Below are 55,701 nucleotides of genomic sequence, written 5' to 3' on the forward strand. Positions count from 1 at the left end.
GCACATGAAGGTGCCGAGGCAGAACAGCCAGAATATCCGGCTGCCGGTACCGGCGGCGGCGATGCTGGAGGCGATGACGCCGGTCAGCGCCCCGATGAGATAGCCGTTGCGGCGGCCGAGCCGGCGCATCAGCATCGCGGCGGGGATGACGCCGCAAGCGATGCCGAGCTGCATCAGACTGACCGGCACGGTCGCGAAGGTCTTGTCGGTGACCAGTTGCGAGCCGACGATGCCGCCGAGCGAGACCACGATCGCCGGGTTCGCGCCGCCGAACGCCTGGGCGCAGGCGAGGACGAGGGCATTGCGCTTCGCCAGGGCATCGCCCTCGGCCACGGAAACATGCTGGTTCATCGCTGGGGCCGTCGTTCACATACCGGGCGGCCTGAGCGAGCGGCCCTCAGAAATGGGCGAAGGAGCCTTGCGCGAAGCTGCGCGCCCTGCCCCGTTCGAGATAACGCACCACGCCCGGCTCGGACGTGACCCGGCCGATGCAGGCGAGTCCAAGACCCGTCGCCTCGGCCGCAGCAGCCATAGCAGGAAATTCCCTTTCTGAGGCCGTGCAGAGAATTTCGTAGTCGTCTCCGCCGGTCCAGGCCAGTTCCGCCAGAGCGGGGTCAGCCATGATCGCGGCGCGGGCCGGGGCCGAGAGCGGAACGGTATCGAGGTCGATCTCGGCCCCGATACCGGACGCCACAACCAGCTTGGCGAGGTCGCCGACGAGCCCGTCCGAGACATCCATGGCGGCCGAGGCATGGGCTTGCAGGGCAGCCGCAAGCGCCAGGCGCGGGCGCGGATGCAGGTAGCGGCCGGCAAGATAGGCGCGATCGACCTCGCTGAGGCCGGCGACCCAGTCCGGCTTGGCCGGCGCATGGACCTTGAGCCCGAGCGCGCCGTCGCCGATCGTGCCGGAGACGAGGACGAGATCGCCTGGCTTGGCGCCTGAGCGCAGCACCATGCGACCGGCCGGAACGCTGCCGAAGGCGGTGATCGAGAGCGTCAGGGGCCCCGGCGTCGAGACGGTATCGCCGCCGACGAGCGGACAGGCGCTCTCGGCCGCGATCTCCCCCAGCCCCTGGGCGAAGCCGGCGAGCCAGGGCTCGGTCCAGCCCCTGGGCAGGACCAGCGAGAGCACGAAGCCCAAGGGAGATGCCCCCTTGGCCGCCAGGTCCGACAGATTGACCGCGAGCGCCTTGCGGGCGATCGAGGCCGGTGGATCGTCGGGCAGGAAGTGCACGCCTGCGACCAGCGCGTCCGTCGTGACCACAAGCTCGAAGCCGCGCGCCGGGCGCAGCAGCCCGGCATCGTCACGCAGGCCGAGGCCGCCCGCACCGGCGATCGGCGCGAAATAGCGCGCAATCAGTTCGAACTCGCCGGGTCGGTGGGGAGCGCCGGCCATCAGCGCGTCAGGCGGCCGGCGTGTCGAATTCGTCGGCGCGGAAGTCGCGGGCCATCTTGTCGAGCACGGCGTTGATCATGCCGATCTCCTCGCCTTCGTAGAAGGCACGGGCGACCGCGACATATTCGGAGATCACGGCGCGAGCCGGCACATCCTTGCGGAAGGCGAGTTCATAGGCACCGCCGCGCAGGATGGCGCGCACCACGGCCTCGACGCGCTTGAGCGGCCAGCCCGCGGCAAGAACATCGTCGACCGAGCGGTCGATCAGACGCTGTTCGCGGACGACGCCGCCGAGCAGGTCCCGGAAGAAGGCGATCTCGGCCTTGGGAAGCTCGATATCCTCGACCTCCTTGCCGATCCAGAACGCCTCGAACTCGGCCATCGCCTCGATGACGCCGCGTCCGCCGATCTCCATCTCATAGAGCGCCTGCACGACGGAGAGCCGTGCACCGCGACGCAGTTCCGCGCGGCTCATGAGGATTTGTCCGCGAGCGAGCGCTTGTAACGCAGTACGGCGAGCGCCGCTTCGGCTGCGCCGCCGCCCTTGTCCATGTCGGCGCGATTGGCGCGGGCCCAGGCCTGGGTATCGTTCTCGACGGTCAGGATGCCGTTGCCGAGCGGCATGGCATAGGCAACCGAGACATCCATCAGCGCGCGCGAGCTTTCGCCGGCGACGATGTCGTAATGGCCGGTCTCGCCACGGATGACGGTGCCGAGCGCGACAACCGCCTCATAGGGGTCGATTGCCTCGTCGGCGGCCCGCAGGCCGATGACGATCGCGGTCGGGATTTCGAGCGCGCCGGGCACGGTCACGACGTCGACGCGGCACTCGGCCTTGTCGAGCACCGCGAGCGCGCCTTCGAGCAGCTCGTCAGCCAGCTTGTCATAGAAGCGCGCCTCGACGACGAGCACGCGTGCGCCGTCCAGGGGAGCGGCGGGAGTTGCGGCCTTATCGGCCGAGATCTGCCGGGGTCCGGCCATCGTTCTTATCCTTGTTGGATTTCAAGTCGGCTGGTTACCCCCCCGGGCTCGCCTCCGCAAGCCGCGCGGCATACCGCGCCATCAGATCGACCTCGACATGAATGCGGTCCCCCTGCTTGCGCTCGCCCCAGGTGGTGACGCTGAAGGAGTGCGGAATCAGCAGGACGGTGAAGACATCGTCCTCGACGCTGTTGACCGTGAGCGAGGTGCCATCGAGGCAAATCGAGCCCTTGGTCGCGATGAAACGCGGCAAACCCTGCGGCGCGCGGATATGGAAGCGCGCGGTTGCGCCCCAGGGTTCGTCGGGATCGGCCGCGATCGGCTCGATCTTCAGGATCGTACCGACGCCGTCGACATGACCGGTCACCAGATGGCCGCCCAGCTCGTCGCCCATTTTCAGCGAGCGTTCGAGATTGACCTTCGTGCCCGCCTCCCACTCCCCGGCGAGGGTCTTGGACAAGGTCTCGGCAGCGGCCTCGACCTGGAAGATGCAGCCCGCCTCGCCGTCTTCACGGGGCTTCAGAGCCGTCACCGTCAGGCAGATGCCGGCGCAGCAGATCGAGGCGCCGATCTCGATTCCCGCAGCCTCGTACGGGCTCGCAATCGCAAGCCGCTTCAGGCTCGGCCCCTTGTTCTGGGCCTCCACGATCGTGCCAATGGCGGTGACGATGCCGGTGAACATCAGGCAATCCTCTCATAGCGCTCGAAACGGTCGTGGCCGATCAGGCCACTCTCCGCAAGCCGGTACAGATCGGGGTCGGCCAGCAATCCGGCAAGGGCCGGACGGACGGCGACGATTCCGGGCGAACCCAGCGTACGCGGCGAGGTCGAAACGATGACCTCATCGGTCAGGCCCGCCAAGGCCAGCTTCTCGCCGATCGTCGGGCCGCCTTCCGAAAAGACCCGGTTGATGCCGCGCGCGCCGAGCAGCTGCAACGCCTCGCGGAGATCAAGATGACCGTCCGGTCCGGCGGAGACGCGCATGACCTCGACACCGGCCGCGACCAGCTCGGCCTCGTTCGCAACAGGGGCCGTTTCCGCCGCGATCACCCAGACCGGAACCTCGCCTGCCGACTGCACCAGCCGGGAGCCCGGCGGCAGGCGCAGATGCGAATCGAGAATGACCCTGATCGGCGAGCGGTGCGCCATTCCCGGCAGGCGGACCGTCAGCATCGGATTATCGGCGAGCACCGAACCGATGCCGAGCATGATCACGTCGTGATGCGCCCGCTGGAGATGGACCCAGCCATTCGCAGCCTGGCAGGACACCGCGATGGGGCCGCCTGCCGCGCTGCCCGCATAGCCATCGGCGGTGCGTGCCACCTTGAAGGTCACCATCGGCCGCCCCTCGGTGATGCGCAGGACGTAGCCGCGATGGCTGTGCCTGGCCTCGTCTTCGAGAACGCCGGTGGTGACGCTGATGCCGGCGCTGCGCAGCAGCGCGAAGCCGAGCCCGCGAAAGCGCGGATTCGGATCGGCCATCGCCACCACGACCCGCCTCACGCCGGCCCGAATGGTCCGCTCGACGCAAGGCGTCGCGGCGCGGATGGTGCGGTGGGAGCAGGGTTCGAGCGTGACATAGAGCGTGCCGCCCGTCGCGGCAGCGCCTGCCCGGTCGAAGGCATGGGCCTCGCCATGGGGCCGGCCACCGATCTGGGTGTGGCCGCGTGCGATCACGACGGGGCCGTCCGGCGTGTCCTGCGTGATCAGCGCGCCGACGCAAGGGTTCGTGCCGGTGGTGCCCAGCCCGCGCGCGCCATAGGCGAGGGTCTGCTGCATGAAGGCGCGGTCGAGCGCGCTCTGCTCAGTCATCGCCACGAATAGGCGGGACCACGCCGGCAGCCTCGATCTCGTCGCCGCTGAGCTGGCCGAGCAGCTCCTCGAAATCGCGGGCCTCGCGGAAATTCTTGTAGACCGAAGCGAAGCGGACATAGGCGACATCGTCGAGGGATTTCAGCCCCTCCATCACCAGTTCGCCGATGGTCGAGCTCGAAACCTCGCCCTCGCCCGAACTCTCGAGCTGGCGGACGATGCCGTTGACCATGCGCTCGACGCGCTCCGGCGCGACCGGGCGCTTGCGCAAGGCGACCTCGATCGAGGTCTGCAGCTTGTCGCGGTCGAAGAGGGTGCGCCGGCCGGAGCGCTTCACCACGGTGAGCTCGCGCAGCTGCACGCGCTCGAAGGTGGTGAAGCGGCCGCCGCAGTCAGGGCAGACGCGGCGGCGGCGGATCGAGGCGTGATCGTCGGTGGGACGCGAGTCCTTCACCTGGGTCTCGAGGGAGCCGCAATAGGGACAACGCATCGCGGCTCTTCTCCTTCAGGCGACGGGGTCGCCTTGCCTTCAATAGATCGGGAAACGTGCCGTCAGCTCGTGGGCCTTGGCCTTCACCGCCTGCTCGACGGCGGCATTGCCCTCCTCGCCATGCGCGGCGAGCCCGTCCAGCACCTCGGCGATCAGCTCGCCGACACGCTGGAACTCGGCGACACCGAAGCCGCGCGAGGTCGCAGCCGGCGTGCCCAGGCGGATGCCGGAGGTGACCATCGGCTTCTCCGGATCGAAGGGAATGCCGTTCTTGTTGCAGGTGATATGGGCGCGACCAAGCGCTGCTTCCGCAGCCTTTCCGGTAATCTTCTTGGAGCGCAGGTCGACCAGCATCAGGTGGTTGTCGGTGCCGCCGGTGACGAGGTCGAAGCCCTTGGTCTTCAGCGTCTCGGCCAGCGCCTTGGCGTTCTCGACGACGGCGCGGGCGTAGATCTTGAACTCCGGCTGCAGCGCCTCGTGGAACGAGACCGCCTTGGCGGCGATGACATGCATCAGGGGGCCGCCCTGGATGCCGGGGAAGATCGCCGAGTTGATCTTCTTCGCCAGCGCCTCGTCATTGGTCAGGATCATGCCGCCGCGCGGACCGCGCAGGGTCTTGTGCGTGGTGGTGGTGACGACATGGGCGTGCGGGAACGGCGAGGGATGGGCGCCGCCCGCCACCAGGCCGGCGAAATGCGCGATGTCGACCATGAAATAGGCGCCGACCTTGTCGGCGATCTCGCGGAAACGGGCGAAATCCCAGTGACGGGCATAGGCCGAGCCACCGGCGACGATGACCTTGGGCTTGTGCTCGACGGCGAGGCGCTCCATCGCATCATAATCGATGGTCTGGTCGACGACGCAGACGCCGTAGGGCACGACCTTGAACCACTTGCCGGACTGGTTGACTGGGGCGCCATGGGTGAGATGGCCGCCGGCAGCGAGATCGAGGCCCATGAAGGTGTCGCCGGGCTGCATCAGCGCCATGAACACGGCCTGATTGGCCTGGCTGCCGGAATTCGGCTGGACATTGGCGAACTGGCAGTCGAACAGGCGGCAGGCGCGCTCGATCGCCAGCTTCTCGGCGATGTCGACGAACTGGCAGCCGCCGTAATAGCGGCGGCCCGGATAGCCTTCCGCGTATTTGTTGGTCATCACCGAGCCCTGCGCCTCGAGCACGGCGCGCGACACGATGTTCTCCGAGGCGATCAGTTCGATCTCGTCGCGCTGGCGACCGAGCTCGAGGCCGATGGCACGCGAGATCTCCGGATCGGAATCGGCGAGCGAAGCGCCGAAGAATGAGTTCGAGAGATGCTTCTCGGCAGCGGCGTCACGACTCATGGGGTGCTCCATCGGCGCTTCGGATTGCCGCAGGGGCCGGCAAAGGCCATGCGGCAGCCACGCAGTTCTGGCTGTTGCGGAATCTCGCGGCCGAGCCCGCTATCGCGCGCTCCGTAGCACGGTGGGGGCTGCCATTCCAAGGGCCGATGCGGGGTGACATGAGCGCGCGTCGCCTGCACAAAGGGCGGCAACAGCAGCCAGCAAGGATTTGAACGTGACGCAAGACATCGCCGGGAATGCTCCACCTGCCAGGCGCTCGCCGTTGAAGGCCTTGCTGGCGAGCGAAGCGGCCGGCGGCCTCCTGCTCATGGGCGTGGCTGCGATAGCCCTGCTGATCGCCAATTCGCCGGCAGCGCCCGCCTATTTCAAGCTGCTCGGCAGCTATGTCGGCGGGCTCAGCGTCCTGCACTGGGTCAATGACGGGCTGATGGCGATCTTCTTCCTGCTCGTCGGGCTGGAGATCAAACGCGAATTCATCGAGGGGCAGCTCTCGACCTGGTCGCGCCGCGCCCTGCCCGGCATCGCGGCGCTCGGCGGCATGATCGCGCCCGCCCTGATCTACCTGGCGCTGACGCGCGGAGACCCGGTCGCGATGCGCGGCTGGGCGATCCCGGCAGCAACCGATATCGCCTTCGCGCTCGGCGTGCTCGCCCTGCTCGGGCCGCGCGTGCCGGTCTCGCTCAAGGTCTTCCTGACCGCGCTTGCGATCCTCGACGATCTCGGCGCCGTCCTGATCATCGCCCTGTTCTATACCAGCGAGATCTCGCTGCCGATGCTCGGCATGGCGGGCTTGTGCCTTGCCGTCCTGATCGTTCTCAACCGGATGAACGTGACGCGAATCTGGCTCTATCTCGCCATCGGCGCGCTGCTCTGGTTCTTCCAGCTGAAATCGGGCGTGCACGCGACGCTGGCGGGCGTCATCCTGGCGCTGACGATCCCGATCGGTGACGGCAGCGGCAGCGACGAGCCGGAGCATTCCCCGCTGCACATGCTCGAGCACAAGCTGCACCCCTGGGTGTCCTTCGTGATCGTGCCGATCTTCGGCTTCGCCAATGCAGGCGTGTCCTTTGCAGGCATGTCGCCGTCGAGCCTGCTCGCGCCGATTCCGCTCGGCATCGCGCTTGGCCTGTTCATCGGCAAGCAGATCGGCGTCTTCGGCTTCGCCTGGGTGGCGGTGAAGACCGGGCTCGGCACCATGCCGGCCAAGGCGAACTACCTGCAGCTCTATGGCGTCGCACTGCTCTGCGGCATCGGCTTCACGATGAGCCTGTTCATCGGAGCGCTGGCCTTCCCGGAAAATCCCGAACTCGGCGACGCCACCAAGATCGGCGTGCTGATGGGCTCGCTGCTCTCGGCGCTGGCTGGAGCGCTCGTGCTGAAGCTGGCTTCGGCAGGCCCGACCGGCGGCAAGCGCGGGGCCTGAACAGCGCCATCCCCCTCCTCCGAGGAGAGCGGGCCTAATCGCCGGTCACCAGCCGCCTCAGCCGTTCGCGCTGGGCCGAGCGGATATGGCTGCGGGCGGCTGCATCAGCCGCAACCGGGTCACGGCGCTCGACAGCCACGACCAGGGCCTCGTGTTCGGCATGGGCCTGCGCGGCGCGGACGGGGTCCAGCAGGGTCGAGGGGCCGAGCAGCGCGCGGGCGTCACGCAAGGCGTTCAGGGTCTTGAGCAGATAGCGATTATGCGCTGCGCCGTAGAGCGCGGAATGGAAGCGCTCGTTGTGGCGCGCCAGATCCTGCGGCTGCGCCAGCAACCCGGCCTCCAGCGTATGGAGATCGCGCAGCGCCTCGATTTCGACCTCTGCGGCATGGCGCGCGGCGAAGGCAGCCGCCGTGCCCTCGAGCACCTCGCGCATCGCATAGAGTTCCGACACCGCCTGATGATCGAGCGAGGCGACGACGAGACTGCGCGATTCGCGCGTGAAGAAGCCTTCCGCCTCGAGCCGGCGCACCGCCTCGCGCAGCGGCGTGCGGCTCATCTGCATATGCTTCGCCAGATCCTCCTCGCGCAGCCTGGCTCCGGGACGAAGCTCCCCACTGGCGATCGCGTCGCGCAAGCGCGCATAGGCCTGGCCTGCCAGCGAGGGCGCGGGCTGCATGTCGGCAAAATCACCCAAGACCATCTCCTCGCTTCGTCCGGCGCGCGCTCCGCCGGTCACGCGTGATCGCGTGAGCCAGCGCCGAAATCAACGCTTGCCTCGTATCAATTCATCTCAGTATAATTCGGTATACCGAAATTGAGAAACCGTCGGCGAGAGACCGACGGGCAACGATCGACGGGAGGAATTGACGATGCGGAGAGTTGCGGGACTGCGGCTGGGCGCGATGCTCGGAGCGATGCTGGGCATGTTCGGCGCCGCCCAGGCCCAGGACTGGCCGAGCCGGCCGATCACCATGGTGGTGCCCTATGCCGCGGGCGGCGGCACGGACGTGATCGCACGGGCCGTGGCCGAGAAGCTGCAGTCGCGCCTCGGCGTCGGCGTCGTGGTCGAGAACCGCGCCGGCGCGGGCGGCAATCTCGGCACGACGGCCGCGGCGCAGGCGCCGGCCGATGGCTATACCGTGCTGATCAGCAATATCGGCCCGATGGCCGTGAACCCGACCCTGTTCAAGAATCTCAAATACGATCCGGCCGAGGTGCTCGAGCCCGTCACCCTGATCGCCAAGGCGCCGCTGCTCCTGCTGGTGCATCCGTCGGTCAAGGCCAACTCGGTCGCGGAGCTGATCGCGCGCTCGAAGGCGCAGCCGGAAGGCCTGACCTACGGCACGGCCGGCCACGGCTCGGCCAACCATATCGCGACCGCGCTGTTCGAGCTGATGGCGCAGACAAACCTGAAACATGCCGCCTATCGCGGCGCCGGCCCCGCCCTCAACGACCTGATCGGCGGCCATATCCCGATGATGTTCGCGACCCTGCCTTCGGCGATCGGCCATGTGCATGGCGGCACCTTGCGGGCGCTGGCCGTCACCACCGCGGAGCGCGCCCCTGCTCTGCCCACGGTGCCGACGCTCGCCGAGGCCGGGGTGCCCGGCTACGAGGCCAGCGGCTGGTATGGCGTCTTCGTCCGCAAGGGCACGCCGCAGCCGATCATCGACCGGCTGCGCAGCGAGGTCGCGACCATCATCAACCTGCCCGAAGTGCGCCGGAACCTCGAACTGGAAGGCGCGCAGCCGATCGGCAACACGCCGCAGGAGTTCACGTCCTTCGTCAAGGCGGAGCGTGAGAAATGGGCGAAGGTGGTCGCGCAAGCGAACATCAAGGTCGAATGATCCCTGCTGCCCGGCCCGCGCGGCGGCGCGCCGGCCGGGCAGCTCCATCCCTGTTCCGGACGCAGCCCTGCAATGACCGATACATCACCGAAAAATGCCCCCTTGCGGCTTCTCGTCCTGGACGGAGACGGCATCGGCCCCGAGATCAGCGCCGCCACCCGTCGCGTGCTCGACGAGGCGAGCCAGCTGTTCGGCTTCGCGCTCAGCTATGAGCATGCCGAGATCGGCTTTGCCGCGCTCGGCACGGTCGGCTCGACCTTCCCGGAGAGCGTGTTCGAAGCCGCACGTCAGGCCGACGGCGTCATTTTGGGGCCCGTCTCCCATAATGACTACCCGCCGGCCGAGAAGGGCGGGCTCAACCCCTCCGGCCAGTTGCGCAAGCGGCTCGACCTCTACGCCAATATCCGCCCTGCCCGTTCGCGCGAGGGTTTTGAGCCGCGCGGCGGCAAGCCGCTCGACCTCGTCGTGGTGCGCGAGAACACCGAGGGCTTCTATTCCGACCGCTCAATGCATCTCGGTCCCGGCGAGATGATGCCGACGCCGGACCTGGCTCTCTCCTTCCGAAAGGTGACGCGACAGGCCTCGCTGCGCATCGCCGAGAGCGCCTTTGCCCTTGCCCGCCAGCGCCGGCGCAAGGTCACGGCCGTGCACAAGGCGAATGTGCTGCGGATCTCCGACGGGCTGTTCCTGGAATGCGTGCGTTCGGTCGCCGAACGCTATCCCGACGTCGCCTATGAGGAGAAGATCATCGACGCGATGGCGGCGCTGCTCGTCCGCGATGCCGGGGTGTTCGACGTCATCGTGACGACCAACATGTTCGGCGACATCCTCTCCGACCAGGCCTCGGAGATTTCGGGCAGCCTCGGGCTGGCCGCGTCGCTCAATGCGGGGCAGGACCATGCGGTGGCCCAGGCGCAGCATGGCTCGGCTCCCGACATCGCCGGCCGCGACCTCGCCAATCCCTGTTCGCTGATCGGCTCGGCCGCGATGCTGCTGAACTGGCTGGGGGAGCGCAGGCAGGACCCGGCGCTGCTGCGTGCCGGCCAGGCGATCGAGGCCGCGCTCGACCGCACGATCCGCCTGCCGGAGCAGCGCACGCGCGACCTCGGCGGAACGCTCGGGACCAGGGCCTTCACCGACTGCGTCGTTGCCGTACTGCGGGAGACCGCGAAAGCAGCCTGAGGGCCGCGGCTGCCGCAGCGCGCAAATGAAAACGGCCCGCCAGAACTGGCGGGCCGTTTCAGGATGAGAGAGCGCTTGCTCTCAGATGTTCTGGTCTTCCTGCAGCGCCGCAACCGGCGCCGGGCCCAGGCCATCCTTGTTGTAGATGTCGTCGCGGAACTGGACGCCGCCATCGGGTGTCGCCCAGGCGGTGATATAGACCCAGTAGCACGGCACGGGATTGCTGATCCGGGCGTTGATGCGTTCGCCGGACTGGATCACCTCGTCGATCTTGGCGCGATCCCAGCCGGGCGTCTCCTTGAGCAGCCAGGCGATATAGTCGCGCACGTTCTGGACGCGGATGCAGCCCGAGGAGACGAAACGGAAATCGTCGCCGAAAATGCCCTTGGCCGGCGTGTCATGCATGTAGACGCCGTGAGGGCTCGGGATATTGATGCGCACGAAGCCAAGCGAATTGAACTCGCCGCCGGGATCCTGGCGGAAGGTGTAGCGGGTCGCCTCGTCCGAATTCCAGTTCACGCGGTCGGGCGCGATCTCGCCGGCAGGGCCGATGATGCGGATCTTGTTCTCGGTGAGGTAGTTCGGCTCCTTGCGCATCTTCGGGATCAGATCCTTGCGGATGATCGAAGCCGGCACGGTCCAGGTCGGGTTGAAATTGACCTCGGGGATCTTGGTCTGCAGCAGCGGCGACTGCCGGTCGGCCTTGCCGACACCGGCTGCATGGCGTGTCGCGACATGGCCATTCTCGACCGTCTCGACCGAGGCTGCCGGGATATTGGCGACGACATAGCGGTTGCCGAGATTGCCCGACCAGGAGCGCAGGCGCACCACATTGGTCTCGAGCTGGCGGATGCGCCGCTCGATCGGCACGTTCAGGGCGGTCAGGGTGGCGCGATTGATGGCGCCGGTCGTCGAGAGCCCGACGCGCGACTGGAAGCGGCGCACTCCGGCTTCGACATAGGAGTCATAGATATTGCTGGTGCCGGCAGCAGAATCGAGATCGCCGGTGATGATCAGGCGCTGGCGCAGCGCGACCACGCCGGGGCCGCGCGAGCCGACGCCAAGCTTGTCAGTCAGCTGGATCGGGGTCCAGCCGCCGCGGGCGGCAAGGTCGCGATAGGCGACGATCGCTTGCTCCGTCGCCTGCAGCGTCTCGGAAGACAAGGTCGGGGTCGAGGACCGGGCAACAGCATTGCGAGCGCCTGAATCATAGCTCTGGCGCCACTCCGCCTGCTGAGCCCAGGCTGGCGCGGTCGCGGCCGTTGCTGCACCCGAAAGCAGTGCCAGCACGGTTTCGCGGCGGGTCAGGCTGAAATTCGACATCGTATCCCTCTTCCCTCGTCCTCAAGGAGCAAGACCGCGCCTAAGCGCCGCAAACAACAAGACCGGCTCCGCCATGGACGGCGGCCCGGTTGCGAGCGACGATCCAATACCACAGTTAACGTCTCGTGATGAGCGCGGCGTTTTTAGGGCATTGGCGACGAAGGGGAAGCAGGGAATGCAGCATGGGCGCCCTGCGTCGCGAAACTGCAACAGCAGCAGACCCGAGCAATAGCGGCCCGAAAGACTCCCGCAGCGAGGGCGGGAGTTTGCAAGTTCAGGTCAGGTCAGCGCCGATTGTCTGGCGGTTCAGGCCAGAAATCAGAGCTTGTAGCGGATCTGGTCGGTCCAGAAGCGCTCGAGACGCAGCAGCGCGTTGTTCATGCGCTCGAAGTCATCGGCCGCGATGCCACCGATCTGCTCGACCGTCTGGACATGCTTGTCGTAGACGCCCTTCACGAGATTGTGCACCTCGTGGCCCTTCTCGGTCAGGCTGATGCGGACCGAGCGGCGGTCGATGCGCGACCGGGCATGGTGCAGGTAGCCGAGCTCGACCAGCTTCTTGACGTTGTAGGACACGTTCGAGCCGAGATAGTAACCGCGCGTCCGGAGCTCGCTGGCGCTGAGCTCGGCATCGCCGATATTGTAGAGCAACAGCGCCTGGACGCTGTTGACGTCGTCACGGTTGCGGCGCTCGAATTCATCCTTGATGACATCGAGCAGGCGGCGATGCAGCCGCTCAACCAGGGTGAGGGACTCAAGGTAAAGAGGCTTCACCTTGAGTTGAACTTCTTCCGACTTCACAGGAGCCAAAGTCTTTACGCTCGTTGTCATGGTATATCCCGCCTGTTGCATGCCGGCCAGGATTTATCTCCCGGTCCGCTTCTGAAAACACCATAGGCCGGACCGATGAAAACGAGTTTAAATATCAGGATGAATCGGAGATTTACCCCTTTGGGTGAATCGTAAGTGAAGCCAGAAACGCTTAAGCTAAAGCGTTTATTACCATGACTCCACGCAATCGAGGGGCTTTCGGGCCAAACGGGGCTCTCCGCGCCAAGGCCCGAGTGCCCGCCTCTGCAGCGCCATTGCCGGGGCCCGGGCCGCGTGTCGCGCGCACGGCAGGCCCGCACCGGCCGGTCTCAGGTCTCCTCGTTTTCCGCCGCCCAGGTGGCGAGGAAATAGGCGGCCATCAACCCGACATAGGTCGCGATCAGATAGGGCGTCACCGGCAGCAGCCGCGGGAAGAAGAAGCCGAGCAGCAACTGGCTGACCGCGGCCAGGAGCCAGAGCACCCCGCCCCAGGTGCTGGTCAGCCAGAGCCCGACCGCGGCGACGAGATCGATCACCGCGAAATAGACCGTGATCGCCTGATAGCTCAGCAGCTGCGACTCGAACGGCGTCTGCCCCTCCATGCCGATGCCGAAAATCACGGCCCAGGCCATCAGCCCCTTGGCCATCCAGGCGAGCGACAGCAGGCGGAGCAGCCAGACCAGCACGCGCCGCCAGCGGGTCAGCTTGCTCTTCTTCTCCTCGAGGCCGGCCGAGCCGATGACGCGCTGCCCGCGCAGGGGCTCGGCATCTCCCCTCCCCATTCCCATCGCTCAATGCTCCAGGACGAGTTCGTTCGCGCCAAGCGAAGCGAAGTAGTGCGCGATCGCCTGCGGATCGACCTCATCGAGCGTGGCCGGCTGCCAGCGCGGGGCATGATCCTTGTCGATCACCACCGCCCGCACGCCTTCGTAGAAGTCATGGCCCTCGGCAATGCGCGAGACGATGCGGTACTCGGTGCGCATCGCCTCGGCGAAATCGAGCCCCGCCCCGCGGCGCATCTGCTCGAAGGCGATGGCAATGCTGGTCGGGGATTTGACGGCAAGCGTCTGCAGGGTTTTGCCGGCGAAGGCATCCCCGGATTCGGCCTTCAGCTTCAACCGCGCCCTGATGCCGTCCAGTTCGGAAGCGCCAAAGCACTCGGCGATGGTCGCGCGCTCGGTGGCGAGCTTTTGCGGGCCGGGATCCTGGGTGTATCCGGCCAGGATCTCGTCGACGGCGCCGCGGCCGGTCAGGGCATCGGCGAGTTCCGCCATCCGGCTGCTCGGTACGGCATGGGTCGCAAGACCCAGCGCCAGGGCGTCCGCTGCGCCGACACGGTCGCCCGTCAGGGCGAGATAGATGCCGGCTGCGCCCTCCAGGCGCGGCAGGGCATAGGTCGCGCCGACATCCGGGAAGAAGCCGATACCGACCTCGGGCATGGCGAAGAGGTAGCGGTCGCCGGCGATGCGATGGCTGCCATGCAGCGAAATGCCGACGCCGCCGCCCATGACGATGCCGTCGATCAGCGCGATATAAGGCTTGGGATAGTGCTTGATACGGTGATTGAGGATGTATTCCTCGCCCCAGAAGGCGAGCATCTCGCCCTGACGGCCGGCGCGGCCGAGATCATGCAGCGAACGAATGTCACCACCCGCGCAAAAGGCCTTCTCGCCTGCGCCCATCACCACGATGCGCGTCACCTGCGGGTCATGCTCCCAGGCATCGAGCGCGCGTGCCAGTTCGCGGACCATGACCAGGCTCAGCGCATTCAGCGCCTTGGGACGGTTGAGGATGACGACACCCGCCGCGCCCCGGATTTCGCAAATGATCTCTGGTTCCTGCGACATGCCGTGCTGATCCCTGATAACAGGGTCCGGTTCTGGGCCGGGGCTCGGGCGCTTGTCAACGCGCGGCGCCGCTTGGCCATGAGCGCATGGTTGCGACCATCCACCTCTATTTTGGAACGGTTCCGATGTGCTAAGCATCCGGCAAAGGACAAGCCAACGCGCCCAGGCGGCGGAGGATTTTATGGCATCTCGGGTTGTAAGGCCGTTTCCGGCGCCCGTCGCGCGGCAGGATGATCTGCCGGCCACTGCTCTGCGCAGCAAGGATTCGCTCGACCTGACCCGCCGGATGCGGCGCAACCGCAAGGCCGAATGGTCGCGCCGGCTGGTGCGCGAGGCGGTCCTGACTGCGAACGACCTGATCTGGCCGATCTTCCTGGTGGATTCGAGCGAGGCCCGCTCCGCTGTCGAGTGGATGCCGGGCGTCGACCGGCTGAATATCGAGGAGGCGGTGCGCCAGAGCGCCCATGCCGCCAGCCTCGGCATTCCGGCGATCGCGCCCTTTCCCTATGTCGAGAAGTCGTTGCGCGACGCGACGGCGTCCGAAGCGCTGAACACGCGCAACCTGATGTGCCGCGCCGTGCGCGCCATCAAGGCCGAGGTGCCCCAGATCGGCATCATCTGCGACGCCGCGCTCGATCCCTACACCTCGCATGGGCATGACGGCGTCATGGCGGGCGAGCGCGTCCTGAACGATGCGAGCGTGCGTATCCTGACACAGCAGGCGCTGGCGCTGGCCGATGCCGGCGCTGACGTCATCGCCCCCTCCGACATGATGGACGGCCGCGTCGGCGCCATCCGGGTCGAACTCGACGAGGCCGGCTTCGAGGACGTCCAGATCATGGCCTATGCGGCAAAATACGCATCGGCCTTCTACGGTCCCTTCCGCGATGCGATCGGTACCAATGCGACGCTGATCGGCGACAAGCGCACCTATCAGATGGACCCCGCCAATTCGGACGAGGCCATTGCAGAGGTGGCGCTCGATCTCGAAGAGGGCGCCGACATGGTGATGATCAAGCCCGGCATGCCCTATCTCGACGTGATCGCCCGCGTGAAGGACCATTTCCGGGTGCCGACCTTCGCCTATCAGGTCTCCGGCGAGTACGCGATGATCCAGGCCGCCGCCCTGAATGGCTGGATCGATGGCGACAAGGCCATGATGGAGAGCCTGATCGCCTTCAAGCGCGCCGGCGCCGACGGGGTGCTGAGCTATTTCGCGCCGCGCGTCGCCGAGAAGCTGAAGGTTTGCGGCTGAAAGCGGCTGGCTGAAATGCGTGCGCCTCGGAGCGCACCGCCTCACGTCACGGGCGACCGGCAAAGCGCTGAATTGCGCGACGCATCGAGTATCAACGCGTCGCAACTGGCGCTAGCCTCCGCGCAATGCGCGCGCTCCTCCCGATTCTCATTGCCTTGCTGCTGACCGGCTGCAGCGAACGCTTCGATACGGACCAGACGCGGCTTTGCCGCCAGGCGATCCCGGCGCTCAACGCGCCGGACGCGCGGATCACCATCGACCGCGCGACCAATGGCCCGCGCGCCAATACCTTGCGCATCCTCTACCATGTCGAGACCGGCGGCGGCCCGGCGCGCCAGCGCATGATCGATTGCCTCTTCGCCGGCGAGGGCGCGGGTCTGCAGCGCGGCGCGTTGCTCGGTGTCGCGGTCGACGGACGGCCGATGAACGATGCCAGCTTCTACCTGCTCCGGCGCTTCTACCTCGAGAACCGCGAGGAACCGCCGGTCGATCCGGGCTCGGCCCGCATCGACGGCCTGCCGCAGCTCCCGCCCGGCCTCGCCTATGCCCTGCAGCAGGGCTTGAGCGCCCTGCCCTCGGCCGCGATCTACGCCCTGCTCGCCTCGGCCTATGCGCTGATCTATGGCCTGACCGGGCGCATCATCCTGAGCTTTGGCGAATTCGCCGCGCTCGGCGCGCTCTCAGCCGTGATCGGCGTGGCGCTGCTCGTCTCGACGGCGATCTCGACGCCGGTCTCGGGGCTGCTGGTCGCCTTCGTCGTGGCCATGCTGGTCGCGGCCTTTCACGGCTTCGCCATGGGGCGGTTCGTGCTGCGCCATCTCGAGCGCGCCAGCGGCCAGCAGATGCTGATCGCGACGATCGGGCTCGCGATTGCGCTGTCTGAATATCTGCGGCTGGCGCAGGGGCCCGATCTGCGCTGGCTGCCGCCGGTCTACAACGAGCCCTGGCCGCTGGCCCGCTCCGGCAGCTTCATCGTCACCGCAACCCCGGTCGGACTGGCGCTTGCGGCCGGCGGCCTCGGTGCCGCGCTCGGGCTCGTGCTGCTGATCCGCTATTCCGCCTTCGGCCGGGCCTGGCGCGCGGTCTCGGACGATTCCGGCACCGCGGCGCTTTTCGGCGTCAACGCGCGTGCCGTGCATGACCGGGCGCTGATCCTCGCCTGCGCGGCCTGCGGCGCGGCCGGCGTCATCGTCACCGCGATCTATGGCGGCATGGGCTTTGCCGGCGGCTTCACGCTCGGGCTGAAGGCGCTCGTCGCCGCGATCCTGGGCGGCATCGGCTCGGTCGCCGGCGCCTGCCTTGGCGGCCTCAGCATTGCGCTCTTCGAGGTCATATGGTCATCAACCATGCCTATCGAACAGCGCGACATCGCCGTCTATAGCTTGCTCGCCGTGGTGCTGATCCTGCGCCCCGGCGGTTTCTTCGGCGAGGGCGCGATTGCGCCTCGTCAGGTCTGAACGGAACTCCACGCATGAGCGAGCCTTTTTCGATCACTCCCGCCGATATCGAAGCGGCCGCACAGCGTATCGAGGGGCATGTGCTGCGCACGCCGCTGGTGCCGGCGCCGCGCCTGTCCGAGCTCACCGGCGCGACCGTGCTGGTCAAGCACGAGAACATGCAGGCGACGGCCTCCTTCAAGGAGCGCGGCGCGGTCAACAAGCTGCTTGGCCTTACGGAAGCCGAGAGGGCCCGCGGCGTCATCGCCATGTCCGCCGGCAACCATGCACAGGCCGTCGCCTATCACGCACGCCGCTTCGGCATCCCGGCGACCATCGTGATGCCGGAGACGACCCCGCTGGTGAAGGTCGAGAACACAAGGGCCCATGGCGCCCGCGTCGTGCTCTACGGCGAAACGCTCTACGAATCGGCCGTGCGCGCCCGCGAGCTGGCGCAGGCCGAGACCCTGGTCTTCGTGCATCCCTATGACGATGCCGCCGTGATGGCGGGCCAGGGCACGATCGCGCGCGAAATGCTGGCCGACGCGCCCGATCTCGACGTGCTGATCATTCCGCTCGGAGGCGGCGGGCTGATGGCCGGCAACGCGATTGCGGCCAAGGCTCTGAAGCCGGAGATCGAGCTGATCGGCGTCGAGGCCGAGCTCTATCCCTCCTTCTACAACGCCGTGAATGCCGAGGACCGGCCGATCGGTGGCGCGACCCTGGCCGAAGGCATCGCGGTGAAGACGGTCGGCGAGCTGACCTTGCCGATCGTCTCCAGCCTGGTCTCCGACATCGTCCTGGTCGGCGAGGACCTGATCGAGCGCGCGGTCAATGCCTATGCCAGCCTGCAGCATTCGCTGGCCGAGGGCGCCGGCGCCGCGGGGCTCGCCGCAATGCTGAAGGAGCCGGAGCGCTATCGCGGCAAAAAGGTCGGCCTCGTGCTCTGCGGCGGCAATATCGACACCAGGCTGCTCGCCGCGATCATGGTGCGCGAGCTGGAGCGCGAGGACCGCATCGCCGCCTTCCGCCTCACCGCCAGCGACCGGCCGGGCCTGCTCGGCAAGGTCGCGAGCCTGCTCGGCGACCACGGCGCCAACATCCTCGAGGTCAGCCATGGCAGGCTCTTCCTCGACGTGCCGGCCAAGGGCGTGACGCTCGACGTCACCGTCGAGACGCGCGGCGAGAGCCATACGCGCGCCATCGAGGATGCGCTGCGGTCCAACGGCTTCCAGCCGCGCCGTATCTTTCCGCGTGGCCTTGCGGAACAAGACCGCTGATCAAACATTATGGCGGCGGAGCGCACCACCACCGGATGCGCCCCCCGGAACAAAGGATCTCGACCTTCGATGAGCGAACGCAGCTATCAGCAACCCGCAATCACGCCGATCGAGCAGCGCCCGCTGCAGAATGTCAGCGGCGTGCTGGGGTCGCGCCTGTTCGCCTGGATCGGCGACATCATCGCCCTGTTCATTCTGGGCTGGCTCGTGGTCGCGCTCCTGATCTTCCTCGGCCTCGTCACCTTCGGCGCGACCTGGCTGCTCCTGCCGATCGCGACGGTGGCGACTGCGCTCGGCTATGCGGCGCTGACCATCGGCGGCCGGAAACAGGCAACCTGGGGCATGCGCATGGCGGGCCTCAGGGTCGAGACCGTCAATGGCGGCCGTCCCGACGGGCTCGCAGCCGCCGTCCACGCCCTGCTGTTCTATGTCGCCGCAGGCACGGTCGCGCTCTGGGTGCTCGATATTCTCTGCGGTTTGGTGCGCGATGACCGCAGGCTCGGCCACGACATCCTGACGGGACTGGTCGTCGTTCGCGCCTGATCGTCATCGCAACTCTTGTTGCCGGCTGCGCTGCTGCTACACTCGTGGTTCAGGTCGTTTCCGGAGCGATACGAACGTGACGCGCCCGTTGCGGGATGCCCCGCAATTCTATCTGACGTCACCGACCTCCTGCCCGTATCTGCCCGGGCGGGAGGAACGCAAGGTGTTTACCCACCTTGTCGGCGGACGAGCGCGCGACCTCAACGACGTGCTCTCGCAAGGCGGCTTCCGGCGCTCGCAGAGCATCGCCTATCGGCCCGCCTGCGAGACCTGCCGCTCCTGCGTCTCCGTCCGCGTCTGCGTCGACGACTTCCGGCCGTCACGCGGTTTCCGCCGCGTGCTCGCCCGCAATTGCGACCTGATCGGCGAGGACCTGCCACCGGAGCCGCGCTCCGAGCACTACTCTCTGTTCCGCAGCTATCTCGACGAACGCCATCCCGATGGCGGCATGGCCTCGATGTCGGCCCTCGATTTCGCGATGATGATCGAGGACACGCATGTCGAGACCAACCTGATCGAGTACCGCCGGCGCGGCCCCGATAGCGGCTTCACCGGGCGCGGCGTCGGCGATCTCTTCGCCATGGCCCTGACCGACCGCCTGAATGACGGGCTTTCCATGGTCTATTCCGTGTTCGACCCGATGCTGGAGCAGCGCTCGCTCGGCACCTTCATGGTGCTCGACCATATCGAGCGGGCCCGCAAGCTCGGCCTGCCCTATGTCTATCTCGGCTATTGGGTCGATGGCTCGCCCAAGATGGCCTACAAGGCCCGCTTCCTGCCGCAGGAGCGCCTCTCGCCCCAGGGCTGGGAACGGGTCGACTCGAACACCTAAACCGTTTGAAACGCATCGTCGAGGCGCGAAAAACGCGCTTGCGGCCCCTGCTCCCGGCCGGCACCTTGGCCGCAATGGCAGCGCGTCCCGGCGCGACGAAGCCCTGATACGGAGGAAGCCTTGAGCGATCAACTGACCGAGCGGCTGGAACGCTGCTATACCGGCATCATCCACGATGTCATGCGCGCGATGGGGCTGAAGGAGTTCACGCTCCCGTCCGATCTGAGGCCCCTCCTGCCCGGCCAGAAGCTCGCCGGCCCGGCCTTCACCGTCGAGGGCAAGACCGATCCCGATTTCGACGCGCATGAGACCCTGCTCGGCTGGACCGGCCTGCTCTCGCGCGCCAAGCCCGGCCATGTCTGGGTCTGCCAGCCCAATACCGACGAGGTCGCGCTGATGGGCGAGCTTTCGGCCGAGACGCTCAAGAACAAGGGCGTGCGCGGCTGCGTCATCGACGGCCTGTCGCGCGATACCGAGTTCATGGTCGACATGGGCTTCCAGGCCTATTTCCGCGCCTATACGCCACGCGACATCGTCGGATTCTGGATGCCGAAGACGATCGACGAGCCGATCAAGATCGGCTCGGTCTGGATCCGGCCCGGCGACTACATCCTCGGCGACCGCGACGGCATCGTGCGCATTCCCGTCGAAGTGATCGAGGAGGTGCTCGAGAAGGCGGAGACGGCGATCTCGGCCGAGAACAAGGTCCGCACCGCGATCCTCGCCGGCACGGACCCGCAGGAAGCCTATCTCCAGTTCGGCAAGTTCTGATCGCTTGCGGGCTGCCTGCCCGGTCGCGCGGACTGACGCGGCCGGCTCCTCCAAGGAGTTAAGCCCATGGCTCAGCACGATCCCCGGCTCATCCTGCTCGATCCGCGCGACAACGTCTTTGTCGCGCGGATGCGGCTCGCCGCCGGCGAGACCGTCGAAACCGGCGCAGGGCCGGCCGTGCTCGACCGTGATATCGCGCTCGCCCACAAGGTCGCGCGAAAGCCGATCGTCACCGGCGAAAAAATCCTGAAATACGGGGCCCCCATCGGCGTCGCGACCGAAGCGATCGCGCCCGGCCAGCATGTCCATGTTCAGAACATGAAGAGCGACTACACCCCGACCTATCATCTCGAAGACGAGCGCAAGGCGGGAGCCGTCCCATGAACGACATGCGCGGCTATCTCCGGTCCGACGGACGCAAGGGCATCCGCAACACGATCGCCGTCGCCTATCTCGTCGAATGCGCGCATCACGTCGCGCGCGAGATCGCCCTGCCCTGGCGCGAGAACGGCGTCCATGTCATCGGCTTTCCCGGCTGCTATCCCAATGGCTATGCCGAAAAGATGATGGAGCGGCTCTGCACCCACCCCAATGTCGGGGCCGTGCTGCTGATCTCGCTCGGCTGCGAGAGCTTCAACAAATATGCGCTCGAGCGCGTCGTGCGCGCCTCGGGCCGGCCGGTGAAGACCATCATCATCCAGGGCACCGGCGGCACGCGCAGCTCGATCAAGGAGGGCCGCGCCTGGGTCGAGGCCGAGCGTGCGCGTCTCGACGAGCAGGAGACCGTGCCGATGGCGCTCAGTGAGCTCGTCGTCGGCACCGTCTGCGGCGGCTCGGACGGCACCTCGGGCATCACCGGTAACCCTGCGGCGGGGCGCGCCTTCGACCTGCTGATTTCCGAGGGCGCCGCCTGCATCTTCGAGGAAACCGGCGAACTGATCGGCTGCGAACATATCATGGCGGCGCGCGCCGTGACGCCGGAACTCGGCGAGGAACTGGAAAAATCGGTCGCCAAGGCAGCCCGCTATTACGCGACGCTCGGCTATGGCTCCTTCGCCGCCGGCAATGCCGAGGGCGGATTGTCGACCATCGAGGAGAAGTCGATGGGCGCCTATGCCAAATCCGGGGCCTCGCCGATCTCGGGCCTGATCAAGCCCGGCGACATCCCGCCCCATGGCGGGCTCTATTTGCTCGATGTCGTGCCCGATGGCGAGGTGCGGTTCGGCTTCCCGAACATCAACGACAATGCCGAGATCGCGGAGCTGATCGCCTGCGGCGCCCATTGCGTGCTCTTCGTCACGGGCCGCGGCTCGGTCGTCGGCTCGGCGATCTCGCCGGTGGTCAAGATCTGCGCGAATCCGGAAACCTATCGCCGGATGGCGGACGACATGGATGTCGATGCCGGGCGGATCCTCGAGGGCCGCGCCGGGCTCGACGAGGTCGGCCGCGAGATCCGCGATCTCGTCATTTCCTTGGCCAAGGGCGGGAGCACCAAATCGGAGGAGCTCGGCCACCAGGAGTTCATCCTGACCTATAAGAGCTTCGAACCGCTCGGCCCCGCCTGCCTGCCCGCGGCGTGACGAGGGAGCGTGGGCGGTTCGTGCCCGATGGGGCGCCATGGCACTGCCTAAGCTGCCGGCAGGGTTTAAACCGCTGATATAGTGTATGATTCTCAGCGTATACTGTTACACATCGACCCCGAAAGAGCTCCAAAACCGCCGGAAACGGGGCAACATCAGGGAGAATCGACTACCGGATCACCAGAACAGGGATAGTCGTACTTGCCAGCACCTCCAACGTCTGGCTCCCGAGCACGACCCTCTGCACGCCACGCCGGGCATGAGTAGACATCACGACGAGATCACAGCCGTTGAGCTTGGCCAATCGCACGATTGCCGCAGCTGGAGAAACATCGGTCTCGTGTTCCAGAGTTACCGTGACGCCCTGTTCGGAAGCGCTTTGCTCAATGGAGGCTATGCGTTCCTTCATGAACGCATCAATCTGCTGGCGGGCTGCGTGCGAGATCTCCGGCCGCAGAGGTTCTGAAACGGTCAGAACCGTGACTTTAGCTCCGAGCGGTTTGGCGAGCGCCAAGCCATGTTCAAGACCCTTGCGAGCAAGTTCGGAGTCGTCTGTGGCGATCAGAATGTGTTTGTACATTTGCCCTCTCCGGCAGGGATTGCGCCGGCATACTGGATGACATTGATCGGTAGGCAAGCGCTTCCCGACTGAACCATTGAGCGAGCCAGCGCGCATACTGATCGTCAACAGCTGCCTCTGACCAAAGGCCGCTGGATAGCAGGGTCCCGGGCCGGCATGCATCCGCAGCATGCCGCACCGTCGGTCGCACCGGAGAAAATTCTTCGCTATCCGGAAAAATCCGCGACGGACTTGAGACTTGAGCCCTTGAAGGCGCATTAGGCGAGATCGCGCTGCGTTCGCTGCCGCATCTCGAGGACGAGGCGCGCAAGGCCTATGCCGGCCATGCCGCTGCGGTGCCCCGCCTCGGGCTGAAGCTCCCTCGGGGCTGACCGACACCGACCTCGCCACGATCCCAGTGAGCCCGTCGCAGCACCATCTCGCGGCGATCGCCGAGCGCACCCGTCTCTCGGAAAGCGTCACCGACATTCTCGTCCAGCGCGGCGACCGCACGGTGCTGCACATGGTTAGCGCCCATGAAGGCGCGCATTGCTCCGGCAAGAGCTTCGAACCGCTCGGCCCCGCCTGCCTGCCGGCGGCGTGACCACGGGGCGCAGGCGCTTCATTCCCTTGGGTTATTGACCGCCGGCCTGCCGCGCCGTAGCGCTGCAGGCATGGGCGCGACGGCGACAGGGGCGAGATGGGGGCGCGGCATCGTTGCCGTGCTCTGCGCCTATGCGCTGATTCTCAACGCGGTCCTGATGTCGATCGGCGCGGGGCTCTCGGCCGCTCCCTCGCCCTTTCCGCGGCATGTCCTTTGTGCCCCCGGCGGATCGTCCGAACCGACGGCGCCCGCGAGCCCGGAGCAATCCAAGACCTGCTGCGCGCTCGGTTGCCTTGCGGGTAGCAGTGGCGCCCCTCCTGTCGCTGCCGCGGCGCTGCCGCTCCGCCGCAGCATCAGTGTCGCAAGAGACGTCACCTACCCGCCCGCACCGCGCATCGATTCCGGCCGCAGCGTCTACCCGCTTGGAGCGCGCGCGCCGCCTGCCCTGGCCTGAAACCAGACTTCCCCTTCAGGACAGGACACTCTCATGACCATCGTTTCATCGACGCAGGCAGCGCCTGCGCGCGCGGATACACGCGCCGCCTCCCTCTACCGCGCCGTCTGGCGCTGGCATTTCTATGCCGGGCTGTTGACGCTGCCCTTCCTCATCCTGCTCGCGGTCACCGGCGGGCTCTATCTCTTCCGAACCGAGATCGACGGCCTGGTTCATCGCGATCTCAAGCGGGTGGAGATGCGATCGACCGCCCCCGCCCCTGCGACAACACTGGTCGCCAACGCGCTTGCGGCCTTTCCCGGCAAGGCCGTGAAATTTGTACCCGCGGCAACAGCATCGTCAGCCGCGGAAGTCACCGTCCGGGACGCCACTGGCGCGCGCAAGGTCGTGCATGTCGCCCCCTATGACGGGCGTGTGCTTGGCGAGATTCCCGACAAGGGCACGGTGATGTGGGTCGTGCGACAGATCCACAGCCTCGCCTATTTCGGGCCGGTCGCGAATGGCGTGATCGAGATCGCCGGCGGCTGGTCGATCCTGCTGGTCGGGACCGGGCTCTATCTGTGGTGGCCGCGCGGCCGCAAGGGCGGCGTGGTCTCGCTGCGTGGCGATGCCGGCAAGCGCGTCTTCTGGCGCGACCTGCATGCCGTCACCGGCGCCTTCGCCGGCGTCTTCATCGTCTTCCTGGCGATCACCGGCATGCCCTGGTCCGTGCTCTGGGGCGACCAGGTCAATCGCTGGGCCAACGGGCATAATTTCGGCTATCCGGCCGGCATCCGCGTCAACCTGCCGATGTCGGATGAGCATCTGCACCATGCCGGGCCGACCTCATGGTCGCTGGAACAGGCGCGCGTGCCGAAATCGATCGCGACGGCGGCAGCGCCGATCAGCCTCGACACGGCCGTGGCGAGGTTCGACGCGCTTGGCCTGGCGCGCGGCTACGCCATCAACCTGCCGGCCGGTCCCAACGGCGTCTTCACCGGTTCTGTCTACCCAAACGACCTGTCGCAGCAGCGCGTCATCCATCTCGACCAGTATAGCGGCGCGCCCCTGCTCGACATGTCCTTCGCGGATTACGGCCCGCTCGGGAAATGGCTGGAATGGGGCATCAACGTCCATATGGGTCAGGAATTCGGCCTGGCGAACCAGCTCTTCATGCTGGCCGTCTGCCTCGCGATCATCCTGCTTTCGGTCTCGGCCGGGGTGATGTGGTGGAAGCGGCGTCCGGCCGGGTCGCTCGGCGTGCCGCCCCTGCCGCCCGAGCGCCGGACGCTCTACGGCGTCTTCGCCATCCTGGCGGTCGGCGGGCTGGTCTTTCCGCTCGTCGGCGCGTCGCTGATCGTCATGCTGGTGGTCGACCGCTGCCTCTGGCCGAGGACCGCGCGATAGCGGCATCGCGGGCCGGCATGCATTCGCGGCGTGCCGGCCCGTTGAACACGCAGAAGAAAATCCTCGCTTCCCGCGAAAATCCGCGACGGATTTAAGACTAAATCAAACCGGACCGGCGCAGGTTGCGGATACTTGCCTGACGCGTATCTGGGGGGCCAATGCTGAGTTCTTTGACACGGATGCCCTCCGAGATGTCCTCGGAGGCACGCCGGCAGCTGCTCAATGCCGTCACGGACCTTTTTCTGCTCGACCAGGATCCGACCGAGCCCTCCAAGGCGCATTACGGCGAGATCGCACTGCGCTCGCTGCCGCATCTCGAGGACGAGGCGCGCAAGGCCTATGCCGGCCATGTCGCGGCGGTGCCGAGCCTGCCGCATGAGGTGGCGGTCACGCTTGCCGGCGACGCCGATTCCGAGGTCGCACGCCTCGTGCTGAAGCTCTCCCCGGTGCTGACCGACACCGACCTCGCTGCAATCGCGGTGAGCCAGTCGCAGCACCATCTCGCGGCGATTGCCGAACGCGCCCGCCTCTCGGAAAGCGTTACCGACATTCTCGTCCAGCGCGGCGACCGCACTGTGCTGCACACGGTCAGCGCCAATGAAGGCGCGCATTTCTCCGACAAGGGTTTTGACACGCTGCTGGAACGCGGCGGCAAGGATGCTGAGATCGGTGGCGCGCTGGCCAGGCGTTCCGACCTGACACCGAACCGGGCCAGCCGCGTCCTGGAGATCGTCGAGGGGCTCAGCGGCGGCTCCGGGCTGTGGTCCAAGCCCGCCGACGAGGCCGCGACGCTTGCCCGCCGTGCACGCCAGCAGCGGCTGGAGGTGAAGCTCCTGCTCGCCGATCTCGGCGCAGGCAAGCGCGAGCTCGACGAGATCGTGAGCATGCTGGCCGAGGAGGACCGGGCCTATCACCTTGCCGAGGTGATCGCGCAGGCCTCGGGCATCACCAACGAGCAGGCGCTTCGCGTCCTGCTGCAGCGCGATGTCAGCGGCATCGCCGTGACCTGCCGCTCGCTGAATCTCGGCATTGCGGCCTTCAAATCCGTGCTGGAACTGCGCTCGCGGCGGCTGCTCTTCGGCGCGCGCGATGCCGAGGGCGACCTGAAGAACTATGCCGGCCTCGACATCGCCACCGCCGAGCGGACGCTGCGTTTCCTCAAGCTGAAGACGAAGATCGGCTGAAGCATCGGCCCGAAAGTGGATTGCGGTTTTCGGGGCAAAGCCGATGCAAAGATAGAAGGCTGCATCATCGGACCGGATACGATATCCGGTCCGACGATCCAGGGACGAGCGGCCTGGGGGCCGCTTCCGCCACAAATCCGCGACATTCACGCGACCTTCTGCTAGGCTTACGCATAGGGGTTTGCCGAGAGGATGCCTTCGACGTGAGACTACCGATCCTTTCCGGCGCGCTCTGCGCGCTTGCGCTCAGCTCTGGTGCCTCACAGGCGCAAGCCTATCTGCCCTTCACGGGCTTTGCCGCCGTGCCGTCCTTCGCCTGGTCGGAGCCGACGCTGGCGCCCGGCGGTGTCAAGTGGGAAGGCTCCTATGCCCGCATCTCCACGGGCTTCCAGGTGACCAGCGCCAAGGGACTGGGCACATCGGCCGGCCCGACGATCGGGCTCGAAGGCGGCAAGATGTGGCGCGATGGCGACTTCCTCTACGGCGTCATCGGCGCGCTCGAATACGCCCCTGCGATCGGCGGCTACGGCACGCCGAGCTTCAACACGGCGGCCTGGACGCGCGATGTCGTCGGCGCCTTCCAGCTCAAGGCCGGCGTGTTCGCAACCGAGAACGTGCTGCTCTACACCAAGGTCGGGCTCGCTGCCGGCAACGAGACCTGGCGCTATGGCGCGACGCCCTTCAGTTCGCCGTTCAACCGCAGCGAGATCGCGGTCAGGCCGGAGGCCCGTGCCGGAGTCGAATGGGCGGTGACCAACAACCTGACGCTCGGCCTCGAGGTCGGCGTGGTCGGCCAGGCGATCAGATAGGTCCCTCCTCCCGGCGCCCTGGCCGGGACTGCCCGCCTGGCTGAGAGATTGATTCACAGACCTGAGAAACTGATTCAACGCCCTGCCGCGTTGATTCAAGGCGCCTGGTCAACAGGTTGATAAAACGTTACTTTTTACAGCCGTGAAACACGGACAAGAGCGCAGGCGAACGCGCGCCTTTGCATGGCCTCGTCTGCATTTGCCGCCGCAGCCAAACGGGCAGATGCCCGGGCATCAAGCCCGGGCAAGGCACAGCTTCAGCCGCCGAACTTGTTGTTCTTCGGAAAGCCCTTGGGCGGCAGGCGGCCCGATTCCGCACGGTGGCCGAGCCACTCGAGCAACTCGGCCGCCCCGACCGTCCAGGTCCGGTTCGAGGTGTCGAGCCAGGTCAGGCCCTCGGCCAGCTTGAAGGTCTTGGCGTCGGAGACGCCGCCATCCTTGTAGCGCTGCAGGCGCACGCCCTTGCCGCGCCCCATCTCCGCGACCTCGGAGAGCGGGAAGCAGAGCAGCTTGCGGTTCTCGCCGATGATCGCGACATGGTCGCCCTCCGCCGGAACGGCGAGCAGCGCCTTGACCGGCTCGGTGACGTTGAGCACCTGGCGACCCTTGCGGGTATTGGCCACGACATCGTCGCTGGGGGCGACGAAGCCGCGCCCATCCGTCGTCACCATCAGGAGCTTGAGGCCCGGCCGGTAGGGGAAGGCGGAGACGATGTCGGCCGTCTCCTCCAGCTCGATCATCAGGCGGATGGGATCGCCGAAGCCGCGGCCGCCCGGCAGCTTGGAAGCCTCCAGCGTGAAGACCTTGCCGTTCGAAGCCAGCACCAGGAGCTTCGCCGTGGTCTCGGTGTGGAAGCCGAGCTGCAGCGCGTCATCACCCTTGAAGGACAGCGTCGAGAGGTCCTGGACATGGCCTTTCAGCGCCCTGATCCAGCCCTTCTTGGAGACGACGACCGTGATCGGCTCGCGCTCGACCATGGCCTGCGTCAGGTCGATATCGGTCGTCTCCGGCATATCCGCGAAATCGGTGCGGCGCTTGCCGATCGCGGTTTCCGGGCCGAAGAGCTTCTTCACCTCGCGGATGTCCCAGGAGATGGTCTTCCACTGCGTCGCCTCGGAGGCGAGCAGCCCCTCGATCTGGCCCTTCTCGGTGGTCAGTTCGTCGAGCTCGGTCTTGAGCTGCATCTCCTCGAGCTTGCGCAGGGCGCGCAGGCGCGTGTCGAGGATCGCATTGGCCTGGACCTCGCTGAGCTCGAAATAGCGCATCAGCTCGACCTTGGGCTCGTCCTCCTCGCGGATGATCTTGATGACGCGGTCGAGGTCGAGATAGACGATCAGCAGGCCGCGCAGGATCTCGAGCCGCTTCTCGATCTGGCCGAGGCGGAAGCGCGAACGGCGCAGCAGCACTTCGCGGCGATGGTCGAGCCAGGCGCGCAGGGCCTCGTTGAGGCCGAGCACCCGCGGCACCAGCCCGCCGGTCAGCACGTTCATGTTCATCGAAATGCGCGATTCGAGCTCGGTGAGCTTGAACAGCGATTCCATCATCAGATTGGCGTCGACGGCCCGGCTGCGCGGCTCGATGACGACGCGGATGTCCTCCGCCGACTCGTCGCGCAGATCCCCGACCAGCGGCAGCTTCCGGTCGTTCAGCAGCTCGGCGATCTTCTCGATCAGCCGGCCCTTCGAGACCATGTAGGGGATCTCGGTGACCACTGCGAGCCAGGTGCCGCGGCCCTGGTCCTCGACATGCCAGCGCGCCCGGGTGCGGAAGGCGCCGCGCCCGGTGCGATAGGTCTCGGCCATCGAGGCCCGGGTCTCGACGATGATGCCGCCGGTCGGGAAATCCGGCCCGGGCACGAAGGTCATGAGCTGCTCGGAGGAGGTCTCCGGATGCTGGATCAGATAGAGCGCGGCGTCGCAGAGTTCGGCCGCGTTGTGCGGCGGGATCGAGGTCGCCATGCCGACCGCGATGCCCTGCGAGCCATTGGCCAGCAGGTTGGGGAACGCCGCCGGCAGGACGATCGGCTCCTCGTCCTCGCCATTATAGGTCTCGCGGAAATCGACCGCGTCCTCCTCGATCCCGTCGAGCAGGAGGCGCGCGACCTCGGTCATGCGCGCTTCGGTATAGCGGTAGGCGGCGGCGTTATCGCCGTCGATATTGCCAAAGTTGCCCTGGCCGTCGACGAGCGGGTAACGCTGGGCGAAATCCTGGGCGAGGCGCACCAGCGCGTCATAGACCGACTGGTCGCCATGCGGGTGGAACTTACCGATGACGTCGCCGACGATGCGGGCGCATTTCTTGTGCACCTGGCCGGGGTCGAGGCGCAGCAGCCGCATCGCATGCAGGATACGGCGGTGGACGGGCTTCAGGCCGTCACGCGCATCCGGCAGGGCACGGTGCATGATGGTGGACAGCGCATAGGCGAGATAGCGCTCTTCGAGCGCCGATTTCAGATCGATGCGCTCGGTCTCGTCCTCCGGTGGCGGCTCGACCGGCTTTCCCATGTGTCACTCAACCTCGATCTACGTTGCAGCCGCCGGGAAACGCCGGCCGCGAATCACTTCCTATGACGATGCCGGCCCGATGCAAGCCGCGCAAAGCGTCATACCCGCAAACGCGCCAGAAATCAGTGAATTCGTGCGACCAGCTCCAGCAGCCGCGCCCGCTCCGGCGACTCGAGCAATCCGCGCGGCTCAAGCAGGTGGCGGCGCAGGAAGAAGCCGGTCAGGGCGAAGCCCGCCGCGATGTCGGCGGCCGAGGGTTGCCGCCCGCCCTGCCCTTCGCTGAGGAAGCGCGGCAGCGCCAGCAGACGATCCTGATAGGGCTCGGCCACCTTGCGGCTGACCGCCTTGCCCGATTTCGGCGAGACATGGGTGAGGTCATCGGGCGAGCCGGTGACGGCGCAGCGCGTCAGATCCAGCCCGAAGCCGAGTTCGGCCAGCATCGCGACCTCGAACCGCACGACAAGGGCCGGCGCCAGGGTCAGCTCGTCGAGATGTTCGATCAGCACCGCCAGCCCCTCATGCAGGGCCGGATGAGGATCACGCTCCGGCAGCAGCCGCAGCAGGGCCGAGATCACCCCCAGCCCATAGAGGGCGACGGGCGCCGCCATCAGCCGCGCCGCATGCGAGGTGATGAGCTCGACCTTGTATTCGCCGAGATGCTCGTCGAGCCGGGCCCGCCAGGTCAGCGAGACCGCATTGCCGGGCTGCAGCACCGGCTGCGCCCGGGCCGAGCGCCCTCCGCGCACGAGCCCGAGATGGCGGCCATGCAGACGCGTCAGCACCTCCAGGATCACGGCATTCTCGCCGTGCTGCCGGACGCCGATGATGGTGCCGTCGTCGCTCCACTCCATGACAAGGAGTTAGGCGGCGCACCCGGCCGGGTCAATTTCCGCAGGCCTCCCCTCCCGACAGCGCGCGTCAGCGGCGCCGGTCCGGACTGGCAGGCAGCCAACCTCAGACATACTGGGCGATGCCGCCGCCGAAGGACCAGTTCTCGCGCGCGGTCTCGATCAGGTTGATGAAGACGTCGTCGGGCCTCAGTCCCGGCTCCCGGCGCAGGTTCTCGGCGATCTTGGCAAACAGCGCCTTCTTCTGGGTGACGCCGCGGCTGTTGTTGCAGGTGATCTGGATGATGACGAGCCCCGCGCTGCGCTCGAACCCGAAATAGCGGGCGTTGAAGATGAACTCGTCGGGATCGTGCTGGTGGATCACCGCGAACAGATCATCCTCCGGCACCTCGAAGGTCTCGCGCATCGCCCGATAGACGCCGTCGACGATGGCGGCGGGCTCGGAGGCGGGACGGCCGCGCCTCATGGAAATGCGGATCAGGGGCATGGTGGATCTCCGGTTCGCGCGAGGGCGTTCGCCTCGCTGTCCAGGGCAAGCTAGCGCTCTCCGAGCCATCGTTGTAGTGTATTATTGTAGATATCAATCATATGGATTCTTGATTTATGATCGTCGCCACCCTCGATATCGATGCGGTCGCCGCCTTTCTCGGTGCGGCCGATCTGCGCAGCTTCACGCGGGCCGCCGAGGCGCTGGGCACGACCCAGTCGCTGGTCAGCACCCGGGTCAAGCGTCTCGAGGAGGTTCTCGGCCGGGCCCTGCTCCAGCGCCACCCACGTCTCGTCAGGCTCACCGCCGAGGGCGAGCGTTTCGTACCGGCGGCGCGCGAGCTGCTCGCCGCGCATGAACGGGCGCGTGCGGCCTTCACCGAGGCCCCGGAGCGCATCTCAGTTGGGATCAGCGAGCAGGCGGTTGGCGCCGATGCGCCGGCCCTGCTGGCGCGTCTGTTCGGCCATGACCCGACGCTGGTGATCAGCCTGCGGATCGAACGCTCGAGCCTGCTCGAGACGGCCTTCGAACGCGGCGAGCTCGATGTCGCCGTGATGCTGCGGATCGGACAGGGGCGAACGGGCGAGGTGCTGCGCCGCGACGCCTTTGGCTGGTTCGCCGCGCCAACGCTGACGCGCGATTCCTCGCGGCCGCTGCCGCTCGTCAGCCTGATGACGGAATGCGCGCTCAGGCGTCACGCCATCGAGGCCGTTAGTGGCGCCGGGCTCAGCTGGCGGGAGGCCTTTGTCGGTGGAGGCATGGCCGCGGTACTGGCGGCCGTGCAGGGCGGGCTCGGCGTCACCCCGCTCGCCGCGCGCATCGCGCCGCTCGGCGCCGTCGATGTCGGCACAGACTGGGGCCTGCCGGTGCTCGGCTCATCCGAGGTCGTGCTGCGCAGCAATGTCGCGACGCCGCGCGCCAACGCCTTCGTCAGGGAGTTGGCGGCTGCATTTCGCGGGCCGGTTCAGCGCTGAACGGTTCAGCCCTTGCCAGTCGAGCCTTGGCCGGTTCAGCCTTTGGGGAATTCCAGCCCCATCTCGCGATAGCGCTCCGGATCGTCGCTCCAGTTCTCGCGAACCTTGACGAAGAGGAAGAGATGGACCTTGGCCTCGGCTGCCTCGGCGATCTCGACGCGGGCCTTCTGGCCAATCGCCTTGATGGTCTGGCCGCCCTCGCCAAGCACGATCTTCCGCTGGCCCTCGCGCTCGACATAGATCGTCTGCTCGATGCGCACCGAGCCATCGGGCCGCTGCTGCCATTGTTCGGTCTCGACCGTCGAGCGATAGGGCAATTCGTCGTGCAGGCGCTCGAAGATCTTCTCGCGCGTGATCTCGGCGGCGAGGAAGCGCAGCGGCGCATCCGAGATCTGGTCCTCCGGATAGAGCCAGGGGCCGAGCGGCAGGCGCGTCTCGAGCCAGTCGAGAATGTCCTTGACGCCATAGCCGGTCAGCGCCGCGACCATGAAGGTGGTCTCGAACTTGCCCCGCTCGTTCAGCTGCGTCGTGATGGCGAGCAGCTTCTCCTTCTCGATCGTGTCGATCTTGTTGAGGACCAGGAACTTGGGCTGCTTCAGCTCGGCGAGCTTTTCGAGCAGCCTCGTGTTCTCCTCATTGTCGAAGCGCTCGACATCGATCAGCACGCCGATCAGGTCGGCATCGGTCGCGCCGCCCCAGGCGCTCGTCACCATGGCGCGGTCGAGCCGGCGCTTGGGTGCGAAGATGCCGGGCGTGTCGACGAAGATGACCTGCGCCGCGCCGGCGAGCGCGATGCCGCGCACCTGGGTCCGCGTCGTCTGCACCTTGCGCGAGACGATCGAGATCTTGGCGCCGACGAGCTTGTTCAGCAGCGTCGACTTGCCGGCATTGGGCGCGCCGATCAGCGCAACGAAGCCGCAGCGTGTGGGCTTGTCGGCCTCAGCCATTGTCATCTCCCATGGTTTCGTTCCAGAGCCCCTCGCGGCGCAGGAACGCCTCGGCAGCAGCTTGTTCGGCGAGGCGCTTGGAGCGCCCTTCGGCTTCGGCGTCGATCAATCCCGCGATCCGGGCCGCAACCCGGAAGAGCGGGGCATGGTCCGGGCCCGAGCGGCCGCGCTCGGTATAGGTCGGCGTCTGGTAGCCCTTGCCCTGCGCCCATTCCTGCAAGGCGGTCTTCGCATCACGCAACGGGCGCACCGGCTTCAGCAGGCGCTCGCCAAAAGCGCGCTCGACCAGTCCTCTGGCTGCAGCATAGCCGCCATCGATGAAGACCGCACCGATGATCGACTCGCAGGCATCGGCCAGGATCGCCTTGTTCTTGCGGGCGCCGCCCAGGATCTCGCCGTCGCCGAGCTTCAGGTAGCTGCCGAGATCCCAGCCCAGCGCGACTTCGGCGCAGGTCTCCTTGCGCACGAGATCGGCCAGGCGGCGCGACATGTCGCCCTCCTCGGCCTGCGGATAGCGCTCGAAGAGCATGTCGGCGACGCTCAATCCCAGGACGCGATCGCCCAGGAACTCGAGCCGCTGATAGCTGCCGAGCCGCGAGCTCTCGGCGCTCATATGGGTCAGGGCGGTTTCAAGCAGGGCGCGATTGGCGAAGACATGGCCAAGCTTCGCCTCGAGCCGAGCGAGGTCGGGCGTCTTACGCCCGCTGTCCCCCGGCTTCGTCACTTGCGGCTTCGTCACTTGATCGTGCTGAACAGGCGGTTCCAGCGCACGGTCCAGGGCCATTCCCAGACACGCCAGGCGGAGGCGCCGTCGTCGATGGAGAAGAAGATGATCTCGGCGCGGCCGACGAAGTTCTCGAAAGGCACGTAGCCGACGCTGCGGTCGCGCGAATCCAGCGAGTTGTCGCGGTTGTCGCCCATCATGAAGAAATGGCCTTCGGGCACGCGGAAGACCGGCGTGTTGTCGAAGGTGCCGGTGTCGCCCTCGCGCTCGATGATGTTGTGGCTGACGCCCTCGGGCAGCGTCTCGCGATACTGGATGACCTTGGTGCTGCGGCCCCAGTTGTCGGTGGTTTCGAAGTCGGCGATGCGCTCGCGCTTCACCGGCTGGTTGTTGATGTGGAGGATGCCGTCGATCATCTGGACGCGGTCGCCCGGCAGGCCGATGACGCGCTTGATGTAATCGGTGGAATTGTCGCTCGGCAGCTTGAAGACGGCGATGTCGCCGCGCTTCGGCTCGGCAGCCCAGACCCGCCCCTTGAACAGCGGCGGGCTGAACGGGATCGAGTGCTTGGAATAGCCGTAGGTGTATTTGGAGACGAAGAGATAGTCGCCGATCAGCAATGTCGGGATCAGCGAGCCCGACGGAATGTTGAAGGGCTGGAACAACAGCGTCCGGATGACAAGCGCGATGAGAAGCGCCTGGACGACGACCTTGATCGTCTCAAGGATGCCGCCCTCGTCCTTGGCCGTCTTGCTCTTGATTTCGGCGTCGTTGGCCACCCGGGGCGCTCCTTCATCAGTTCCGAGGCGCGGCATAGCGGAATGTACGGCCGGGGACAACGCGATATCCTCGCACAAGATGGCGCGAACAGGGCCGCCCGGCATCGCAACGCAACATTGGTTCTGTCATCGCGAATTTCCCCGGCTGCCCGCAGGTCCGGACCTGCCGCAATTGAGGCGACGCAATCGCGCCGCCCCGACATTGCCCCAGGCCAAGCAGCAGCCGGCGAAGATCGCCCCCTGCCGCAGGTGAAGGGCGGCCCCGCAGTAGCGTAATTGACGCATTCCGAGCCCAGGTTCACTGATAGCTGGTCACAACCTCTGGGGGAATCAGTATGAGCTCGAAGAAATATGCGGCTGAAGCCATCGGCACATTCTGGCTAACCTTCGCCGGCTGCGGCAGCGCGGTCATCGCTGCAGGTTTCCCGCAGGTCGGTATCGGGCTGCTCGGCGTCTCACTTGCGTTCGGCCTGACGGTCGTCACCATGGCCTATGCCATCGGCCATATTTCGGGTTGCCATCTCAATCCGGCGGTCACCGTCGGGCTCGCGGCCGGCGGGCGTTTCCCCACCGGACAGGTCCTCCCCTATATCGTCGCGCAGGTGATCGGTGCGATCGCCGGCGCCTTCATTCTCTACATGATCGCCAAGGGCGCGCCTGGCTTCGATCTCGCCAAGGGCTTTGCCTCGAACGGCTATGGCGAACATTCGCCGGGCCAGTACAGCCTGTTCTCAGGCTTCCTGATGGAAGTCGTCATGACGATGATGTTCATCTTCATCATCATGGGCGCGACCCATGGCAAGGCGCCGGCAGGCTTCGCACCGCTCGCCATCGGGCTCGGCCTCGCTCTCATCCACCTGGTCAGCATTCCCGTGACGAATACTTCGGTCAATCCGGCGCGCAGCACCGGCCCTGCCCTGTTCGTCGGCGGCTGGGCGCTGCAGCAGCTCTGGCTGTTCTGGGTCGCTCCGCTGATCGGCGGCGCTCTTGGCGGCGTGCTCTATCGCTGGCTGAAGTCCGACACGGCCGAATAGCCGTCAAGATGGCGCCGGCTCGGTCCGGCGCCTCGCTTCCTATGGCTCGAACGGGTCGGGTGCGCGCAGCTCCGGCCCGTTTTGCGTTGTCGATCTAGATCATCGGACAGGAAACCGCGTCCGGTCCGATGATCTAACCCTTTGTGTTTGCATCGGCTTTGTCCCGAAAACCGCAATCCACTTTTCGGGCCGACGCTCTAACCCGCCTCAGTGCCACTCGACCCAGCGGCCGTGATAATCGGCGCGCCCGAGTTCACGCTCCACTGCCCCCGGCCATTGCGTCAGGGCGACCGCGGCATGGCCAGGCTTGCCGTCCGGCTCCATGCGCAGCCAGGCCAGCGGGCGCTCGGCGGTCGCGGCAGCGCCCGCCGCAGCCATGGCCGCAACGATGCGCTGCTTGGTCGGCTCGGGCAGATATTGCCACATGATCGTGTGCATCAGCATGCGGGCGCTGCCCGGCGCGGCCGCCTCGGCCAGCCGCGCCTCGACCCAGGCGGCAGCATCGGCTCGCTCAACGCGCCACGAGGCAGCAGACGCCGCATCGAAGGCTGCTTCGGTCGTGTGCAGGCGGTCGGCCTGATCCGGCCAGATATAGGAGAGGACGCGGGCGCGATCGGCCGGTTGCGATGGGTCGAGCGGATTGAGGTCGCAGGCACGCCGCGCCGCAACGCGAAGCGCGGCATCGAGCGGAGGCAGCCTGCCGCGCCATTCGCTGCGGATGGTGACCGGCGCATCGTCGCGCCCCCAGCTGGCGGCACCAAATGCGTAGCGATAACGCTCGAAACCGAGATTGAGCCCGGCGCTCGCGCCGATCTCGATCAGATCAAGCGGCAAGCCGGTATCGCGGGCAACGATCAAGGCGCCCCCGAGCAGCACGGCGCAGCGCTTCACCTCATTAGTCTGCGGGGCGCTGTCGAGATAGGCGGCAAGATCCGCATCATGGGCGTCGATGGCTGCGGCAAGGCCGCTCCACAATGCGTCCGCGCGGGCAAGAGCCGGCGGGTAGAGCGCCTGCAGTGACGGCATCGTTCCGGAGCGCGCCAAGGCGTTGAAGGCACCGGCTGCCCGCAAGGGCAGCGCGTCGGCAACGGGGTCGCCCGGCCAGCCAAGCGCGCGCCGGCCAAAACCACTGGTTTGATCGAGCCGCTCCGCCATCACCTCGCAGAACAGGGCCGTGAAGGGGGATCCAAGCCTGCGGCAGGCCTCGACCTGCCCTCTGAAGCTCGCGCGGGCACGCTCCTCGCGTTCCGCGTCGCCGACACCACCAGACATGCCCGTACTCCCTGTCAGGGAAGAAGCGGTCGCGCCTCGATCACGACGAAAGCCTGCGCCATTGGCGGATCATCGGTCAGCGAGACATGGACGAAGGCTTCATGCCCTAGCGGCAGCATCGCTGCGAGGCGCTCGGCGGCGCCGCCGGTCAACCGCATCGTCGGCTGGCCGCCGGGCAGGTTCACCACCTCCATATCGCGCCAGAACACGCCGCGACTCAGACCGGTGCCGAGCGCCTTGGAGCAGGCCTCCTTGGCGGCGAAGCGGCGGGCATAGGAGGCCGCCCGGGTGGCGCGGCGGTCCGACTTGGCCCGCTCGCCCTCGGTAAAGATGCGATGGGTGAAGCGCTCGCCGAACCGCTCCAGCGATTGCTCGATGCGGCGGATATCGCAGAGGTCGGAGCCGATGCCGAGGATCATGCAGCCGGTCTACTTGGCCGCGCGCCCTTCGTCCATGGCTGCACGCATCTGCACGATCGCCTGCTCCAAGCCGATGAAGAGCGCCTCGCCGACCAGGAAGTGGCCAATATTGAACTCGACGAAATCGGGAACGACCGCCAATTCGCGCGCGGTGTCGTAATCGAGCCCATGGCCGGCATGAACTTCGAGTCCAAGCGAGGCCGCAAGCGCAGCCCCTTCGGCAAGACGGCGGAACTCGGCATCGGCCTTGTCCCGCTTGCCGTCGATGACGGCATGGCACCAGGTTCCGGTATGCAGCTCGACCACCGGCGCGCCGAGCTTGGCCGCCATCCTGATCGGAGCAGCATCCGGCTCGATGAAGAGCGACACCCTGGAGCCCGCCGCGTTGAGCTGCGCGATCGCTGGCGCCAAAGCACGCTCCTGCCCGACGACATCGAGCCCGCCTTCGGTCGTGCGCTCCTCGCGTTTCTCGGGTACGAGGCAGGCCGCATGCGGCTTCAGGCGCTCAGCCAGCGCGATCATCTCCGCCGTGGCTGCCATCTCGAAATTCAGGGGCACGGTGAGTTCGGCCATCAGCCGCTCGATGTCGGCATCGCGGATGTGGCGCCGGTCTTCGCGCAGATGCGCCGTGATGCCGTCGGCTCCGGCCTCGACCGCAAGATGCGCGGCGCGGATGGGATCGGGCAGGGCTCCGCCACGCGCATTGCGCACCGTAGCAACGTGATCGATGTTCACGCCCAGTCGCAACCGGCCATTTGTCATCACAAGTCCCCTCGCCCGTTGCCAGCGTGCATACCGCCTGGCCCGGTCCGGCTCAAGGCACGGAAATTGATCGGCAAGACCACGTTCGCTGATGGATATCGCGAGAGCTTTCCCAGGCTTCTTCGTGATTTGCTAACCGCGCCGCCAAGCTGCCGCGGCTTGGAAACCAATCTTAAGCGCGCACGCTCCTTTCATGCCTGACCCAGATCAGATCGAGAGACCCAGGGCCGTGCAGATTTCCGTCAATCAGGGCCAGTTCGAAAACGATATCATTCCGGACCGTCGCACCGCCGGCCAGGTGGCCGACCGGTCGATCGGCCGCGTTCTGTCATGCAATGGCGCGCGTGCGACGATCGGCACCATCATCCCACGCGCCGGCACGGCAACGCCCGAGGCCTGGACGATCGGGCGGATGATCTCGATCAATCTCGGCCGCAGCCGGATCGTCGGCATGGTCTATGAGATCAAGGCCGTCAGGGAATTCTGGGACGAACTGGCCGACAATCCCGTCCATATCGAAGTGGAACTGCTCGGCGAGGTGCTGGAAACCGAGGGCGGACGCACCACTTTCCAGACCGGCATCACCACCTATCCGCCAGTCGGCGCGATCGCGCACCGTATCCGGGCCCATGATCTTGCTCTGGTGCATGACCTCGGCGCCAGGGCCGGCGTCGCCATCGGACACCTGACGCAGGATGCCGCCATTCCGGCGACGGTCTGCATCGACGATCTGCTGTCGCGCCATTTCGCGCTGGTCGGCACGACCGGCGTCGGCAAGTCCAGCGCCGTCTCGCTGCTGCTGCGCAAGGCGATTGCCGCCAAGCCGCATCTGCGGGTGCTGATCCTCGATCCGCACAACGAATACGCCCACGCCTTTCCCGACAAGGCCGTGGTCACCGATGCGCAAAGCCTCGACCTGCCCTTCTGGATGTTCCGCCTCGAAGAATTTGCCGATGTCGTCTTTCGCGGCCGTCCCGATCTCGACGAGATCGACATCCTGCGCGAGGTCATCGCCGCGGCCCGCGCCCGCTATCGCAAGCCCGCAGCCCAGGATTTCGCACGCGACCTCGGCGCCTCGCTGCTGAAGCGGCCGCTCGATCCGACGGCGCGGCGGTCGGCGGCCGGGGGCGCAGCCTCCAGCGGCGACGCCCCCCTGCCCTACAGGATGGTCGACGCGCTCGCCGTCCTGGACGAGTTGATGGGGCTCCATGAGATCCGTTATCCGCGGGCCGCGCTGCGATCGCTGAAGGTCCGCCTCGAAGCGCTCTATGGCGACCCGAGCTACCAGTTCATGTTCGCGCGCGCGAACATGGTCGAAGGCATGGGCCAGGTGATCGGCCAGATCTTCCGGATTCCGCAGCATGGCCGGCCGATCTGCGTGTTCCAGCTCGCCGGGCTGCCGGCCGATGTCGTCAACGCCGTCGCATCCGTGCTGGCGCGCATCGCCTTCGACCTCGCCATGTTCAGCCATGGCGGCTACGAGGTGCTGCTGCTCTGCGAGGAGGCCCATCGCTATGTGCCGGCGGATCAGTCGCTCGGCTTCACACCGACCCGGCAAGCCATCGCCCGCATCGCCAAGGAAGGCCGCAAGTACGGCGCCTATCTCGGCGTCGTGACCCAGCGCCCGGGCGAGCTCGATCCCACGATCCTGTCGCAATGCTCGACCATTTTTGCGATGCGGCTCGCCAATGACCGCGACCAGCAGATCATCCGCTCGGCCATTGCCGACGCCTCGGCGAGCACAATCGGCTTCCTCTCGGCCATCGGCAATCGCGAGGCGATCGCCTTCGGCGCGGGCGTGGCGACGCCGATGCGCATGCGCTTTGCCGAGCTTGCGCCGCATGAGCTGCCGGCGATGGCGGGGGGATCGATCCTCGACGGCCTGGCCCATCGTGAGCCCAGGCTCGACGAGCTGGTCAGCCGGATGCAGGGCGAGAGCTGGTAAGCGCGCGCAGCAAAATCTTGCATCCGCCCGGCTTTGCCTGTATGGCCGGCTCACATCAATCTTTCCCTGCATCGCCAAGATCAGAAGGAGCCGTTCAATGGCTCGCGTTACCGTTGAGGACTGCATCGACAAGGTCGAGAACCGCTTCGAGCTGGTTCTGCTGGCCAGCCACCGCGCCCGCATGATCGCTTCGGGCACGCAGATTCTGGTTCCCCGCGACAACGACAAGAACCCCGTCGTGGCGCTGCGCGAAATCGCCGAAGAGAAGCTCACTCCCGAAGATTTGAAGGAAGAGCTGATCCACTCGCTACAGAAGCATGTCGAGGTCGACGAGCCTGAGGCCGAGACCGTGCCGCTCCTGACCAGCGGCCCGTCCAGCGCAGCGACGCCCGATTCGGAAGTCCAGTTCGATCGCATGAGCGAGGAAGATCTACTGCGCGGCCTCGACGGCCTCGTGCCGCCGACCGAGAGCGCCGACGACGAAGACTGATCAAAGCGTTCACCAGTCTACGCTAAAGCCCGGCATTGCCGGGCTTTTTCATGCCTACCCTGCATAGAATCGCCTTGCCCCGCCGGAACGCCGTGCCGATATTGAACCTTTGCAATTCTTGGCAGGCGTTACAGGGGCCCGCATGGGCATGATGCGGCAATACGAGCTCGTTGACCGGGTCAGGAGCTATAATCCGAATACCGACGAAGACCTGCTCAACCGAGCGTATGTCTATGCCATGCGCGCGCATGGCACACAGAAGCGCGCCTCGGGCGACCCCTTCTTCGCGCATCCCCTCGAAGTCGCGGCGATCCTGACCGATCTCAAGCTGGACGATGCGACGATCGTCGCCGCCGTCCTGCACGACACCGTCGAGGATACGGCAGCCACTCTCGAAGAGATCGAGAGTATGTTCGGGCCGGATATCCGCCGGCTCGTCGACGGCCTGACCAAGATCAAGAAACTCGACCTCGTCTCGAAGAAGGCGGCCCAGGGCGAGAATTTCCGCAAGCTGCTGCTGGCCATCGCCGAAGATGTCCGGGTGCTCCTGGTCAAGCTCGCCGACCGGCTGCACAACATGCGCACCCTGCATTTCGTCCCGCCCGAGAAGCGGCTGCGCGTCGCCGAGGAGACGGCCGAGATCTATGCCCCGCTCGCCGGGCGGATGGGCATGCAGGAACTGCGCGAGGAGCTGGAAGAACTGGCCTTCCGCCATATCAAGCCGGAAGCCCACTCCACCATCACCAAGCGCCTGGAAGAGGTGACCGAGCGCGAAGGCTCCGTGATCAGCGCGATCGAGATCGATCTCAAGGAGAAGCTGGCCGCGCGCGGCATCCAGGCGGAGGTCGCCGGACGACGCAAGCGCCCCTACTCGATCTGGCGCAAGATGGAGCGCAAGTCGGTCTCCTTCGAGCAGCTTTCGGATATTTTCGGCTTCCGGGTCATCGTCGACCAGCTGGAGGATTGCTACCGCGTGCTCGGGATCGTCCACACGACCTGGCCGATGGTTCCGGGGCGCTACAAGGACTACATCTCGACGCCAAAGCAGAACGACTATCGCTCGATCCACACCACGGTGGTCGGCCCGGGCCATAGCCGCGTCGAACTGCAGATCCGCACAGACAAGATGGACCGCATCGCCGAGTACGGCATCGCGGCCCATGCCCATTACAAGGACGGACGGACCACCGAGCTCTCCGGTGCGGCCGATGAAAGCCGGGCCTATCAGTGGCTGCGGCGCACCGTCGACCTGCTCGCAGAGGGCGACAATCCGGAAGAGTTCCTGGAGCACACCAAGCTCGAACTCTTCCACGACCAGGTCTTCTGCTTCACGCCCAAGGGCCGGCTGATCGCCCTGCCGCGCGGGGCGACCCCGATCGACTTCGCCTATGCGGTCCATACCGATGTCGGCAACACCGCGGTCGGTGCCAAGATCAATGGCCGCATCGCGCCGCTGCTCACCGAGCTGCAGAATGGCGACGAGGTCGAGATCACCCGCGCCGACGGGCAGGTGCCCCCCGCGGCCTGGGAATCGCTCGTCGTCACCGGCAAGGCGCGCGCCGCGATCCGAAGGGCGACGCGCGCGGCCGTGCGCAAGCAATATGCCGGCCTTGGCCGCCAGATCCTCGAACGCGCCTTCATGCGCGCCGAGCGTGTCTTCACCGACGAAAAGCTCAAAGCGGCGCTCAAGCGGCTGGCCCGCACCGCCGTCGACGACGTGTTCGCCGCTGTCGGGCGCGGCGAGATGTTCTCGGGCGACGTCGTCAAGGCGGTCTATCCCGATCTCGAGCCGGAGAAGCGGTCCACGCCCGAAGCCCGTGGCGAAAGCAACGGCAAGGGCTGGTTCGAGCTGCGCAAGGGCGACAATCTCAAGTTCAAGCTGCCCGGCGAGACGCCGGGCGACAATGCCATCCCGATCCGCGGCCTCGGCGGCGATCTGCCGGTGCGCTTCGCGCCGAATGGCGGTGCCGTGCCGGGCGATCGCATCGTCGGAATCCTGACGCCTGGCGAAGGCGTGACGATCTATCCGATCCAGTCGCCTTCGCTGGCGGCCTTCGACAACGAGCCCGATCGCTGGCTCGACGTGCGCTGGGACCTCGACGACAAGACGCCCCAGCGCTTTCCGGCGCGCATCGCCCTCAACTCGATCAACGAGCCCGGCTCGCTGGCGCAGATCACCACCACCATCGCCGAGCATGACGGCAATATCGATGCGGTGACGATGGTGCGGCCGACGCCGGACTTCACCGATGTCACCATCGATCTCACGGTCTGGGACCTGAAACATCTCAGCGCCATCATCAGCGAGCTGCGGGAGAAACGGGTGATCAGCCGGATCGAGCGCGTGGTCGGCTAAAGCATCGGCCCGAAAAACGGATTGCGGCTTTCGGGCAAGCCCATGCAATCGGAGGCGGTCAGATCATCGGACCGGATACGATATTCCGGCCGATGCGCTGGCGGCCTTCCACAGCTCCGCTCGGGCCCACGCTTGAAACGCAGGCCATTCCGGCGCAAAAGCACTCGCCTGTGCCCGTCGCAGGCAATGGGATCAACTCCATCTGCGAGGCGCACCGATGACCGACGACGAGGTCCTGGCCGAATTCCGCGATGCCGGCGCATTGCTTGAAGGTCATTTCATCCTGTCTTCCGGCCTGCGTAGCCCGGTCTTCCTGCAGAAGATGTTCATCTTCCAGGACCCGGTCCGCACCGAGCGGCTCTGCAAGGCGCTTGCCGCCAAGATCGAAGCCACATTCGGAAAGGTCGACTATGTCGTCTCGCCCGCGGTCGGCGGCATCGTGCCGGGCTACGAGACAGCACGGCACCTCAAGGCCAAGGCGGTGTTCGTCGAACGCGAGGACGGACAGTTCAAGCTGCGCCGCGGCTTCGCCATCCCCGCCGGTGCGCGCGTGGTGATGGTCGAGGACATCGTCACCACCGGCCTCTCCTCGCGCGAATGCCTGGCCTCGATCGCTGGTGAACCTGGCCAGATTCTCGGCGCCGCTTGCCTGGTCGACCGTTCCGCCGGCAAGGCCGATCTCGGCGTCAGACTGGTCAGCCTCGTCGCTCTCGATATCCCGGCTTATGCTCCTGACGCGCTGCCGCCCGAGCTCGCCGCCATCCCGGCGGTCAAGCCCGGCAGCCGGGGGCTCGCCAGCTGAAGGGCCCTGCGGGGCTCAAGGAAACTGACCAGCCTGAGCAAGCGCACTTGCAAGACTCCAGCAAGTGGCCACATAATTAGTGCTTGGCTGATCAGAATTCGCCGATCTTTCGACATTGCCTGACCGCTATCCTTTCGATCTGACGTATTTGATTCGATTTTTACTGGAGTCGTTCCCATGGCGGAGCCGCGCATCGCGCTTTTTATCGATGGGGCAAACCTCTATGCCACATCGAAGCAGCTTGGCTTCGACATGGATTACCGTCGACTGTTGAAGGAATTCCAGGCACGAGGCAACCTCATCCGGGCCTTTTACTTCACTACGTTGGTCGAAAGCGAAGAGTACTCGTCGATCAGACCACTGGTCGACTGGCTCGACTATAACGGCTACCGGGTCATCACCAAGGCGGCCAAAGAATTCACCGATGCGACCGGTCGCCGCCGGGTCAAAGGCAATATGGACATCGAGCTCGCCATTGAAATGCTCGAACTAGCGCCGCATCTTGACCAGATCTACTTGTTCTCGGGCGATGGTGACTTTCGCCCACTGGTTGAAGCCGTGCAACGCAAGGGTGTAAAGGTCTCGGTGGTCTCGACCATCACGACCAATCCCCCCATGGTCTCAGATGAGTTGCGCCGCCAATGCGACGAGTTCCTCGACCTTTCGCATCTCATGGCGAAAATCGGGCGCGACCCCTCGGAGCGCGCGCCGCGCAGTGGCGCTGCGGGCACGCCCGGCCATCCCGGACTGGAACGCCGTTATGGCATCCGCCAGGGCGACGAACCGGTCGAAGGCTGATTTCGGCACGCCACTGACGTGTGGTCAGGGGCTGTGATACGACCGTTGGAGCGAGGCCCCAGGCCGTCATGTGATTCGGCCGGGCCGGCTATGGCAACAACGGGACTGGGAGGCCTCATCATGCATCGCCGTCATTTTCTCGCCGGGCTCGCGGGGAGCTCCGCGGGCGTTTTCGTCATCGCCAAGCCCGCCCTCGTCCTGGCGCAGGCTACGCCTGCTCCCGCCGCACCGGCGGCTGCACCCGCCTTCACGTTGCCGCCGCTCGGCTATGCCTATGAGGCGCTGGAGCCCAATATCGACGCCGCCACCATGCGCATCCATCACACCGCCCATCATCAGGCCTATGTGAACAACGCCAACGCGCTGGCCAATCAATGGGCGGACCTGAGGACGACGCCAATCGAGACCGTGCTGGCCGATCTCAGCGCGGTTCCCGAGAACGTTCGCACCGGCGTCCGCAACAATGTCGGCGGCCACTGGAACCATACGTTCTTCTGGGAACTGATGACGCCGGGCGGCGCGGAGCAGCCCTCACCCGAACTCAAGAGCGCGGTCGAGGCCTCGCTCGGTTCGGTGAGCGATATGGCGACCAAGCTCAACGCCGCCGCCCTGGGCCGCTTCGGCTCCGGCTGGGCCTGGCTGGTCGTCGGCAAGGACAAGAAGCTCGCGATCGTCAGCACCGCCAATCAGGACACCCCGCTCGAACTCGGCGCCAAGGCGGTCGTCGGTGTCGATGTCTGGGAACACGCCTATTATCTCAAGCACCAGAGCCGCCGCGCCGACTATCTGGCGGCGTGGTGGAAGACGGTGAACTGGGACAAGGCCAACGCCAATTTCAAGAAGGCGATGATCTAACCTTCTGTTTTTGGATGGACGCCCTGAGAAGGAAAAAGGGCCGCTCGCGCGGCCCTTTTTCCGTGACGATCGCCCTTTCGGAAAGCCCTGTCGGTTCAGCCGCCGGTTTTCATGATCCGCGCCTTGTCGCGGTTCCAGTCGCGGGTCTTTTCGGTCTCGCGCTTGTCATGCAGCTTCTTGCCGCGGCCAAGCCCGAGTTCGACCTTCGCGCGGCCCTTGTCGTTGAAATAGACCTTGAGCGGGATCACCGTGAAGCCGTCGCGCTGGATCGCGCCCATCAGCTTGTTGATCTGACGACGATGCAGCAGCAGCTTCCGCGGCCGGCGGACATCATGGTTGAAGCGGTTGGCTTCGAGATATTCCGGGATATGGGCGTTGAACAGATAGAGTTCGGTCCCCATCGGCCCGGCATAGCTCTCCCCGATCGTCGCCTTGCCACCGCGCAGGGACTTGATCTCCGTGCCCTGCAACGCGATGCCGGCCTCGAGCGTCTCGATGATCTCGTAATTGTAACGCGCCTTGCGGTTATCGGCCGCGAGGCGATAGCGCTCGGGATCAGGCTTGCTCATGCCGGGTGACCAAATCCATAGGTCTTCACGAGACCCGCCATGGCCTGCGACACCGTTTCGGAGTCAGCACTCAGGCCGTTGAGAACTCCCAGCCTGTCGGCGTCCTGCCGGTTCTGGCTGAGCTTGAACTTGCCGATGATCGAGGCGATCTCGATTTCGATGCCGACAATGCCGCGGGCCTGCGCCGCAATGAACGGCTCGGGGGCGGCGAGAAGGCCGTCGGCGCCGGCCGCCACTATGGCGAGCGGATACGCGCGAATGACGCCGTGCAACGCGTCCCGGTCTTCAACCTTGAAATGGCTCGGTTCGTACATCAGCGGCTCCGGGGCGGTTCGCCGAGCACCCCGGGCGAACGCAACTCTCTATCTAGGCATTCAACAGCCCGGCGTGAACCATGGCCTCGCGGATAACCTTGCCGGTCGGGGGCGTCACCGGCATCAGCGGCAGGCGAACCTCCTCCTCGATCCGGCCGAGCAGCTTGAGCCCATGCTTGGCGCCGGCAAGGCCCGGCTCCTTGAACACCGCGTCGTGCAGCGGCACGAGCCGGTCCTGGACCTTCAGCGCACCAGCGAAATCGCCCTTGAGCGCGGCCACCATCAATTCGGAGCAGAGGCGCGGCGCAACATTGGCGACAACCGAGATGCAGCCATGGCCGCCGGCCGCCATATAGGCCAGCGCCGTCATGTCCTCGCCCGAGAGCTGGATGAACTCCGGCCCCATGGCGTGGCGCTGCTGCGAGACGCGGGCGAGATTGGCGGTCGCGTCCTTGACGCCCGCGATGTTCTTCAGCTCGTAGAGCCGCGCCATGGTCTCGACCGACATGTCGACCACCGAGCGCGGCGGGATGTTGTAGATGATGATCGGGATGCCGACCGCGTCGTTCACCGCCTTGAAGTGCTGGTACATGCCCTCCTGGGTCGGCTTGTTGTAATAGGGCGTGACCACCAGCAGCGCCGGCGCACCGGCCTTCTCGGCATGGATCGCGAGGTCGATCGCCTCGGCCGTGTTGTTCGAGCCGGCTCCGGCGATGACGGGAACGCGACCCTTTACCGCATCGAGGCAGATCTCGATGACCCGCTTGTGCTCGTCATGGCTGAGCGTCGGGCTCTCGCCGGTGGTGCCCACGGGCACGAAGCCATGGCTGCCGCTTTCAATCTGCCAGGCGATCAGCGCGCGCAGGCCATCCTCGTCGATCCTGCCGCCCTTGAACGGGGTCACCAAGGCTGTGAGCGAGCCGGTGATAGGCGCATGCTTGGTCATGATCGAGCCGTCCTAAGAACAAAATCCGTGTGTAGCGGGCGACAGACATACCGCCTCCCACCGCATGCGCAAAGGCGAAAGCCCGTCAAAAATCGCTTGCACGTTAGTTAACGGTCCATCAAGACCCTTCGCCGACCATCGAAGTCCAAGCGCCATCCCGGGGAAATCCACCATGGTACGGCTGCCTGCCTCTCGACGGCTCCTTTCATGGGCCGTGCCTGCACTCCTTGTGACTGCGAGTGCCCAAGCGACCAACGACGCCGACCACGTCCTGCAGAAGGACCGTGTTGCGGCCATTGCCGATCCTGCGACGACGGCGACGCTCCTGCGCTCGCCCGACGAGCAGTTGCGCGCCGACGCGCCAGCCGATCAGGGCGCTCTCAAGACTGCGGTCGAGGCCTATCGCCGTGGTGCGGTGACCGAGGGCGATGCCCTCGCCTCGGCCTTCGACGACCGCGCGACGCGCGCCATGCTCGAATGGGCCGCGATCCGCTTCGGTGGCAGCACGGTGGGCTTTTCCCGCATCAACGCCTTTCTCGAGACCTATCCGAACTATCCGGCAACGACATTGTTCCGCCGCCGCGCCGAGGCCGCGCTGATTGCCGAGAAGAAGAGCGTGGCCGTGATCCGGGCCTTCTTCCATGCGCAGCGCCCGATCAGCCCGGTCGGCCGCGTGGCGCTGGCCATGGCCCTGAAAGCTGACGGCAAGCCCGACGATGCGATGGCGCTGATCCGCGAGACCTGGCGGCGCGACCATCTCGGCGCGCCGCTGGAAGCGATCGTCCTGAACAGCTTCGGCGACCGGCTCACAGTGACCGACCATCGCCTGCGCACGGAACGCTATCTCTTTGAGGAGAACAATGCGGCGGCGCTGCGCAATGCCGCGCGCGTCTCCACCGATTATGTCCTGCTCGCCAAGGCGCGGCTCGCCAGCGCGCAGTCCAAGGGCACGATCGCGCCCGCACTGATAGCGGCCGTGCCGGCGTCGCTCCGCAACGATCTCTCCTTCACCTTTCTGCAGGTGCAGCAGGCCCGACGCGCCAACAAGGCCGGCGAAGCCGCGCAGATTCTCGCCAAGGTGCCGCGCGACCCGGCCCTGCTCGGCGATGGCGACGAATGGTGGACGGAGCGGCGCCTGATCGCGCGCAAGCTTCTCGACGAGGGCGATGCCGCCAAGGCCTATGAGGTCGCAGCCGGTCATGGCGCCGAAGGCGCCGCCGAGCGCATCGACGCGGAATGGCACGCAGGCTGGATCGCGCTGCGGTTTCGGGATCAGCCCGGCCTGGCTCTCGCCCATTTCGACGAGGCAGCCAAATGGGCGGAAACGCCGGTCTCGGTCGCGCGCGTCGCCTATTGGCAAGGCCGCGCGGCCGAAGCGATCGGGCTGAACGAGCGCGCCCAGGAAGCTTATGAGCGCGCGGCGGCTCATTCCGTCGCCTATTACGGTCAGCTTGCCCGGGCCAAGCTCGGCCTGCCGGACCTGCCGATCCGCACGACGGAATCGGCGGCGCTCGAGCATTTGCCCGGTCATCAGGGTGTGCGCCTGCTCTACCAGATCGGCGCGCGCGATCTTGCAGCCACCATGCTGGTCGATCTGTCGCAGCGCCTGCATACGACGACCGCGCTGGAAGCCGTGGCCGCGATCGCCAGCCGTGAGGGCGATGTCAGGACCCTGCTGACGATCGGCAAGACCGCCCTGCAGCGCGGCTTCCCGCTCGACACCGCCGCGTTCCCCACCTCCGGCGTGCCGGACTTCCCGGTGCTGGGCGACCCAATGGAGCGGGCGATCGTCCACGCCATCGCCCGGCAGGAGAGCGCGTTCGATCCCAATGCGGTCTCGCATGCCGGTGCGCGCGGGCTGATGCAGATGATGCCGGCGACGGCCCGGGAAACGGCACGGCGCGCCAATATGCCGTTCGACCTTCCGCGGCTCGGCAGCGATGCGCTTTATTCGGCGCAGATGGGCGCCGCCCATCTCAACGACCTGATCCGGGAATGGCGCGGCTCCTATATCCTGAGCTTCGCGGCCTATAATGCCGGCTCCGGCAATGTGAAGCGCTGGATCGACGCCTATGGCGACCCTCGCAAGAGCGATGTCGATGCCGTCGACTGGGTCGAACGCATCTCGATCTACGAGACCCGCAACTACGTCCAGCGTGTGATGGAGAACCTGCAGGTCTACCGGCAGAGGCTGAACCAGCGTACCGCCTATCTGATCGATTACGACCTGAAGCGGACCTGGACGCGGGATTAGGCGGGGGCTCCGGCCCTTCACGGCCGGAGCCCCCTCGCCTGCTCCGTTCCGGCGGATTTTCTTGACTGGGACCAGTGCCCATTTCGCCTGAAGATGCTTTAGTCCAGCCTCTTGCAGCGCCGCCGGAGGGCGAATGGATTCTGATAGCGGTTTCCGCTCCTTCTTTATCAGTGCCCGCGACGGCCTGAAGCTCCACGCCCGCGATTACGGCCCCCTCGCCTCGCACGCCCTGCCGGTGGTCTGCCTGCCGGGGCTGGCGCGAACGGCCGCCGACTTCCACGAACTGGCGATGGCGCTGGCAGGGGACGAGGCCAAACCCCGGCGCGTCCTGGCGCTCGATTACCGCGGGCGCGGGCGCTCCGCCTATGACAGGAACTGGGCCAATTACGATATTCGCGTCGAGCTCGACGACATGATGCAGCTGCTCACGGCGGCCGGCATCGAGGCCGCCGTGTTCGTCGGAACCTCGCGCGGCGGCCTGCTGACGATGGCGCTGGCGGCGGCGCGCCCGACCATGATCAAGGGCGTCGTCCTGAACGATGTCGGCCCGGTAATCGATGCGCGCGGATTGCTGCGGATCCGCGGCTATGTCGGCAAGCTGCCGAGCCCGCGCAGCTTTGTCGAAGGCGCCGAAATCCTCAAGCGCCTGTCTGACCAGCAATTCCCGGCTTTCGGCGAAAGGGAATGGGAGATAATGGCGCGACGGACCTGGACCGAGCGCGATGGACATCTCGTCACCGATTACGACCCCAATCTGATGAAGATCCTGGAGGAACTCGACCTCGAGGCGCCGCTGCCCGTGCTCTGGACCTATTTCGCCGGACTGAATGCCGTGCCGATTCTGGCGATCCGTGGCGCCAATTCCGATCTTCTCTCGGAGGAGACGCTGCGCGAGATGGGGGAGCGCCATCCCGATTGCGAGATCTTCGTCGCACCGGGACAGGGCCATGCGCCCCTGCTCGGATCGAAAGACATGGTGCGGCGCATCGGCAAGCTGATCGGCAAGGCGGAGAAGCGCGCCGCCTGAGTCTTGGGCCGGCCCAATCCCCGGCGGTCGCAACACGCGGGAGTCGACTGAAATCGAGGATTTACCGCCGCTTGCCGTCGGCTCCGTCTTCGGAGCTGTCGGCGACATTGCCCTGCCCCTGCGTACCATCGTCACGCGAGGCCTCGACCTCACCGGCGCGGGCCCGTGTCGAAAACGCGGTCTCGATGCCGGCTGCGAGCGAATGCGCCTGGGCGACCCAGTCCTCACGCTCGATCCGGCCGGGAAAGGCGAGATAATGGCCGATCCACTCGATGTTCTCGGGGGTCCAGGCGGCGATCTGCTCGAAATGCCAGATCCCGAGGCTGTGCAGCCTGCCTTCGTTCTGCTGGCCGATGCCCTTGATTAGTTTGAGATCGTCGGCCTTCCCGCCGCGCGCCGCGGCAAGGCCGGACGGCCGCCTGCCGGGGATCTGATCCTCGCCCGCTACCTTGTCCAGCAGCGGGGCCGACTGCGCCAATCCCGGCTTGGCCACAGTGGCGGCAGACACCGACGGCGTCTCAGGGATCGAACCGGCATTGGCGCCGGCAATGGCGAGAACTGAATCGCGATGAGCGAAGATCGTACGGACAAAGCAGGCGAGACAGCAGCCTGCCAGATAGGCCGCGACGTAGAGGAGCGCGGTCTCCAGCCAGAGCGCGGCAACACCATTCACCACCTGCAGCCAGGTGAGCGCGGCGACCACGGCCCAGACGCCCACGAGCAGGGTGATCGGACTGGTCCAGAAACGGACCTTCCCGCCTGTGCAGGTGATCCAGCCCATGGCTAGGCCGATGCCGAAGGCCGCGAGCAGGAACCAGGCGAACTGGGTGGCCAGGTAGAGCATGCCAGCGATCCCTACTTCTCGACCGTGAACTGGACGCGACGATTCATGGCCTTCGCCTCCGGCTCGTCATGGGGAACGAGCGGTCGCTGCGCGCCAAAGCCCTTCGGCTCGAGCCGGGCAGCGCTGATGCCGCGTATGACCAACTCATCAAGCACGCGCCGAGCGCGCCGGTTCGAAAGATCGACATTGTCGAACCCGCGCCGCTCGCCATCGAGATTGGCATGCCCCTCGACCGTGACGCGCACATCCGGGCATTGCTTGAGGATCGCGGATGCTTCCGCCATGGCCCGTTCCGTGGTCGCATCGAGCACGACCACAGCTGTGCCCTGGCCGAACAGCACGGACTGGCGCTTGGTCAAGGCATCGAGGTCGTTCTGGCAGGTGTTGGGCGGTTCCGTGACGCAGCCGGTCTGGCGCAAGCCGATCTCCGCCTGGCCTGAAAAGCCGGCAGGCAGCCCGCTCGCGGCGCTGGTCTCGACCTCGCCCTTGATCAGCTCGCGGCAGGTCAACCCCTGCAGCTCGACCTTGCCATCGACCAGGCGCGCGGTGCCGAGATCCAGCCTGAGCAGATCGGTCACGGCGACGCGAGCTGCGCCGCCGAAACCGGCAGGCGCTCCGGGCACGATGCGCGTCTCGTCCACGATCTTGCCCTGCAAGGGTGAGCCGTCCAGCAACGCCAGAAGCGCCGAGCGCGTCTGCTCATCAGGCAAATAGCCGGATAGGCCGACGCCCGAGCGATCCGCCGAAATCGTCAGACCGAAGGGGCGCAGGCCAAGGCCCGCCAGATCCGGCGCGCCCGTGAGGCCTCCCGGCAAAGGTTGCTGCCGGAGCGCGGCCTCGATTTCGCGCCAGGCCCCTTCGTCGGCAACGGCCCCCGAGAGCGAAGCCTGCGTGCCCTCGATGGAAACCACGCCGTTGCTCATCCTGCCGAGCAGATCCAGCAGGAAGCTGGTCGCCGTGCCGAAATCCGGAGCTTCACGCAGCTTCGGTTCACCCGTCATGCGATCAGCGATGCGACCCGCAACCGCCCCGCGGTCGGCCGATTGCAGCACTCCCTGTCTCGCCGCCTCATCGGGAACGAGGCCGCTCAGCACGACGCCCTGCTCGGTCTTCTCCGCCCGCCATTGCAGCGGGACCGTGCGCTCGGGCACAGCGAGTACCGGGATGGGCGCCCTCACCTCACCGGCACTGGCGTGGGAGCTGCCGGGCGATGGCAACTCACCGCGCTGAGGCGCAGGAGGCGTTGCAGGCGTTGAAGGCTCCGAAGGCGCCGGAGGTTCCGCCGGAACAAAGAGCGGCGGAATCTCCGGCAGGGCTGGCATGGGCGGGGGCGCCGGCGGGCAGATGATGTTGGCCTGGGCAACCGAATCCGGCCCGTCTGTCTGTGCGATCAGCAGTTGCAAGGCCTGACAGGATTCGAAATCCTCGGGCCCGTCGCCGGACAGCCTGTAGCTGCCGGCATCGAGCTCGGCCTTGCCGCTGCGGAGCCGGGCAAGATCGCCAATGGCGCGCGTGACCTTGACCAGGAAAGCGCCCGGCTCGCCAAGGGCCGGCTTGCTTTGATCGTCGATCCGAGTGGGCTCGGGAAAGCTCCGCCGCAGGGCCGCTGAAATCTGCTGCCTCGCCTCATCCGACGGGTAGAAGCCGGTGATGCTCAGCCCGCCATCCGCGCTCTTCTCGACAGACCAGCGATAAGGCGCGATCGTCGGCGGCTCGAGGCTGCACTCGACTGCGGTGAACCCACCCTGCCCCAGGGATGCAGTGCGTTCGCGCAACGCAATGAAGCGCTCCGGCGTCGTCGCCCTGCCCTCGATGCAGAAGCGCGTGTCGTCCAGCGCCACCTTGCCGCTCGAGAGTCCGGCCAGCTCACCGAGCATCTTCTGCGTCACCGCGGCAAATCCGGCAGGCGCGCCAAAAGCGAGCATCTGGCGATCGTCGACGCGCAATCCCGGGACGGCCGCACTCGCCGCGGCAACATTGGCGGTTGCCGTCGCCTCATCGGGAACGAAGCCGCTCAGCGTCACCGCATCGCGCTCGCGCGTCGCCGACCAGCTATAGGGTTTCTGCGCGACGACCTGGGACAGGCCCCCGAGCGCCCGGCGTATGCCGAATTCGCCGCGCAACTGCACCATGGCCTTGGCAGCGCCATCGGCCGAGAGCGCCTCGCCCACGATCAGCACATCGCGTCCGGCAACGAGCGCCATGACCGGCCTTGCGCCGGGCGCCTCGCCGGCGACCTGCGTCGCCACCGCGATGGCACGGCGACTGACATCGTCCTGAATCGCATCATCGAGATAGAGGTTGCTGGCGCTCCAGAGCAGCGCCAGCGGCACGAGCCCCCATAACCAGTTTGCCGGCTGCGCCATTCCCGCTCCCCGCGTCGGCACAGACTTGTCAGGCCCTTACCGATCACCGTCCCCAGGGCGCCAAGTCAGGACGGTTCGCCCGCCCCTGTCAAGTGAGTGAACGGGCCTAACCCCCGATATCCAAACGAAAAAAGCCCCGGGTTTCCCCGGGGCTTTCCGACTAGGATCGGAGAACCGATCAGAAGTCGCGCTGGATGCGCAGACGGCCGGTGAGGGCGTCGTCCGACTTGATCAGCAGGTTGTTGTTGCGAACGCCGAAGTTGTTGACCTGACCGATGCGGTTCTTCAGCTCAACCTTGGAGTAGAGAACTTCCACGCCGATATCCAGGCCCGAAACCGGGGTCCAGACGAGGTTGGTGCCGATGATGAACTCCTTCGGGTCAAGCTTGACCGGACCGCTCTGGAGCGTGCCGAGGCCGTTCTGGACCGCAGCGCCCATGTCGAGCTCGGAGTACGAACCATAGACTTCCGAACGGATGGTCGGGGTCCAGTAGTGCTTCAGGCCAGCAGTGATGGCGAAGCCCTTGGTCAGCTTCGAGCGACCGGTGGTCTGGTCGATGACGATGTCCGCAGCGGCGAGCGAGCCGAGGCGGCCGTAGCCATAGGTGCCGCCGTAGCCGAGGTAGGAGCCCATGCCCTCAGCGTAAGCTGCCTGCAACCACAGGACGTCGCCAGCGGCGAGCATCGGCAGGTTGAACTTCAGACCGCCCTGGATGGCCCAAGCGGTCTCGTCGCCGCCACGGATGATCGTGGTGTTGCCGATAGCGCCAACCGGGAAGCTGGCAACGTTACGCTGACCGATGGCACCCGACAGCTGAGCGGAGCCCCAGCCCTGGGTCACGTTCAACGCACCGACGAGGTCCGGATACTGGCTGCCCTCGAGGACCGGAGCAGCGCCGTTGAAGAGGACGGCGTTGCGGACGACCGCGTTACGGCCGGCCAGGCGGTCTTCGAGCGAGATCGTGGCCGAGAAGCCCGAGCCGAAGGTCGCGGTGTAGGCCAACAGGTTCGGGCTGTTGTCCGAGCCGCGGAGCGAGCTGAAGCCGAGGTCGTTGGCGTAGAAGTCGAAGAACGACTGCGCGCGACCAGCGGTGATCGGTCCGAACTGGATGAAGCCCTTATCGAGGCTGATGCCAGTCGAGTTGCTGTTGGCGCCGGCAGCGCCGTTGGCGAAGATCGCGCCGCCGTTCAGCGCGCCGTAGCCGTACGGGCCGGTCGAAACCGTGACGTCATAACGGATGAAGGTGCGCAGGGTGCCGTAAGCGGTGGCGGTGCGCAGGTCGATGTTCAGACGACCACGAGCGCGGGTGCCGTACGAGTCCTGCAGGTCGCCCCAACGCTCGCCGAAGGTGTACTCAGCGCGGAGACGGCCGCCGATGCGCAGGCAGCTATCGGTGCCGGGGATGTAGAAGAAGCCGCTGCCATAGGCGGTGCAGACGCGAACGTATTCGACCGGAGCGGCCTTCCGCGAGGGAAGATCGGCGGCCTGAGCCCCGGCGACCGCGGCGAAGCCGGCGGCAGAACCGAGGAGGAGGCTCTTAACGAGCTTCATTGGTAACCTCCAAAAGAGTTTCGAGACCCTCGGGCTTCGGCGTGTTCTTGACGATCGGCCCCAGGAGACCAAACCGGCGAACCCGCCTATCCCGGTCTTTCGCCCACGTCCCTGAACCATTCAGAGGCGAAGACGAAAAACAGCGACCGGGAACGTCCCGACGCACCTTCACCATACGAATGCCGGGTGGCCGATCAACCGAGATCACGCCGCCGCGAGGTCCGAGGGGGTGCTTTGAAACCCGGTGTTGCAGGCGCGCCACGCTTTGAGGGTCGAAATTTACCCGCCGTTAACCGCGCGCCCCGGCTGGGCATGTCCTGCAGGCAAAAGGCGGCAGAATCACGGCCTGTTCGAATCGGAATGGGCGACTCAAGCCACAGCCATCGGGAACGGCGCGCTGGCGCCAGTCAGTATTCCCACTCGGCGCCGACGCCGACGGCAGCACTGCCATCCGCGCCGGTCTCGGCCTGGATGCGAAGCCGCTTCGTTACATCGATGCCGATCGAGACGCCGCTATCCTCGGGCTTGGCGCCGGCCTTGATTCCGATCGAGACGTTGTCGCCGATATAGCGGGAGACACCGACGGTGGGTCCGCCGGCCCCCATCTGGATGTCGAGATTGTCGACGCCGAGCGACTTGCGCAGCTTCTCGAAGGCATCGTCGCCGCCGGTCCCCGCGAATTGCGCGG

The 55,701-nt window shown here is 66.4% G+C and carries 56 protein-coding genes (2 of these 56 running past the window's edge); 26 read left to right on the forward strand and 30 right to left on the reverse strand.

From position 1 onward, the window contains the following. The 8 genes in view from AB4118_RS04985 to glyA are tightly spaced (at most 46 nt apart) and all read right to left on the reverse strand, a layout consistent with a single transcriptional unit that may run on beyond the window. Positions 1-351, reverse strand: partial view of an MFS transporter gene (locus AB4118_RS04985; RefSeq protein WP_441488689.1) — the 5' portion only. 855 nt of this gene lie to the left of the window's left edge; only the first 351 of its 1,206 coding nucleotides appear in the window; it begins with the start codon at positions 349-351; its stop codon lies beyond the left edge, outside the window. A 46-nt stretch (positions 352-397) separates the two neighbouring features. Next, positions 398-1,396 carry a thiamine-phosphate kinase gene (gene thiL / locus AB4118_RS04990; protein ID WP_441488690.1) on the reverse strand — a complete coding sequence of 333 codons (999 nt, stop codon included), beginning with the start codon at positions 1,394-1,396 and terminating at the stop codon, positions 398-400. Between the two features lie 7 nt (positions 1,397-1,403). After that, positions 1,404-1,871, reverse strand: coding sequence for a transcription antitermination factor NusB (gene nusB, locus AB4118_RS04995; RefSeq protein ID WP_441478347.1), 468 nt, complete (start codon positions 1,869-1,871; stop codon positions 1,404-1,406). Further along, on the reverse strand, positions 1,868-2,377 hold the full coding sequence (gene ribH, locus AB4118_RS05000) for a 6,7-dimethyl-8-ribityllumazine synthase (protein WP_441488691.1): 510 nt from the start codon (positions 2,375-2,377) through the stop codon (positions 1,868-1,870). The genes nusB and ribH overlap by 4 nt, the downstream gene beginning before the upstream one ends. A 34-nt stretch (positions 2,378-2,411) precedes the next feature. After that, entirely contained in the window at positions 2,412-3,059 is a 648-nt protein-coding gene (locus tag AB4118_RS05005) for a riboflavin synthase (RefSeq protein WP_441488692.1), read from the reverse strand. Further along, the gene (gene ribD, locus AB4118_RS05010; RefSeq protein WP_441488693.1) at positions 3,059-4,189 is read right to left on the reverse strand and encodes a bifunctional diaminohydroxyphosphoribosylaminopyrimidine deaminase/5-amino-6-(5-phosphoribosylamino)uracil reductase RibD; all 1,131 of its coding nucleotides are present in this window, start codon (positions 4,187-4,189) and stop codon (positions 3,059-3,061) included. The genes AB4118_RS05005 and ribD overlap by 1 nt, the downstream gene beginning before the upstream one ends. Continuing rightward, positions 4,182-4,679 (reverse strand): transcriptional regulator NrdR, encoded by a 498-nt coding sequence (nrdR, locus tag AB4118_RS05015; RefSeq protein WP_441488694.1) that lies wholly within the window; start codon positions 4,677-4,679, stop codon positions 4,182-4,184. The genes ribD and nrdR overlap by 8 nt, the downstream gene beginning before the upstream one ends. A 39-nt stretch (positions 4,680-4,718) precedes the next feature. Beyond that, positions 4,719-6,020: a serine hydroxymethyltransferase gene (glyA, locus tag AB4118_RS05020; protein ID WP_441488695.1), complete on the reverse strand. Its 1,302-nt coding sequence runs from the start codon at positions 6,018-6,020 to the stop codon at positions 4,719-4,721. 214 nt (positions 6,021-6,234) lie between these two features. Here glyA and nhaA point away from each other — a divergent pair, with 214 nt between their 5' ends. Next, positions 6,235-7,443 (forward strand): Na+/H+ antiporter NhaA, encoded by a 1,209-nt coding sequence (nhaA, locus tag AB4118_RS05025; protein ID WP_441488696.1) that lies wholly within the window; start codon positions 6,235-6,237, stop codon positions 7,441-7,443. Between the two features lie 34 nt (positions 7,444-7,477). On the opposite strand, the gene AB4118_RS05030 is transcribed toward nhaA, so the two are convergent. Further along, the gene (locus tag AB4118_RS05030; RefSeq protein ID WP_441488697.1) at positions 7,478-8,137 is read right to left on the reverse strand and encodes a GntR family transcriptional regulator; all 660 of its coding nucleotides are present in this window, start codon (positions 8,135-8,137) and stop codon (positions 7,478-7,480) included. A 175-nt stretch (positions 8,138-8,312) separates the two neighbouring features. On the opposite strand from AB4118_RS05030, the gene AB4118_RS05035 reads away from it, so the two are divergent. Together AB4118_RS05035 and AB4118_RS05040 are read left to right on the forward strand one after the other, a co-directional pair. Further along, positions 8,313-9,290 (forward strand): Bug family tripartite tricarboxylate transporter substrate binding protein, encoded by a 978-nt coding sequence (locus AB4118_RS05035; RefSeq protein ID WP_441488698.1) that lies wholly within the window; start codon positions 8,313-8,315, stop codon positions 9,288-9,290. 72 nt (positions 9,291-9,362) lie between these two features. After that, positions 9,363-10,472: an isocitrate/isopropylmalate dehydrogenase family protein gene (locus AB4118_RS05040; RefSeq protein ID WP_441488699.1), complete on the forward strand. Its 1,110-nt coding sequence runs from the start codon at positions 9,363-9,365 to the stop codon at positions 10,470-10,472. An 81-nt stretch (positions 10,473-10,553) separates the two neighbouring features. Here AB4118_RS05040 and AB4118_RS05045 read toward each other — a convergent pair whose 3' ends face one another. From AB4118_RS05045 to AB4118_RS05060, 4 genes are all read right to left on the reverse strand, one after another. Beyond that, a complete protein-coding gene (locus tag AB4118_RS05045; RefSeq protein ID WP_441488700.1) occupies positions 10,554-11,795 on the reverse strand; it encodes a L,D-transpeptidase family protein in 1,242 nt (413 codons plus the stop codon). Between the two features lie 318 nt (positions 11,796-12,113). Next, positions 12,114-12,626 carry a transcriptional regulator LdtR gene (ldtR, locus tag AB4118_RS05050; protein ID WP_441488701.1) on the reverse strand — a complete coding sequence of 171 codons (513 nt, stop codon included), beginning with the start codon at positions 12,624-12,626 and terminating at the stop codon, positions 12,114-12,116. 308 nt (positions 12,627-12,934) lie between these two features. Then, positions 12,935-13,393 carry a DUF6163 family protein gene (locus AB4118_RS05055; protein WP_441488702.1) on the reverse strand — a complete coding sequence of 153 codons (459 nt, stop codon included), beginning with the start codon at positions 13,391-13,393 and terminating at the stop codon, positions 12,935-12,937. A 3-nt stretch (positions 13,394-13,396) separates the two neighbouring features. Then, the gene (locus tag AB4118_RS05060) at positions 13,397-14,452 is read right to left on the reverse strand and encodes an enoyl-CoA hydratase/isomerase family protein (protein WP_441488703.1); all 1,056 of its coding nucleotides are present in this window, start codon (positions 14,450-14,452) and stop codon (positions 13,397-13,399) included. 181 nt (positions 14,453-14,633) lie between these two features. On the opposite strand from AB4118_RS05060, the gene hemB reads away from it, so the two are divergent. The 8 genes from hemB to AB4118_RS05100 all read left to right on the forward strand — a co-directional run bounded on the left by hemB (position 14,634) and on the right by AB4118_RS05100 (position 22,149). Beyond that, positions 14,634-15,707, forward strand: a complete 1,074-nt coding sequence (hemB, locus tag AB4118_RS05065) for a porphobilinogen synthase (RefSeq protein ID WP_441488704.1) — start codon at positions 14,634-14,636, stop codon at positions 15,705-15,707. A 125-nt stretch (positions 15,708-15,832) separates the two neighbouring features. Next, positions 15,833-17,164, forward strand: a complete 1,332-nt coding sequence (locus tag AB4118_RS05070) for a branched-chain amino acid ABC transporter permease (RefSeq protein WP_441488705.1) — start codon at positions 15,833-15,835, stop codon at positions 17,162-17,164. Between the two features lie 14 nt (positions 17,165-17,178). Beyond that, entirely contained in the window at positions 17,179-18,423 is a 1,245-nt protein-coding gene (locus AB4118_RS05075) for a threonine ammonia-lyase (RefSeq protein ID WP_441488706.1), read from the forward strand. Positions 18,424-18,492: 69 nt separating this feature from the next. After that, positions 18,493-18,966, forward strand: coding sequence for an RDD family protein (locus tag AB4118_RS05080; protein WP_441488707.1), 474 nt, complete (start codon positions 18,493-18,495; stop codon positions 18,964-18,966). Positions 18,967-19,042: 76 nt separating this feature from the next. Beyond that, positions 19,043-19,798, forward strand: a complete 756-nt coding sequence (locus tag AB4118_RS05085; protein ID WP_441488708.1) for an arginyltransferase — start codon at positions 19,043-19,045, stop codon at positions 19,796-19,798. Positions 19,799-19,918: 120 nt separating this feature from the next. Then, positions 19,919-20,569, forward strand: coding sequence for an RraA family protein (locus tag AB4118_RS05090; RefSeq protein ID WP_441488709.1), 651 nt, complete (start codon positions 19,919-19,921; stop codon positions 20,567-20,569). 66 nt (positions 20,570-20,635) lie between these two features. Next, positions 20,636-20,953: a UxaA family hydrolase gene (locus tag AB4118_RS05095; RefSeq protein WP_441488710.1), complete on the forward strand. Its 318-nt coding sequence runs from the start codon at positions 20,636-20,638 to the stop codon at positions 20,951-20,953. Further along, a complete protein-coding gene (locus AB4118_RS05100) occupies positions 20,950-22,149 on the forward strand; it encodes a UxaA family hydrolase (protein WP_441488711.1) in 1,200 nt (399 codons plus the stop codon). The genes AB4118_RS05095 and AB4118_RS05100 overlap by 4 nt, the downstream gene beginning before the upstream one ends. Positions 22,150-22,318: 169 nt before the next feature. On the opposite strand, the gene AB4118_RS05105 is transcribed toward AB4118_RS05100, so the two are convergent. Beyond that, entirely contained in the window at positions 22,319-22,729 is a 411-nt protein-coding gene (locus AB4118_RS05105) for a universal stress protein (protein WP_441488712.1), read from the reverse strand. Positions 22,730-23,096: 367 nt separating this feature from the next. On the opposite strand from AB4118_RS05105, the gene AB4118_RS05110 reads away from it, so the two are divergent. The 5 genes from AB4118_RS05110 (at position 23,097) to AB4118_RS05130 (ending at position 27,145) form a co-directional block, all read left to right on the forward strand. Beyond that, positions 23,097-23,312, forward strand: a complete 216-nt coding sequence (locus AB4118_RS05110; RefSeq protein ID WP_441488843.1) for a DUF2336 domain-containing protein — start codon at positions 23,097-23,099, stop codon at positions 23,310-23,312. 70 nt (positions 23,313-23,382) lie between these two features. Beyond that, entirely contained in the window at positions 23,383-23,766 is a 384-nt protein-coding gene (locus tag AB4118_RS05115; RefSeq protein ID WP_441488713.1) for a hypothetical protein, read from the forward strand. Between the two features lie 33 nt (positions 23,767-23,799). Then, on the forward strand, positions 23,800-25,152 hold the full coding sequence (locus AB4118_RS05120) for a PepSY-associated TM helix domain-containing protein (RefSeq protein ID WP_441488714.1): 1,353 nt from the start codon (positions 23,800-23,802) through the stop codon (positions 25,150-25,152). A 191-nt stretch (positions 25,153-25,343) separates the two neighbouring features. Further along, positions 25,344-26,336 carry a DUF2336 domain-containing protein gene (locus tag AB4118_RS05125; RefSeq protein ID WP_441488715.1) on the forward strand — a complete coding sequence of 331 codons (993 nt, stop codon included), beginning with the start codon at positions 25,344-25,346 and terminating at the stop codon, positions 26,334-26,336. A 203-nt stretch (positions 26,337-26,539) separates the two neighbouring features. Further along, positions 26,540-27,145, forward strand: coding sequence for an outer membrane protein (locus AB4118_RS05130; protein WP_441488716.1), 606 nt, complete (start codon positions 26,540-26,542; stop codon positions 27,143-27,145). A 257-nt stretch (positions 27,146-27,402) separates the two neighbouring features. Here the strand turns inward: AB4118_RS05130 and parC are convergent, their stop codons facing one another. The 3 genes from parC to AB4118_RS05145 form a co-directional block, all read right to left on the reverse strand. Next, complete coding sequence (parC, locus tag AB4118_RS05135; protein WP_441488717.1) at positions 27,403-29,649, reverse strand: DNA topoisomerase IV subunit A; 2,247 nt, start codon at positions 29,647-29,649, stop codon at positions 27,403-27,405. 122 nt (positions 29,650-29,771) lie between these two features. Continuing rightward, entirely contained in the window at positions 29,772-30,500 is a 729-nt protein-coding gene (gene recO, locus AB4118_RS05140) for a DNA repair protein RecO (protein ID WP_441488718.1), read from the reverse strand. Between the two features lie 103 nt (positions 30,501-30,603). Then, positions 30,604-30,984: a tautomerase family protein gene (locus AB4118_RS05145; RefSeq protein ID WP_441488719.1), complete on the reverse strand. Its 381-nt coding sequence runs from the start codon at positions 30,982-30,984 to the stop codon at positions 30,604-30,606. A gap of 116 nt (positions 30,985-31,100) precedes the next feature. On the opposite strand from AB4118_RS05145, the gene AB4118_RS05150 reads away from it, so the two are divergent. Continuing rightward, positions 31,101-31,958: a LysR family transcriptional regulator gene (locus AB4118_RS05150; RefSeq protein ID WP_441488720.1), complete on the forward strand. Its 858-nt coding sequence runs from the start codon at positions 31,101-31,103 to the stop codon at positions 31,956-31,958. 35 nt (positions 31,959-31,993) lie between these two features. On the opposite strand, the gene era is transcribed toward AB4118_RS05150, so the two are convergent. The 3 genes from era to lepB are packed head-to-tail and all read right to left on the reverse strand — an operon-like array spanning position 31,994 to position 34,408. Then, a complete protein-coding gene (gene era / locus AB4118_RS05155; RefSeq protein WP_069877010.1) occupies positions 31,994-32,905 on the reverse strand; it encodes a GTPase Era in 912 nt (303 codons plus the stop codon). Further along, positions 32,898-33,629: a ribonuclease III gene (gene rnc / locus AB4118_RS05160; protein WP_441488721.1), complete on the reverse strand. Its 732-nt coding sequence runs from the start codon at positions 33,627-33,629 to the stop codon at positions 32,898-32,900. The genes era and rnc overlap by 8 nt, the downstream gene beginning before the upstream one ends. Positions 33,630-33,640: 11 nt before the next feature. Beyond that, on the reverse strand, positions 33,641-34,408 hold the full coding sequence (lepB, locus tag AB4118_RS05165) for a signal peptidase I (RefSeq protein ID WP_441488722.1): 768 nt from the start codon (positions 34,406-34,408) through the stop codon (positions 33,641-33,643). A 335-nt stretch (positions 34,409-34,743) separates the two neighbouring features. Here lepB and aqpZ point away from each other — a divergent pair, with 335 nt between their 5' ends. Next, on the forward strand, positions 34,744-35,442 hold the full coding sequence (gene aqpZ / locus AB4118_RS05170; RefSeq protein WP_441488723.1) for an aquaporin Z: 699 nt from the start codon (positions 34,744-34,746) through the stop codon (positions 35,440-35,442). Between the two features lie 207 nt (positions 35,443-35,649). Here the strand turns inward: aqpZ and AB4118_RS05175 are convergent, their stop codons facing one another. From AB4118_RS05175 to AB4118_RS05185, 3 genes are read right to left on the reverse strand one after another with little or no spacing between them, the layout of a single operon-like run. Continuing rightward, the gene (locus AB4118_RS05175; protein WP_441488724.1) at positions 35,650-36,714 is read right to left on the reverse strand and encodes a DUF2332 domain-containing protein; all 1,065 of its coding nucleotides are present in this window, start codon (positions 36,712-36,714) and stop codon (positions 35,650-35,652) included. Between the two features lie 14 nt (positions 36,715-36,728). After that, complete coding sequence (acpS, locus tag AB4118_RS05180; RefSeq protein WP_441488725.1) at positions 36,729-37,133, reverse strand: holo-ACP synthase; 405 nt, start codon at positions 37,131-37,133, stop codon at positions 36,729-36,731. A 9-nt stretch (positions 37,134-37,142) separates the two neighbouring features. Next, positions 37,143-37,895, reverse strand: coding sequence for a pyridoxine 5'-phosphate synthase (locus AB4118_RS05185; protein ID WP_441478369.1), 753 nt, complete (start codon positions 37,893-37,895; stop codon positions 37,143-37,145). Between the two features lie 193 nt (positions 37,896-38,088). Between AB4118_RS05185 and AB4118_RS05190 the strand changes: the two genes are divergently transcribed. The 6 genes from AB4118_RS05190 (at position 38,089) to AB4118_RS05215 (ending at position 45,141) form a co-directional block, all read left to right on the forward strand. Next, the gene (locus AB4118_RS05190; RefSeq protein WP_441488726.1) at positions 38,089-39,840 is read left to right on the forward strand and encodes an ATP-binding protein; all 1,752 of its coding nucleotides are present in this window, start codon (positions 38,089-38,091) and stop codon (positions 39,838-39,840) included. Between the two features lie 97 nt (positions 39,841-39,937). Beyond that, a complete protein-coding gene (rpoZ, locus tag AB4118_RS05195; protein WP_069877018.1) occupies positions 39,938-40,330 on the forward strand; it encodes a DNA-directed RNA polymerase subunit omega in 393 nt (130 codons plus the stop codon). Positions 40,331-40,478: 148 nt separating this feature from the next. After that, entirely contained in the window at positions 40,479-42,686 is a 2,208-nt protein-coding gene (locus AB4118_RS05200) for a RelA/SpoT family protein (protein WP_441488844.1), read from the forward strand. Between the two features lie 217 nt (positions 42,687-42,903). Then, positions 42,904-43,488, forward strand: a complete 585-nt coding sequence (gene pyrE, locus AB4118_RS05205; protein WP_113518167.1) for an orotate phosphoribosyltransferase — start codon at positions 42,904-42,906, stop codon at positions 43,486-43,488. Between the two features lie 177 nt (positions 43,489-43,665). After that, a complete protein-coding gene (locus AB4118_RS05210) occupies positions 43,666-44,286 on the forward strand; it encodes a LabA-like NYN domain-containing protein (protein WP_441488727.1) in 621 nt (206 codons plus the stop codon). 120 nt (positions 44,287-44,406) lie between these two features. After that, entirely contained in the window at positions 44,407-45,141 is a 735-nt protein-coding gene (locus tag AB4118_RS05215) for a superoxide dismutase (protein WP_441488728.1), read from the forward strand. 95 nt (positions 45,142-45,236) lie between these two features. Here AB4118_RS05215 and smpB read toward each other — a convergent pair whose 3' ends face one another. Genes smpB through dapA form a run of 3 tightly spaced genes read right to left on the reverse strand, consistent with a single transcriptional unit; the run spans position 45,237 to position 46,970 of the window. Further along, on the reverse strand, positions 45,237-45,710 hold the full coding sequence (gene smpB / locus AB4118_RS05220) for an SsrA-binding protein SmpB (protein WP_441488729.1): 474 nt from the start codon (positions 45,708-45,710) through the stop codon (positions 45,237-45,239). Further along, positions 45,707-46,024 (reverse strand): hypothetical protein, encoded by a 318-nt coding sequence (locus AB4118_RS05225; protein ID WP_441488730.1) that lies wholly within the window; start codon positions 46,022-46,024, stop codon positions 45,707-45,709. Before AB4118_RS05225 ends, smpB begins: the two co-directional genes overlap by 4 nt. Before the next feature lie 52 nt (positions 46,025-46,076). Further along, a complete protein-coding gene (gene dapA, locus AB4118_RS05230) occupies positions 46,077-46,970 on the reverse strand; it encodes a 4-hydroxy-tetrahydrodipicolinate synthase (RefSeq protein ID WP_441488731.1) in 894 nt (297 codons plus the stop codon). A 172-nt stretch (positions 46,971-47,142) separates the two neighbouring features. Between dapA and AB4118_RS05235 the strand changes: the two genes are divergently transcribed. Both AB4118_RS05235 and AB4118_RS05240 read left to right on the forward strand, forming a co-directional pair. Then, positions 47,143-49,224 (forward strand): transglycosylase SLT domain-containing protein, encoded by a 2,082-nt coding sequence (locus tag AB4118_RS05235; protein WP_441488732.1) that lies wholly within the window; start codon positions 47,143-47,145, stop codon positions 49,222-49,224. Between the two features lie 133 nt (positions 49,225-49,357). Beyond that, entirely contained in the window at positions 49,358-50,251 is an 894-nt protein-coding gene (locus tag AB4118_RS05240) for an alpha/beta fold hydrolase (protein ID WP_441488733.1), read from the forward strand. Positions 50,252-50,312: 61 nt separating this feature from the next. Here AB4118_RS05240 and AB4118_RS05245 read toward each other — a convergent pair whose 3' ends face one another. The 4 genes from AB4118_RS05245 to AB4118_RS05260 all read right to left on the reverse strand — a co-directional run. Then, positions 50,313-51,095 (reverse strand): hypothetical protein, encoded by a 783-nt coding sequence (locus AB4118_RS05245; protein ID WP_441488734.1) that lies wholly within the window; start codon positions 51,093-51,095, stop codon positions 50,313-50,315. 11 nt (positions 51,096-51,106) lie between these two features. Continuing rightward, entirely contained in the window at positions 51,107-53,461 is a 2,355-nt protein-coding gene (locus AB4118_RS05250) for an OmpA family protein (protein WP_441488735.1), read from the reverse strand. A 178-nt stretch (positions 53,462-53,639) separates the two neighbouring features. Beyond that, positions 53,640-55,013 carry a porin gene (locus tag AB4118_RS05255; RefSeq protein ID WP_441488736.1) on the reverse strand — a complete coding sequence of 458 codons (1,374 nt, stop codon included), beginning with the start codon at positions 55,011-55,013 and terminating at the stop codon, positions 53,640-53,642. Between the two features lie 407 nt (positions 55,014-55,420). Next, on the reverse strand, positions 55,421-55,701 hold the final stretch of the coding sequence (locus AB4118_RS05260; RefSeq protein WP_441488737.1) for a translocation/assembly module TamB domain-containing protein. It continues 4,039 nt past the right edge of the window; 281 of the gene's 4,320 nt are visible here — the last part of the coding sequence; its start codon lies beyond the right edge, outside the window; the stop codon is at positions 55,421-55,423.

The organism is Allobosea sp. 2RAB26 (assembly GCF_052115465.1).
GTDB lineage: Bacteria > Pseudomonadota > Alphaproteobacteria > Rhizobiales > Beijerinckiaceae > Allobosea.

What these genes read in the sequence shown, in the direction of transcription:
- thiL (WP_441488690.1), bottom strand. Translation starts at nt 1,396, where the DNA reads ATGGCCGGCGCTCCCCACCGACCCGGCGAGTTCGAACTGATTGCGCGC.
- nusB (WP_441478347.1), bottom strand. Translation starts at nt 1,871, where the DNA reads ATGAGCCGCGCGGAACTGCGTCGCGGTGCACGGCTCTCCGTCGTGCAG.
- ribH (WP_441488691.1), bottom strand. Translation starts at nt 2,377, where the DNA reads ATGGCCGGACCCCGGCAGATCTCGGCCGATAAGGCCGCAACTCCCGCC.
- AB4118_RS05005 (WP_441488692.1), bottom strand. Translation starts at nt 3,059, where the DNA reads ATGTTCACCGGCATCGTCACCGCCATTGGCACGATCGTGGAGGCCCAG.
- ribD (WP_441488693.1), bottom strand. Translation starts at nt 4,189, where the DNA reads ATGACTGAGCAGAGCGCGCTCGACCGCGCCTTCATGCAGCAGACCCTC.
- nrdR (WP_441488694.1), bottom strand. Translation starts at nt 4,679, where the DNA reads ATGCGTTGTCCCTATTGCGGCTCCCTCGAGACCCAGGTGAAGGACTCG.
- glyA (WP_441488695.1), bottom strand. Translation starts at nt 6,020, where the DNA reads ATGAGTCGTGACGCCGCTGCCGAGAAGCATCTCTCGAACTCATTCTTC.
- AB4118_RS05035 (WP_441488698.1), top strand. Translation starts at nt 8,313, where the DNA reads ATGCGGAGAGTTGCGGGACTGCGGCTGGGCGCGATGCTCGGAGCGATG.
- AB4118_RS05040 (WP_441488699.1), top strand. Translation starts at nt 9,363, where the DNA reads ATGACCGATACATCACCGAAAAATGCCCCCTTGCGGCTTCTCGTCCTG.
- AB4118_RS05045 (WP_441488700.1), bottom strand. Translation starts at nt 11,795, where the DNA reads ATGTCGAATTTCAGCCTGACCCGCCGCGAAACCGTGCTGGCACTGCTT.
- ldtR (WP_441488701.1), bottom strand. Translation starts at nt 12,626, where the DNA reads ATGACAACGAGCGTAAAGACTTTGGCTCCTGTGAAGTCGGAAGAAGTT.
- AB4118_RS05055 (WP_441488702.1), bottom strand. Translation starts at nt 13,393, where the DNA reads ATGGGAATGGGGAGGGGAGATGCCGAGCCCCTGCGCGGGCAGCGCGTC.
- AB4118_RS05060 (WP_441488703.1), bottom strand. Translation starts at nt 14,452, where the DNA reads ATGTCGCAGGAACCAGAGATCATTTGCGAAATCCGGGGCGCGGCGGGT.
- hemB (WP_441488704.1), top strand. Translation starts at nt 14,634, where the DNA reads ATGGCATCTCGGGTTGTAAGGCCGTTTCCGGCGCCCGTCGCGCGGCAG.
- AB4118_RS05070 (WP_441488705.1), top strand. Translation starts at nt 15,833, where the DNA reads ATGCGCGCGCTCCTCCCGATTCTCATTGCCTTGCTGCTGACCGGCTGC.
- AB4118_RS05075 (WP_441488706.1), top strand. Translation starts at nt 17,179, where the DNA reads ATGAGCGAGCCTTTTTCGATCACTCCCGCCGATATCGAAGCGGCCGCA.
- AB4118_RS05080 (WP_441488707.1), top strand. Translation starts at nt 18,493, where the DNA reads ATGAGCGAACGCAGCTATCAGCAACCCGCAATCACGCCGATCGAGCAG.
- AB4118_RS05095 (WP_441488710.1), top strand. Translation starts at nt 20,636, where the DNA reads ATGGCTCAGCACGATCCCCGGCTCATCCTGCTCGATCCGCGCGACAAC.
- AB4118_RS05100 (WP_441488711.1), top strand. Translation starts at nt 20,950, where the DNA reads ATGAACGACATGCGCGGCTATCTCCGGTCCGACGGACGCAAGGGCATC.
- AB4118_RS05105 (WP_441488712.1), bottom strand. Translation starts at nt 22,729, where the DNA reads ATGTACAAACACATTCTGATCGCCACAGACGACTCCGAACTTGCTCGC.
- AB4118_RS05115 (WP_441488713.1), top strand. Translation starts at nt 23,383, where the DNA reads ATGGGCGCGACGGCGACAGGGGCGAGATGGGGGCGCGGCATCGTTGCC.
- AB4118_RS05120 (WP_441488714.1), top strand. Translation starts at nt 23,800, where the DNA reads ATGACCATCGTTTCATCGACGCAGGCAGCGCCTGCGCGCGCGGATACA.
- AB4118_RS05125 (WP_441488715.1), top strand. Translation starts at nt 25,344, where the DNA reads ATGTCCTCGGAGGCACGCCGGCAGCTGCTCAATGCCGTCACGGACCTT.
- parC (WP_441488717.1), bottom strand. Translation starts at nt 29,649, where the DNA reads ATGGGAAAGCCGGTCGAGCCGCCACCGGAGGACGAGACCGAGCGCATC.
- recO (WP_441488718.1), bottom strand. Translation starts at nt 30,500, where the DNA reads ATGGAGTGGAGCGACGACGGCACCATCATCGGCGTCCGGCAGCACGGC.
- AB4118_RS05145 (WP_441488719.1), bottom strand. Translation starts at nt 30,984, where the DNA reads ATGCCCCTGATCCGCATTTCCATGAGGCGCGGCCGTCCCGCCTCCGAG.
- AB4118_RS05150 (WP_441488720.1), top strand. Translation starts at nt 31,101, where the DNA reads ATGATCGTCGCCACCCTCGATATCGATGCGGTCGCCGCCTTTCTCGGT.
- era (WP_069877010.1), bottom strand. Translation starts at nt 32,905, where the DNA reads ATGGCTGAGGCCGACAAGCCCACACGCTGCGGCTTCGTTGCGCTGATC.
- aqpZ (WP_441488723.1), top strand. Translation starts at nt 34,744, where the DNA reads ATGAGCTCGAAGAAATATGCGGCTGAAGCCATCGGCACATTCTGGCTA.
- AB4118_RS05175 (WP_441488724.1), bottom strand. Translation starts at nt 36,714, where the DNA reads ATGTCTGGTGGTGTCGGCGACGCGGAACGCGAGGAGCGTGCCCGCGCG.
- acpS (WP_441488725.1), bottom strand. Translation starts at nt 37,133, where the DNA reads ATGATCCTCGGCATCGGCTCCGACCTCTGCGATATCCGCCGCATCGAG.
- AB4118_RS05185 (WP_441478369.1), bottom strand. Translation starts at nt 37,895, where the DNA reads ATGACAAATGGCCGGTTGCGACTGGGCGTGAACATCGATCACGTTGCT.
- AB4118_RS05190 (WP_441488726.1), top strand. Translation starts at nt 38,089, where the DNA reads ATGCCTGACCCAGATCAGATCGAGAGACCCAGGGCCGTGCAGATTTCC.
- rpoZ (WP_069877018.1), top strand. Translation starts at nt 39,938, where the DNA reads ATGGCTCGCGTTACCGTTGAGGACTGCATCGACAAGGTCGAGAACCGC.
- AB4118_RS05200 (WP_441488844.1), top strand. Translation starts at nt 40,479, where the DNA reads ATGATGCGGCAATACGAGCTCGTTGACCGGGTCAGGAGCTATAATCCG.
- pyrE (WP_113518167.1), top strand. Translation starts at nt 42,904, where the DNA reads ATGACCGACGACGAGGTCCTGGCCGAATTCCGCGATGCCGGCGCATTG.
- AB4118_RS05210 (WP_441488727.1), top strand. Translation starts at nt 43,666, where the DNA reads ATGGCGGAGCCGCGCATCGCGCTTTTTATCGATGGGGCAAACCTCTAT.
- AB4118_RS05215 (WP_441488728.1), top strand. Translation starts at nt 44,407, where the DNA reads ATGCATCGCCGTCATTTTCTCGCCGGGCTCGCGGGGAGCTCCGCGGGC.
- smpB (WP_441488729.1), bottom strand. Translation starts at nt 45,710, where the DNA reads ATGAGCAAGCCTGATCCCGAGCGCTATCGCCTCGCGGCCGATAACCGC.
- AB4118_RS05225 (WP_441488730.1), bottom strand. Translation starts at nt 46,024, where the DNA reads ATGTACGAACCGAGCCATTTCAAGGTTGAAGACCGGGACGCGTTGCAC.
- dapA (WP_441488731.1), bottom strand. Translation starts at nt 46,970, where the DNA reads ATGACCAAGCATGCGCCTATCACCGGCTCGCTCACAGCCTTGGTGACC.
- AB4118_RS05235 (WP_441488732.1), top strand. Translation starts at nt 47,143, where the DNA reads ATGGTACGGCTGCCTGCCTCTCGACGGCTCCTTTCATGGGCCGTGCCT.
- AB4118_RS05240 (WP_441488733.1), top strand. Translation starts at nt 49,358, where the DNA reads ATGGATTCTGATAGCGGTTTCCGCTCCTTCTTTATCAGTGCCCGCGAC.
- AB4118_RS05245 (WP_441488734.1), bottom strand. Translation starts at nt 51,095, where the DNA reads ATGCTCTACCTGGCCACCCAGTTCGCCTGGTTCCTGCTCGCGGCCTTC.
- AB4118_RS05250 (WP_441488735.1), bottom strand. Translation starts at nt 53,461, where the DNA reads ATGGCGCAGCCGGCAAACTGGTTATGGGGGCTCGTGCCGCTGGCGCTG.
- AB4118_RS05255 (WP_441488736.1), bottom strand. Translation starts at nt 55,013, where the DNA reads ATGAAGCTCGTTAAGAGCCTCCTCCTCGGTTCTGCCGCCGGCTTCGCC.